This is a genomic window from Paenisporosarcina sp. TG-14 (assembly GCF_000297555.1).
GTDB classification, from domain to species: Bacteria; Bacillota; Bacilli; order Bacillales_A; family Planococcaceae; genus Paenisporosarcina; species Paenisporosarcina antarctica.
On sequence record NZ_AMGD01000011.1, the window covers coordinates 1 to 57,671 of the forward strand.

At 38.1% G+C, this 57,671-nt stretch carries 46 protein-coding genes, 1 tRNA gene, 1 pseudogene and 1 riboswitch (1 of these 49 running past the window's edge); of the genes and pseudogenes, 36 read left to right on the forward strand and 12 right to left on the reverse strand.

The genetic code is table 11. The features are described 5' to 3' along the window. Nucleotides 1-1,064 precede the first annotated feature (1,064 nt). The 12 genes from C406_RS0104555 to C406_RS0104610 all read left to right on the forward strand — a co-directional run bounded on the left by C406_RS0104555 (nucleotide 1,065) and on the right by C406_RS0104610 (nucleotide 12,974). On the forward strand, nucleotides 1,065-1,535 hold the full coding sequence (locus C406_RS0104555) for a hypothetical protein (protein ID WP_017379413.1): 471 nt from the start codon (nucleotides 1,065-1,067) through the stop codon (nucleotides 1,533-1,535). A gap of 102 nt (nucleotides 1,536-1,637) precedes the next feature. Next, the gene (locus tag C406_RS0104560) at nucleotides 1,638-2,600 is read left to right on the forward strand and encodes a GGDEF domain-containing protein (protein WP_017379414.1); all 963 of its coding nucleotides are present in this window, start codon (nucleotides 1,638-1,640) and stop codon (nucleotides 2,598-2,600) included. Between the two features lie 19 nt (nucleotides 2,601-2,619). Continuing rightward, entirely contained in the window at nucleotides 2,620-3,075 is a 456-nt protein-coding gene (locus C406_RS0104565) for a hypothetical protein (protein WP_017379415.1), read from the forward strand. A 79-nt stretch (nucleotides 3,076-3,154) separates the two neighbouring features. Then, nucleotides 3,155-3,332: riboswitch (cobalamin riboswitch) on the forward strand. Between the two features lie 184 nt (nucleotides 3,333-3,516). Then, a complete protein-coding gene (locus tag C406_RS0104570) occupies nucleotides 3,517-5,739 on the forward strand; it encodes a ribonucleoside-diphosphate reductase subunit alpha (protein ID WP_017379416.1) in 2,223 nt (740 codons plus the stop codon). Between the two features lie 13 nt (nucleotides 5,740-5,752). Next, nucleotides 5,753-6,793, forward strand: a complete 1,041-nt coding sequence (locus tag C406_RS0104575; RefSeq protein WP_017379417.1) for a ribonucleotide-diphosphate reductase subunit beta — start codon at nucleotides 5,753-5,755, stop codon at nucleotides 6,791-6,793. Nucleotides 6,794-7,250: 457 nt separating this feature from the next. Then, nucleotides 7,251-7,604 (forward strand): VOC family protein, encoded by a 354-nt coding sequence (locus C406_RS19285; protein ID WP_237740509.1) that lies wholly within the window; start codon nucleotides 7,251-7,253, stop codon nucleotides 7,602-7,604. Between the two features lie 322 nt (nucleotides 7,605-7,926). Next, nucleotides 7,927-8,049 carry a hypothetical protein gene (locus C406_RS21230; protein ID WP_272942991.1) on the forward strand — a complete coding sequence of 41 codons (123 nt, stop codon included), beginning with the start codon at nucleotides 7,927-7,929 and terminating at the stop codon, nucleotides 8,047-8,049. A gap of 405 nt (nucleotides 8,050-8,454) precedes the next feature. Beyond that, the gene (locus C406_RS0104590) at nucleotides 8,455-9,120 is read left to right on the forward strand and encodes a GntR family transcriptional regulator (RefSeq protein WP_192812578.1); all 666 of its coding nucleotides are present in this window, start codon (nucleotides 8,455-8,457) and stop codon (nucleotides 9,118-9,120) included. 98 nt (nucleotides 9,121-9,218) lie between these two features. Next, on the forward strand, nucleotides 9,219-9,947 hold the full coding sequence (locus C406_RS0104595) for a (Fe-S)-binding protein (RefSeq protein ID WP_017379422.1): 729 nt from the start codon (nucleotides 9,219-9,221) through the stop codon (nucleotides 9,945-9,947). Nucleotides 9,948-9,949: 2 nt separating this feature from the next. Beyond that, nucleotides 9,950-11,356 (forward strand): LutB/LldF family L-lactate oxidation iron-sulfur protein, encoded by a 1,407-nt coding sequence (locus tag C406_RS0104600; RefSeq protein ID WP_017379423.1) that lies wholly within the window; start codon nucleotides 9,950-9,952, stop codon nucleotides 11,354-11,356. Further along, nucleotides 11,329-12,060 (forward strand): LutC/YkgG family protein, encoded by a 732-nt coding sequence (locus tag C406_RS0104605; protein ID WP_051005486.1) that lies wholly within the window; start codon nucleotides 11,329-11,331, stop codon nucleotides 12,058-12,060. Before C406_RS0104600 ends, C406_RS0104605 begins: the two co-directional genes overlap by 28 nt. A 71-nt stretch (nucleotides 12,061-12,131) precedes the next feature. After that, the gene (locus tag C406_RS0104610) at nucleotides 12,132-12,974 is read left to right on the forward strand and encodes a pirin family protein (RefSeq protein ID WP_017379425.1); all 843 of its coding nucleotides are present in this window, start codon (nucleotides 12,132-12,134) and stop codon (nucleotides 12,972-12,974) included. 668 nt (nucleotides 12,975-13,642) lie between these two features. Here C406_RS0104610 and C406_RS0104615 read toward each other — a convergent pair. Beyond that, nucleotides 13,643-14,443: a TIGR00266 family protein gene (locus C406_RS0104615; protein ID WP_017379426.1), complete on the reverse strand. Its 801-nt coding sequence runs from the start codon at nucleotides 14,441-14,443 to the stop codon at nucleotides 13,643-13,645. 184 nt (nucleotides 14,444-14,627) lie between these two features. On the opposite strand from C406_RS0104615, the gene C406_RS0104620 reads away from it, so the two are divergent. The 5 genes from C406_RS0104620 (at nucleotide 14,628) to abc-f (ending at nucleotide 20,770) form a co-directional block, all read left to right on the forward strand. Continuing rightward, a complete protein-coding gene (locus C406_RS0104620) occupies nucleotides 14,628-16,106 on the forward strand; it encodes an aldehyde dehydrogenase family protein (RefSeq protein WP_017379427.1) in 1,479 nt (492 codons plus the stop codon). Nucleotides 16,107-16,182: 76 nt separating this feature from the next. Beyond that, nucleotides 16,183-17,331, forward strand: a complete 1,149-nt coding sequence (locus C406_RS0104625) for a saccharopine dehydrogenase family protein (RefSeq protein WP_017379428.1) — start codon at nucleotides 16,183-16,185, stop codon at nucleotides 17,329-17,331. Between the two features lie 39 nt (nucleotides 17,332-17,370). Further along, nucleotides 17,371-18,570, forward strand: a complete 1,200-nt coding sequence (locus tag C406_RS0104630; protein ID WP_017379429.1) for an acyl-CoA dehydrogenase family protein — start codon at nucleotides 17,371-17,373, stop codon at nucleotides 18,568-18,570. Nucleotides 18,571-18,615: 45 nt separating this feature from the next. Further along, a complete protein-coding gene (locus tag C406_RS20655) occupies nucleotides 18,616-18,753 on the forward strand; it encodes an RAxF-45 family protein (protein WP_017379430.1) in 138 nt (45 codons plus the stop codon). A gap of 100 nt (nucleotides 18,754-18,853) precedes the next feature. Continuing rightward, nucleotides 18,854-20,770 (forward strand): ribosomal protection-like ABC-F family protein, encoded by a 1,917-nt coding sequence (gene abc-f / locus C406_RS0104640; protein WP_017379431.1) that lies wholly within the window; start codon nucleotides 18,854-18,856, stop codon nucleotides 20,768-20,770. 729 nt (nucleotides 20,771-21,499) lie between these two features. Here abc-f and C406_RS0104645 read toward each other — a convergent pair. Then, nucleotides 21,500-22,804 carry a short-chain fatty acid transporter gene (locus C406_RS0104645; RefSeq protein WP_017379432.1) on the reverse strand — a complete coding sequence of 435 codons (1,305 nt, stop codon included), beginning with the start codon at nucleotides 22,802-22,804 and terminating at the stop codon, nucleotides 21,500-21,502. 175 nt (nucleotides 22,805-22,979) lie between these two features. On the opposite strand from C406_RS0104645, the gene C406_RS0104650 reads away from it, so the two are divergent. Then, nucleotides 22,980-25,151 carry a beta-propeller domain-containing protein gene (locus C406_RS0104650; RefSeq protein WP_017379433.1) on the forward strand — a complete coding sequence of 724 codons (2,172 nt, stop codon included), beginning with the start codon at nucleotides 22,980-22,982 and terminating at the stop codon, nucleotides 25,149-25,151. Nucleotides 25,152-25,305: 154 nt separating this feature from the next. Here C406_RS0104650 and C406_RS20470 read toward each other — a convergent pair whose 3' ends face one another. Further along, nucleotides 25,306-25,449 (reverse strand): hypothetical protein, encoded by a 144-nt coding sequence (locus C406_RS20470; RefSeq protein WP_017379434.1) that lies wholly within the window; start codon nucleotides 25,447-25,449, stop codon nucleotides 25,306-25,308. Between the two features lie 383 nt (nucleotides 25,450-25,832). Continuing rightward, complete coding sequence (gene ade / locus C406_RS0104660) at nucleotides 25,833-27,584, reverse strand: adenine deaminase (RefSeq protein ID WP_017379435.1); 1,752 nt, start codon at nucleotides 27,582-27,584, stop codon at nucleotides 25,833-25,835. Between the two features lie 502 nt (nucleotides 27,585-28,086). On the opposite strand from ade, the gene C406_RS0104665 reads away from it, so the two are divergent. The 6 genes from C406_RS0104665 to C406_RS0104690 all read left to right on the forward strand — a co-directional run bounded on the left by C406_RS0104665 (nucleotide 28,087) and on the right by C406_RS0104690 (nucleotide 32,809). Next, the gene (locus tag C406_RS0104665) at nucleotides 28,087-28,470 is read left to right on the forward strand and encodes a GntR family transcriptional regulator (protein WP_017379436.1); all 384 of its coding nucleotides are present in this window, start codon (nucleotides 28,087-28,089) and stop codon (nucleotides 28,468-28,470) included. Nucleotides 28,471-28,472: 2 nt separating this feature from the next. Then, on the forward strand, nucleotides 28,473-29,162 hold the full coding sequence (locus C406_RS0104670; protein ID WP_017379437.1) for an ATP-binding cassette domain-containing protein: 690 nt from the start codon (nucleotides 28,473-28,475) through the stop codon (nucleotides 29,160-29,162). After that, on the forward strand, nucleotides 29,159-29,992 hold the full coding sequence (locus C406_RS0104675) for a hypothetical protein (protein WP_017379438.1): 834 nt from the start codon (nucleotides 29,159-29,161) through the stop codon (nucleotides 29,990-29,992). Before C406_RS0104670 ends, C406_RS0104675 begins: the two co-directional genes overlap by 4 nt. A gap of 13 nt (nucleotides 29,993-30,005) precedes the next feature. Continuing rightward, nucleotides 30,006-31,220 (forward strand): hypothetical protein, encoded by a 1,215-nt coding sequence (locus tag C406_RS0104680; protein ID WP_017379439.1) that lies wholly within the window; start codon nucleotides 30,006-30,008, stop codon nucleotides 31,218-31,220. Nucleotides 31,221-31,587: 367 nt separating this feature from the next. Then, nucleotides 31,588-32,334, forward strand: coding sequence for a threonine/serine exporter family protein (locus C406_RS0104685; protein ID WP_017379440.1), 747 nt, complete (start codon nucleotides 31,588-31,590; stop codon nucleotides 32,332-32,334). A gap of 16 nt (nucleotides 32,335-32,350) precedes the next feature. After that, the gene (locus tag C406_RS0104690) at nucleotides 32,351-32,809 is read left to right on the forward strand and encodes a threonine/serine exporter family protein (RefSeq protein ID WP_017379441.1); all 459 of its coding nucleotides are present in this window, start codon (nucleotides 32,351-32,353) and stop codon (nucleotides 32,807-32,809) included. 14 nt (nucleotides 32,810-32,823) lie between these two features. Here C406_RS0104690 and C406_RS0104695 read toward each other — a convergent pair whose 3' ends face one another. Beyond that, nucleotides 32,824-34,830: a bifunctional diguanylate cyclase/phosphodiesterase gene (locus C406_RS0104695; RefSeq protein ID WP_017379442.1), complete on the reverse strand. Its 2,007-nt coding sequence runs from the start codon at nucleotides 34,828-34,830 to the stop codon at nucleotides 32,824-32,826. Nucleotides 34,831-35,027: 197 nt separating this feature from the next. On the opposite strand from C406_RS0104695, the gene C406_RS0104700 reads away from it, so the two are divergent. The 3 genes from C406_RS0104700 to C406_RS0104710 all read left to right on the forward strand — a co-directional run bounded on the left by C406_RS0104700 (nucleotide 35,028) and on the right by C406_RS0104710 (nucleotide 40,028). Next, a complete protein-coding gene (locus tag C406_RS0104700) occupies nucleotides 35,028-35,933 on the forward strand; it encodes a DMT family transporter (protein WP_017379443.1) in 906 nt (301 codons plus the stop codon). 557 nt (nucleotides 35,934-36,490) lie between these two features. Further along, entirely contained in the window at nucleotides 36,491-38,233 is a 1,743-nt protein-coding gene (locus C406_RS0104705) for an ABC transporter ATP-binding protein (protein ID WP_017379444.1), read from the forward strand. Next, nucleotides 38,214-40,028: an ABC transporter ATP-binding protein gene (locus C406_RS0104710; protein WP_017379445.1), complete on the forward strand. Its 1,815-nt coding sequence runs from the start codon at nucleotides 38,214-38,216 to the stop codon at nucleotides 40,026-40,028. Before C406_RS0104705 ends, C406_RS0104710 begins: the two co-directional genes overlap by 20 nt. A gap of 146 nt (nucleotides 40,029-40,174) precedes the next feature. Here the strand turns inward: C406_RS0104710 and C406_RS0104715 are convergent, their stop codons facing one another. Next, a complete protein-coding gene (locus tag C406_RS0104715; RefSeq protein ID WP_017379446.1) occupies nucleotides 40,175-41,230 on the reverse strand; it encodes an acyltransferase family protein in 1,056 nt (351 codons plus the stop codon). 121 nt (nucleotides 41,231-41,351) lie between these two features. On the opposite strand from C406_RS0104715, the gene C406_RS0104720 reads away from it, so the two are divergent. Continuing rightward, nucleotides 41,352-42,227, forward strand: coding sequence for a GNAT family N-acetyltransferase (locus C406_RS0104720; protein WP_017379447.1), 876 nt, complete (start codon nucleotides 41,352-41,354; stop codon nucleotides 42,225-42,227). Nucleotides 42,228-42,257: 30 nt separating this feature from the next. On the opposite strand, the gene C406_RS0104725 is transcribed toward C406_RS0104720, so the two are convergent. Together C406_RS0104725 and helD are read right to left on the reverse strand one after the other, a co-directional pair. Further along, entirely contained in the window at nucleotides 42,258-43,445 is a 1,188-nt protein-coding gene (locus tag C406_RS0104725; RefSeq protein WP_017379448.1) for a GTP-binding protein, read from the reverse strand. A 2,396-nt stretch (nucleotides 43,446-45,841) separates the two neighbouring features. Next, complete coding sequence (gene helD, locus C406_RS0104735; RefSeq protein WP_017379450.1) at nucleotides 45,842-48,079, reverse strand: RNA polymerase recycling motor HelD; 2,238 nt, start codon at nucleotides 48,077-48,079, stop codon at nucleotides 45,842-45,844. Between the two features lie 210 nt (nucleotides 48,080-48,289). Here helD and kynA point away from each other — a divergent pair, with 210 nt between their 5' ends. Continuing rightward, entirely contained in the window at nucleotides 48,290-49,150 is an 861-nt protein-coding gene (kynA, locus tag C406_RS0104740; protein WP_017379451.1) for a tryptophan 2,3-dioxygenase, read from the forward strand. Between the two features lie 12 nt (nucleotides 49,151-49,162). Continuing rightward, nucleotides 49,163-49,897: a glycerophosphodiester phosphodiesterase gene (locus C406_RS0104745; RefSeq protein ID WP_017379452.1), complete on the forward strand. Its 735-nt coding sequence runs from the start codon at nucleotides 49,163-49,165 to the stop codon at nucleotides 49,895-49,897. 130 nt (nucleotides 49,898-50,027) lie between these two features. Here C406_RS0104745 and C406_RS0104750 read toward each other — a convergent pair whose 3' ends face one another. Further along, nucleotides 50,028-51,059, reverse strand: coding sequence for a DUF2804 domain-containing protein (locus tag C406_RS0104750; RefSeq protein WP_017379453.1), 1,032 nt, complete (start codon nucleotides 51,057-51,059; stop codon nucleotides 50,028-50,030). Nucleotides 51,060-51,214: 155 nt separating this feature from the next. Between C406_RS0104750 and C406_RS0104755 the strand changes: the two genes are divergently transcribed. The 5 genes and pseudogenes from C406_RS0104755 to C406_RS0104770 all read left to right on the forward strand — a co-directional run bounded on the left by C406_RS0104755 (nucleotide 51,215) and on the right by C406_RS0104770 (nucleotide 54,251). Next, a tRNA-Ala gene (locus C406_RS0104755) sits at nucleotides 51,215-51,287 on the forward strand. A 373-nt stretch (nucleotides 51,288-51,660) separates the two neighbouring features. Further along, complete coding sequence (locus C406_RS0104760) at nucleotides 51,661-52,206, forward strand: DUF6241 domain-containing protein (RefSeq protein WP_017379454.1); 546 nt, start codon at nucleotides 51,661-51,663, stop codon at nucleotides 52,204-52,206. A gap of 326 nt (nucleotides 52,207-52,532) precedes the next feature. Continuing rightward, a complete protein-coding gene (locus C406_RS0104765; RefSeq protein WP_017379455.1) occupies nucleotides 52,533-53,117 on the forward strand; it encodes a site-2 protease family protein in 585 nt (194 codons plus the stop codon). A gap of 201 nt (nucleotides 53,118-53,318) precedes the next feature. After that, nucleotides 53,319-53,491 (forward strand): annotated as a pseudogene (locus tag C406_RS20115) (IS5/IS1182 family transposase); the annotation flags it as partial. A gap of 274 nt (nucleotides 53,492-53,765) precedes the next feature. Continuing rightward, nucleotides 53,766-54,251, forward strand: coding sequence for an amidase domain-containing protein (locus C406_RS0104770; RefSeq protein WP_017379456.1), 486 nt, complete (start codon nucleotides 53,766-53,768; stop codon nucleotides 54,249-54,251). Between the two features lie 58 nt (nucleotides 54,252-54,309). Here C406_RS0104770 and C406_RS0104775 read toward each other — a convergent pair whose 3' ends face one another. Next, a complete protein-coding gene (locus tag C406_RS0104775) occupies nucleotides 54,310-55,167 on the reverse strand; it encodes a DegV family protein (protein WP_017379457.1) in 858 nt (285 codons plus the stop codon). Between the two features lie 121 nt (nucleotides 55,168-55,288). Further along, complete coding sequence (locus C406_RS0104780; protein WP_017379458.1) at nucleotides 55,289-55,858, reverse strand: glycerol-3-phosphate acyltransferase; 570 nt, start codon at nucleotides 55,856-55,858, stop codon at nucleotides 55,289-55,291. Nucleotides 55,859-56,653: 795 nt separating this feature from the next. Here C406_RS0104780 and C406_RS0104785 point away from each other — a divergent pair. Continuing rightward, the gene (locus C406_RS0104785) at nucleotides 56,654-57,229 is read left to right on the forward strand and encodes a nitroreductase family protein (protein WP_017379459.1); all 576 of its coding nucleotides are present in this window, start codon (nucleotides 56,654-56,656) and stop codon (nucleotides 57,227-57,229) included. A 128-nt stretch (nucleotides 57,230-57,357) separates the two neighbouring features. Here C406_RS0104785 and C406_RS0104790 read toward each other — a convergent pair whose 3' ends face one another. Then, on the reverse strand, nucleotides 57,358-57,671 hold the 3' end of the coding sequence (locus C406_RS0104790; protein WP_017379460.1) for a dipeptidase. It continues 1,084 nt past the right edge of the window; the window shows 314 of its 1,398 coding nt (coding positions 1,085-1,398); its start codon lies off the right edge, out of view; it ends in the stop codon at nucleotides 57,358-57,360.

Genomic DNA, 57,671 nt, shown 5'->3' on the forward strand with positions numbered 1-57,671 from the left:
TGGTTTGCATGATGAACACTGAAATTCTGGTATTTTGAGCAAGTATTTCTCTTTTTAGAAATAGTGTAGAAGAAGTATTCCTGCTAGCTTTGTATCGCTCAAGAGTTCAAATAAGTGTCACTAAAAATAGAATTCGTTGCAATGATGGAAAAATTCACACTAGTTGATTGAAGCGCAGGTGGCAACTTCAGCGGGGAAAGCTTGAGCTTAAGGCCACACAGGAGCACATGTTTTTGCAGTGACGAGGAGACTGAAGCCAAGCCCGCGAAAAGCGTCCACCGTAGCGGAAATAAACGGGTTTCTATGGTTACTCTTCTTAAAGGACCGGGCGTACTTTGCCCGGTTTTTCTTAAAAGATAAGAAAGTATATGAAATTGATGTGCCAAGAACCCAGTGTTCATGGTGTTTTTAGTATATGGAAACTAACATGCTAAAACGAAATTTATTTTTGATTTGACTATCGGTAATTCGATTAATTCGAATTTGTGATTTCCTTTTTTAGAAACGAAAATTTCCTCAGTGGAAGTGAATTTTATTCAGTGATCTATCTTTTTTTAGTAATAGATTGCATATAAAGAATCGTCCACTAAATTTGGGTGTGGGTATTTTCATTTTAAAAGATAGAACGCTTTTTTTATTTATTTTAAAATAGGTAAATGATTGTAGTGAAAGGCGGCGACTCCAGCGGGAAAAGCGAGTCCAGGTGAGACCCCGCAGGAAACGAAATGTGCATGTGCACAATTCGTTTGCGACGAAGCTAGCGAAGCGATGCAGGAGCACATGTTTTTCTTGCGACGAGGAGGCTCACGGACCGCCCGCGGAAAGCGTCCGCCTGTTTCTGCATCGCTTCGCTAGCTTCGAAACATGAAAGTGCGTTGTAGCGGAAATCAAAGTTGATACTGTATCGAATATCTTTTTAATTGATACTTAATCTTCTGTCCTTTCTTAGATGACGGGGCGTACTTTGCCTGGTTTTTCTTGAGTATTAATTAGTGAGAATTTATTACTAATAAATTATACTAATAATATATACATAATTAGGTAGGAGAAAAGAGGCGGGCAAAATGACGATATCAACTTTTATTTATTATTTCATTGCCTATATATTGCCTTCATCTGTATTACTATCGATGTCATTTGTCGTGATATTCCGTAATCCAAAGAGGACTGAGCATCAACTTGCTTTTATCATTATCAATTTGTATGCCATTATATTCCTAGGAGAATTTACTCGACATGCTTTACCCACTGCAGATAGTCCTTATATTCATGAATATGTGATAAAAATTTGTGGATTACTCATTGTTATGTTTAGTTTTCATTTTTTTGCAAAAGTAGCCAAAATGGAAGATATCATGTGGAAATGGTTATATCCATGGGTATTTTATTTACCATTACCATTTGTTGTATATAATATTTTAACGGTCAATCCTAGTCAGCTTATTGAAAATTATGTTAGACAGGGTCCGTGGGTTTATGGCGTATTAGATCCAACTTATTACGCGATTGTTCTTTTAAGTTGCATCATATCGTAGCCCTCATATTTCATGTTGAAAAACGGTATAAAACGAGTTCATTCAAAACAAGATATTCACCTTTTAAAGTTCCTCTCTTGGGTTGTTTTAGGAAGTATTAGCGTGATACTCGTACTAGGTCTGCCAGATTATCGTGGCATATTACCACCGTATCCTTATTTATATATCGGAGTTTTATTTGCAGTGTTAATCACCTATAGCATGTTGAAATATAATTTCCTATCTGATGAAAATGATCAATATGCCACTCTGTTTAATTTGAATTCATCAGCTACTCTTATTTTTAATGACATGTGGAAATTAGAAAAGGCGAATCAAGCTGCATTATTACGTTTTCCTGATAACACAAAAGAATTTTTTGCGTTATTTCACGCGTCCACAAACGATGAACAATTAGTCAATATTAAAAATCAATTAGAGCAAGGAAAATCAGTTCATTCCATTGTGTATCATATGAAAACTGATAATCTTAGTGCTTATTTTAAACTAGATGGGAAAAGGTTTATTAAAAACAGGTCGATTTCCTACTATTTAATTTGTCGAGATGTGACAGAGAAACAATTAGCAGATGATCGCCTTAAATATTTGGCTTATCACGATACTTTAACAGGTGTAGCAAATCGCGCATCATTTGTTCAATTAACTGAGAAATATATTGCTGATAATCCAACTCATACTGCTTACTTTGGACTATTGGATTTAGATTATTTTAAAGAGATAAATGATATTCATGGTCACATTATTGGAGATGAAGTACTCATTCATACAGCAAAAATTGTGCGTGAATTAGTTGCTGAAAGTGGACATGTTGGTCGGCTTGGTGGAGACGAGTTTGTCTTTGCTGTTTCGGATAACAAACGATTTACAAATGCACAACAATTAATGGATAGTGTACATCATGCGTTTAGAAATCAACCGTTCATTTTTAGAAATGTTTTTATCGAAGTAAAATTGAGTATAGGGTGTAGCGAATATCCATTAGAAGGGACTACTTATGACGAGCTTTATACATTGGCTGACCAGCGTATGTATTTAGAGAAAAGAACGCGCGCAAAGAGCATGTAGAATAGGAGTGGTTAAAAGTATGACAAAGGAAGAAAACGGTCTTCACCGAAAATGGGCAGTCCAACTGTTTAACGAAACATGGGATTTGATTGAGAAAAAAGAGCGCACTAGTGATGAAGATTCACAAATGCTTGAAAAGGCATATGCTTCACTTTATCATTGGCGTCAAATAGGTAAGAAACTCAATTTGGCAAGAGGCTATTGGCAAGTGTCGAGAGTTCATGCCATCCTTAGTCAAGGGGAAGCAGCCTACTTTTATGGGATTGCCGGTTTTGAATTATGTGAAGCGGAAGACTTTGGGGATTTTGATTTAGCTTTTGCGTATGAATCACTTGCCCGTGCAGAGAAGTGCAGAGGAAACTTTGAGTCCATGAGTACGTGGTTTGAACGAGGTCAAATAGCAGCTGAAAACATAGTAAAAGAAGATGATAAAAAATATTTTTTAAGCGAATTAGCGAGTGTGAATAAGGGCTAAGTGAATTCACTAACAATTCATCTATTGAATCATAAAACACAATATGTTAGATTAATATTTATACAAAACACCATATATAGTATGTAAACGAGAAAATGGTACCAGCAATGGTATAATAGGGAATTCGGTAAATGCCGAAGCTGTCCCCGCAACTGTAAGTGTGAACGACTATACAATGACCACTGTGTAATTGCACGGGAAGGCGTATAGAAGGATGATACACGAGCCAGGAGACCTGCCATTTTTTCGAATAAGCAACACTTTCTTCGGGGGTTGAGGAGTGGAAGCGAGCTATCAGTAGCGAGCGATATTCCATTTCCTCGTTAACCACTTTAACTCCTTTCCATTCTATCAATCATGAGCGATAGCTCAGCCGAAGAGGCTGTGCCGTCGCTTTTTTGCGTTACTGAAATTGTGGAAATTGAAAGGGGCTAATACATAATGCAAAAGGTATTAACACAAAAAGAGAGTATGATTGATCAATTATTGACAGTTTTTAAAGAAGTTCAGTTAGCACCATTAGTGCGAGCGTATGACAAGTGGTTGAAGAGAAATCCGCAAGCTACTGACGCGCAAGTGGCACAAGCTATGGTTTTAGAGGCACTTAGTCATTTGGACGAGGAAGAACCTTATTGGACCTTTGTAGCAGCACGTATATATTTAGCGCAAGTTTATAGCGAACTCGCTGTTACTCGAAACTGTACAAACGATGAAGTATACGAGGATTTTTACAAACATCTCAGCCGCTTATCTGACAAAGGGTTATATGACGTTCGCCTTCTTCAGGCTTATACGAAAAAAGAAATCATTGAGTTAAGTGAAATTCTTGAACCGGAGCGGGATACACTTTTTACCTATATCGGATTAAAAACGTTAATGGACCGCTACGTAGCAAAAGATTACGATAAAACTCCAGCCGAGCTTCCTCAAGAGCGCTGGCTTATTATTGCTATGACATTAATGCAAAATGAATCAATAAATCGCTTAGAAAAAGTTAAAGAATCTTACTGGGCGATGAGCAACTTATATATGACGGTTGCAACGCCAACTCTGTCCAATGCAGGAAAGCCTCATGGTCAGTTATCAAGCTGCTTTATTGATACGGTCGACGATAGTTTGCAAGGTATATATGACTCCAATACAGACGTTGCTACATTATCGAAATATGGTGGTGGTATTGGCATTTACATGGGCAAAGTACGAAGCCGTGGTTCATCGATTCGAGGATTTAAAGGCGCATCAAGCGGTGTCATGCCGTGGATTAAACAATTGAACAATACAGCAGTTAGCGTAGATCAACTTGGACAAAGACAAGGTGCAATTGCAGTTTACTTAGATGTGTGGCATAAGGACATCATGCCATTCTTGGATTTGAAGTTAAATAACGGCGATGAGCGAATGCGTGCCCACGATATTTTCACAGGTGTTAGCCTACCAGATATTTTTATGGAGAAAGTTCAAGACAGGGAAGAATGGACATTATTCGATCCTCATGAAGTGCGTACTGTGATGGGCTATTCTCTTGAAGATTCCTATGATGAAACGAAAGGCAAAGGCTCTTTCCGTGATAACTATCAAGCATGTGTAGCAGACGAGCGATTAACTAGAGAAGTAGTTCCTGCAATTGATATCATGAAACGTATTATGAGAAGCCAACTCGAAACTGGTGTGCCGTATATGTTTTATCGTGATGAAGTGAATCGCAAGAATACGAATAAGCATGAAGGCATGATTTATAGCAGTAACTTATGTACAGAAATTTTCCAAAACATGAGTGCGACGACATTTGAATCGATAACGATAGAAGACGATATCATAGTGACCCGTCGTAAGCCTGGCGATTTTGTCGTGTGTAATTTATCTTCAATCAACTTAGGAAAAGCAGTTCCAGCTGGCGTATTAAATCGACTGATAGAAGTTCAGGTTCGCATGCTCGACAATGTCATTGATTTGAATATGATTCCAGTGCCTCAAGCTGAGCGCACGAACGCGAGATACCGTGGAATTGGTCTTGGTACATTTGGTTGGCATCACTTATTAGCATTAAAGGCAATACGCTGGGAATCTGATGAAGCCGTAGAGTTTGCAGATGAATTGTATGAAGAAATTGCTTATTTAACAATTAAAGCATCAATGAATTTATCAAGGGAAAAAGGACCGTATCCATTATTTAAAGGATCTGATTTTGATAATGGTGAATACTTTGCATCTCGGGGATACTTGTCAAAAAAATGGCGTGAACTTCGCTTTGATGTATCCATGAACGGTATGCGAAATGGTTATTTAATGGCCGTCGCCCCAAACTCTTCCACATCGATTTTAGCAGGAAGCACGGCAAGTATTGATCCCATTTTCCAAAAGAGCTACTCAGAAGAAAAGAAAGACTATAAAATCCCAGTAACTGTGCCGGATTTAAATCAAGATACCACTTGGTATTACAAATCAGCGTATTTCATCGATCAACACTGGACGTTAAAACAAAATGCTGCTCGTCAACGACATATCGACCAAGGGATATCATTGAATTTATATGTTCAAAACACAATCAAAGCAAAAGAACTGCTTGATTTACATTTAGATGCGTGGGCAAGTGGCTTGAAAACAACCTATTATGTACGTTCAACATCGATTGAATTGATAGAATGTGAGTCCTGTTCAAGCTAAGGAGGAAATGTGTATGACGACAATTGAAAAGCGAAAGCTCATGGATAAAAATGCACCGAATCGTTCGACTGGAATAGTAAATGGTAACTCTTCTAATATTTTAAATTGGGATGATGTTCGGTTTAGTTGGGCATATCCAAAATATAAACGAATGCTTGGAAACTTTTGGACCCCATTTGAAATAAATATGGGGTCAGATGTAAAACAGTTCGGGTCTTTAAATAATGCGGAACGAGAAGCGTTCTTGAAAATTATTGGCATACTGGCTTTGCTCGATAGTATTCAAACTGACTTTGCAGGAAAAGTGGCTGATTATTTAACTGATTCTAGTTTGAATGCATTAATGATTATTTTGGCACAACAAGAAGTTATTCATAATCATTCGTATTCCTATGTACTTTCAAGTTTAGTGTCAAAACAAGAGCAAGACCGTGTGTTTGATTACTGGCGAACTGAAGCGGTACTGGAGAAACGAAACGATTTTGTCATGAAAGGGTATGAAGCTTTTTCCGATGAGCCGAATGTGGATTCGTTATTAACGGCGATTGTTTATGATGTCATCTTGGAAGGACTATTTTTCTATTCTGGATTCGCTTTTTTCTACAATCTAGCACGTCAACAAAAGATGGTCGGTACGAGCACGATGATTAACTATATTAATCGTGATGAACAAATTCACGTTGATTTATTTGTGAAAATATATCAAGAGTTATTACGGGAGTACCCTGAATACGTTACTCCCGAACGAGCGCTTGAAGTTGAAAATATCTTCAAAGAAGCAGCTGCACACGAGATCGAATGGGCACGTGAAGTCATTGGCGACAAGATTGAAGGCCTAGATGTTGAGGACGTAGAGGAATACATCTACTTTTACGCTAATGTTCGCTGCGCTCAACTTGGCTATGAACGTCCATTCCCAGGCTATCGCAAAAATCCTTTAAAATGGATTAAAGCATATGAAGAAGTAGATCTAGGTAAAACAGATTTCTTCGAACAAAAGTCGCGTCAATACGTAAAAGTTAATGTGCAAGACAATGGGTTTGATGATTTATAACAATAGGTATAGTTGGGATCATGTTTGTTCATAAAGGCAAGTTAGGTAAGTAGGCTGGCGACTGACACACATTCGCCGCAAAATTGTCTAAAAATAGAAGAATTGTGATGTGACAACTTCACATCACAATTCTTCTTTTTCTTTAGGTTATGATGCAGCATGTGTGACGTCAAAGCGAACCGGAAACCCCACAAAATACATAGCTTTGCCACTTTTTTATAGGGTTTTCTTACTTTAATGAACCAGAGAGAGTTCCATCCCAGATACTAGCTACAATGTGAGGGACAATTGTGGCTCTGCATAAATTTAAATCTTCTTCAAAATAAAAGGCATTTTATAGATAAGTGGAGAACCTTAATAAGGAAAGAACATGACAAGTAAAGGGGATGGAATCGAATGAAACCAGTCACACCATATTTATCGTTTTACGGGAATGGAAAAGATGCTGCGATATTTTATGAAACAAATTTTTGGGTTGGAGAACACAGGAATTATGAAATATAGTGACGGAGATTTTCCTCATCCACCAGAAGCTGCTGATTTCAGCATGCATTGTCATTTAACTGATGGAAACTTCAGTATCATGCTTGCCGATTCAGCAACTCCCGGCGAATCGGGTACAACAAATGTAGCATTGATGGTTGAATGTGAAAGCGAAGAAGAAGTGAATCGTTTGTACAATGCGTTACTAGAAGACGGTAAGGCTATCATGGAATTACAAGATACCTTCTGGGGAGCTAAATACGCTAAAGTACTAGATAAGTTTGGCTATACATGGGATTTGAACTTTGAAAGAGGGCAAGGTGAATAATAGCTTTTGAAAATAGGGCTGCCGTGGCAGTCCTTTCTCATAGTGTCTTTAGTATATGGAGACTAACATGCTAAAACGGAATTTCTTTAATGTGACTCTAGATAATTCGAAGTCGTGATTACCTTTTTTAGAAACACAAGTATCCTCTCAGTGAAAGTGAAATTTCGTTCAGTGATCTATTATTGTCTAGTAATCTTTGAATTGCACATAAAATTGTCCTATCTAAACTATAGGAGCGAATACTTTCATTTTACAAGATAGGACGATTTTTTTATTTATTTTTAAAACTATATGGTTATCACTGTTATTTTTAAACAGGGGAATGATTGTAGTGATAGTGAAAGGCGGCGAGAAAACATGTGCTCCTGCGGTTACTCGTCGCAAAGATATTGGACGAATTACAGTTCGTCCAATATCTTTCCAGCGGGAAAAGCGAGTCTGGTGAGACCCCGCAGGAAACGAATTGTGCATTTGCACAATTCGTTTGCGACGAAGCTAGCGAAGCGATGCAGGAGCACCGGTTTTTCAAGCGACGAGGAGGCTCACGGAACGCCCGCGGAAAGCGTCCGCCTGTAACGGAAATCACTATATATAGGTGGAAGGCTGTCTTATTCTTCAGGTAATAGTGAAGCAGGTGTGTCATCCAAAGGGAACCGGAAATTCAAAAACATTACATAGTGCAAATCAAAACGCTCTTTCACCAACAGAAATAAAAAGATAGTTAATAAGTCGGTATTGACTATTTATTATGAATAGTGTAACTTTTAACAAACTAGTAATTTAATAGAGACGGTAATACTTGGTAAATGAATTATAAATAGTAGGTCATTAAAAACAATTATTTTGCTAGGTGGTGTGTAAAATCGAACAAGTTATTAAAACAGAGCCCCTTCATATGCAAGCTTATACCATTATTAAGTCTTTGCTATTGGAAGGAGAATTTCACCCAGGGGAGCGCTTAGTCGAAGTGAAGTTAGCTGAGAGATTAGGAGTTAGTAGAGGACCGATTCGTGAAGCATTTCGTATGCTCATGCAAGATGGACTTATTGTTCAAAATGGAGGTCCTATCCAAGTTTATCAACCTACACGAAAAGACCTGGAAGAAGTTTTTCAATGTCGTGAGAGTCTCGAGGTATTAGCAACTCAACTAGCTGTCAAAAAGATGTCTACGAAACAACTAGATGAATTAGTGATAATCATTGAGAAAACAAAAGAAGCTGATCAACAGAAATCATTTACAGAACTGGGTAAGTTAGATCAAGCATTTCATGATTTAATAATAGAGGGGTCTGAAAATCAACAGTTAATTCAATTGATGAGCGTAATAAAGACCAAGGTTATCTATATAAGAAACACGATGATCCGTAATTACTATCCTAATATTCATGACATTATCGGGCAACATGAACAGATTTACCAAGCTTTAATTGAAAGAAATGAACAAAAAGCGGAACTGGAAATGCGGTCACATATTAAAAATAGTTTAGAAGCTATTCTTAAAATGAATGCTAGGTAACACGAGGCTCTTTTTTTTGATAACTCTCTGTTAACTGTTAATTGTTAACAGAGAACAGGATTCCATCTTAAAATCTTAGTAGACAAAGGAGAATGACGATGAAAGTTGCTCTATTTATTACGTGTTTAGCAGATGCATTTTACCCTAAAGTAGGGATGAGTGTGGTCAATGTGTTGCAGAAACTTGGAGTGGAAGTAGAATTTCCTAAAGAACAAACTTGCTGCGGTCAACCTGCTTATAATAGTGGTTTCCATAAGGACGCAATGAAAGCAGCGAAGCAAGTAATTCTTGCTTTTGAAAATAGTGAGACAGTTGTAACACCTTCTGGCTCCTGTGCGGCTATGATTCATCATTACTATCCTGTGTTATTTGAAAGTGATCCTGTATGGCGTGATAAGGCTCAGAATCTTGCAGATAAAACTCATGAATTTTCAGATTTTTTAGTGAATGTTCTGAAAGTCGAGGATCTCAATGCCAAACTTGAATCAACTGCAACATATCATCATTCGTGTCATATGATTAGGGGTTTAGAAATAGAAGAGGAACCAATCGCATTGTTAAGTCAGGTAGAGGGACTTACGGTAAAGGAATTACCATATTGTAAGGATTGTTGTGGATTTGGAGGTACTTTTGCTGCCAAAATGAGCGACATTTCTGAGAGAATGGTTGATGAGAAAATTAAAAACATTACTTCTACAGGAGCAAGCGTATTGATTGGCTCTGATTTAGGATGTCTCATGAACATTGGTGGAAGAATGAGAAGAACAGGTAAAGAAATAGAAATTATGCATGTCGCAGAGGTGTTAGAAAAAGGGGGTAAGATTTAAAGATGACTTTAAATACCATTGATTTTAACCACAGAGTTGACAAAGCATTAGCGGATCCAATTTTAAAGAAAGCGATTCCCTTTGCACAAGATAAATTGCGTAATGGTAGGAATACAGCGGCCGATCAGATAGGAAATATTGAAGAATGGCGAGAACTGGCTGCTGATATTCGAAAACATACTATCGATAACTTAGATAGTTATCTTGAGGAGTTAGTTACAAACGTTCGAAAAAATGGAGGATTTGTCCACTTCGCAGAGAAGGACAGCGATGCAGTTGAAATCATCAAAAAAATTGCCAAGGATAAAGAAGCGAAAACAATCATCAAATCTAAATCGATGGTGACTGAAGAAATTCACTTAAACAAACATCTTGAAGCGGAAGGTTTGAAAGTAGTTGAATCTGATTTAGGGGAGTATATCATTCAATTAGCGGATGAGACGCCATCACATCTGATTGCCCCTGCAATCCATAAGACAAGACAACAAGTGTCAGAGCTCTTCTCTGAAGTGGCGGGTCGAAAGATTTCAGATGAAACAACAGATTTGTGTCTCTTTGCTAGAGAAACACTTCGCGAAGAGTTTTTACAGGCAGATATCGGGATATCAGGTTGTAATTTTGCTGTTGCGGAATCTGGTTCTGTCGTACTCGTCAGCAATGAAGGAAATGCTCGACTCACGACAAGCCTTCCGAAAGTTCATATTGCAGTCATGGGTTTAGAAAGAATTGTTCCTACTTGGAATGAATTAGATATCATGGTTTCCATGCTCACAAGGAGTGCAACTGGGCAAAAAATCAGTGTGTACGTGACCGGAATTAATTCACCACGGCAGAGTGAGGATTTAGATGGTCCTGAAGAGTTTCATCTTGTTATTTTAGATAATGGTCGTTCACAACTTTTGGGAACAGCCTATCAGGAAGCATTGAATTGTATTCGATGTGGAGCCTGTTTAAATGTTTGTCCTGTTTACAGACATGTTGGAGGACACGCTTACGGCGGTGTCTATAGTGGACCAATTGGTGCTGTATTAATGCCGTTACTCGAAGGTTATGACGATTGGAAGGAACTACCTCATGCTTCTAGCTTATGTGGCGCTTGTACAGAGGTGTGTCCTGTGAAAATCCCATTACACGACCTACTGATTGAACATCGCAAAGACGAAGTAGAACAAGGTTATGCTCCGCTGTCGGAAAAAATGGCTTTTAAAGGATTTGGTTATGTGAATAGTCATCCTGCTCTCTATGATAAGACTGTAAAGTTAGCGAATACAGGGCTTGGGGTGCTCGCTAAAGACGGATATATTACAAAAGGACCTGGTATGTTGGGCGGATGGACGGATATTCGAGATCTTCCTCGACCGGCGAAGCAATCGTTTCGTGAATGGTGGGAAAAGGAAGGAAAGGAGTGAGGGACTTGACTGTAAATCAATCAAATCAAGAGGAATTTCTATCGAATATTGCGACGAGATTAGGTCGTGAAAGAAGAACGGGTGTTAAACCGCCAGTTTGGAATAACAAGCCCTATTTACATTTATATGAAGGGAAAACAAATGAAGAATTAATTGAACAATTCATAGATAATCTGCAACTTCTAAATACCAATGTAGACCGTATTACACGACAAGAGTTAGATATTACTTTATCAAGGGTGTTAAAGGATTTTGAAGTTAAATCAGCTATTTCTTGGGATGATCCTTTTTTACATGAATTAGGCCTTACATCATTATTATCTACAAATGGTGTTGAGAATTCAATTTGGGATAATTCTTTGAATGAAGATGAGCGAATGCAACTCTCTGCAAAGGTTGATTTAGGAATCACTTGTGCCGATCTCGGTTTAGCTGAAACAGGCACCGTGGTCCTAATGAACGGAGGTGGAAGGGGACGTATGGTAAGTTTGCTACCGCCATTTTACTTATGTATAATGCCGGAAAGTCGAATTGTACCTCGCCTTACCCAAGCGATGGAACTTATACATTCTAAAGTACCTAATGGTCTTCCTTCATGTATAAATTTCATTACAGGACCTAGTCGTACAGCCGATATTGAAATGGACTTAGCCTTAGGTGTACATGGACCTGGAAAAGTGCACGTCATCCTGTTAAGAGAGTAGTTAAGGGAAATGCAACTGTCTCATTAGACTAGTTCTATGAATCGACATTAGCAAAGCGGGAGGAGTTTCAAATGAACAACGAAACTGTCATGTCCAGAGGAATCCAAAATGTGAGGGACGTCGTATATCAAGAAAACTCGCCGACGCATAAAGCAGGGTTGGTCATTAAACCGGGTAACTGGGAAGAAGAGGATCCGTTTCTATTGATGGCAGAAGATTTTTTCCAGCGAGGAACATTTGGCATGCACCCACATCGAGGCATTGAAACCGTCACGTATATCATTGATGGAAAGCTTGAACATCGTGATAATAAAACTGGTGGAGGGGAACTAAATCCAGGAGATGTCCAATGGATGACTGCGGGTAAAGGAATTATTCATACAGAGGACCCAGCTGAAGGGCAAACTGTTCACTCCCTGCAATTGTGGGTCAATCTTCCAAGTGACAAAAAAATGACGGAACCTCGTTATCAAAATATGCTTGCGAAAAATATGCCCTTACGTCAAGAAGAGGGTGCAACGATTCGAGTCTTTTCAGGCTCTTCAAAAGGCGTTGCTGCTGACACGAAAAACCATGTTCCCGTAACGATGCTTGAGATGGTTGTAGAACCCGGTAAGACCGTCACGCAGGATCTTCCTGGTAGTTATAATGGCTTCCTTTATATCGTCGAAGGAAAAGGAACGTTTGGTAGTGGAAACACAGAAGGCAAGAAAGGACAGGTTCTATGGCTGGAAAGAGCAACAGGCTTTGAAAAGTCTGAAGTAATGATCCATGCCACAGATAAAATGCGTGTCCTATTATACGCTGGTCAGCCGATTGAAGAAAAAGTCGTAGCTCGAGGACCTTTTGTTATGAATTCGGAAGAAGAAATTGTCCAGGCCTATAAAGATTACAGAGACGGTAAATTTGAATGAATAAGTAAGAATGATATCTAACGAAAAACCCTCTTCGAAAAATTTCGAGGAGGGTTTTTCGTTAGAAATAAAAGTGAAGAACGTTTTCAGTTAAGGTGTTTTAGCTTCAGTTTAGATATTGTCGATGGACTGACAAAGTTGGTGAATTAGAAAAAATTGTTTAGACGATATCAAGTACTGTTTTCAGTCGTAGATTTGTTTCTAGTTCTAATTTGAACATCAATAGCCCAGGGAATGTATGCATTACTATCGCTTTATAATGTTCCATAATTTTACTATTGTAACGTCAATCCCGATTTTTACAACGTCATCTTCCAAAATTACAACGTGCCAGCCAATAATTACAACTGAGCTATTGCTCAATACCAGTGTTGTTGATAAAAGGCACGCTACAGTGTCGCAAAACTCTTCTTTGTAAATTCGCATGATTGCAAACACTTAAATACTGCAAAAGCTGCCGAAATTACATCTTCGGCAGCTTTTTGCAGTAAGTGTCCAATCACTAGTAAATAAAATGCAGAAAAAGAGACAAGTATAAAGTGACTAGTCATTTCGCTCTTGTCTCTAATTTTTTATGGTATAGTGCAGTGGTTTTGGTTCCAAAGCTACTAGGCAAACTTTGGCGATACAGTATTGAAATAGATCAAACACTGCGTTATTCTCTTTTACTATTTCCCACCAATAATATCAAACAATCCTCCAGCTAAACTTCCTTCACCTTTAGAGCCACCACCTGGTGTTTGCGGTGCTGCTGCGAACACGCGGCTGGCTAAACGGCTAAATGGTAAGGACTGAACCCAAACTGTTCCAGGACCACGGAGCGTGGCAAAAAATAGTCCCTCTCCACCGAATAGTGCAGTTTTAACGCCTTTCACCATTTCAATGTTGTAATCGATATCTTGTGTCATCGCAACTAAGCATCCAGTATCAACTCGTAATACTTCACCCGGTTGCAGCTGTTTTTTGTGAATTGTGCCTCCAGCATGCAAGAAGGCAAGTCCATCGCCTTCGAGTTTTTGCATGATGAATCCTTCACCACCAAAGAATCCTGTTCCTAGCTTACGTTGGAAATCAATGCCTACTGACACACCTTTAGCGGCAGCGAGAAACGCATCTTTTTGACAAATGATTTTACCACCCATTTCACTTAAATCCATTGCGATGATTTTACCTGGATATGGTGAAGCGAAATACACATGTTTTTTCCCAGAGCCAGTATTAGTGAAAGTGGTCATGAATAAACTTTCTCCTGTAAGCATACGTTTACCGGCACCCATTAATTTCCCCATTAAGCCACTACCTGCAGAACCTTGTGAGCCGTCTCCGAATATAGTTTCCATGGCGATTCCGTCTTCCATCATCATTAAACTACCAGCTTCTGCAATAACAGTTTCTCTTGGATCAAGTTCGACTTCCACAAACTGCATATCGTCCCCATGTAATTTGTAATCAATTTCGTGGTTGTTCATTCGTCTCATTCCTCCAAAAATTTATTCTACTAATTCATACGCTACTCACAACAAAAAGTTTCATAGTTATTCAATATATATAAGAATATTCGGTTTTTTCCGAATTTGAAAAGGGTTAAAAACCTTTATGTCGAATAAGTAAAGTGAAGTGAAAACGTTTTCAAAACGAAAGGGGTAAGGTACTATGCAATTGAATAATTACATCGGTGGAAAGTGGCAAGACGCAGGTGAGGCAAACTATGTTCCTGTGACGAACCCGGCAAATGGAGAAGAGTTAGCGCAAGTTCGATTATCAACGACAGATGACGTGAATCTGGCTGTAGCGGCTGCAAAGGAAGCTCAAAAGAAATGGGCACTAGTTCCTGCACCGAAGCGGGCTGATTATTTATATGAAATAGGACGTATTATGAAAGAGAAGAAAGAACATCTTGCACAAGTATTGACAAAAGAAATGGGCAAAGTCATTGAAGAAGGTCGTGGAGAAGTTCAAGAAGGCATTGATATGGCATTCTATATGGCAGGAGAGGGTCGTCGCTTATTTGGTCAAACAACGCCATCGGAACTTGCAGATAAGTTTGCAATGAGTGTTAGAGCTCCAATTGGCGTAGTCGGTCTTATTACACCTTGGAATTTCCCGGTAGCCATTGCAACTTGGAAGTCTTTCCCGGCCATCGTTTCGGGCAATACGTTCTTATGGAAGCCTGCAACTTTAACGCCGATGATGGCGTATGAAATGGCGAAAATTTTTGAACAAGCTGAACTTCCTGCAGGAGTGGCAAACATCGTATTCGGCTCAGGGTCAACAGTTGGTACAGCGATGATCGAACATCCAGATGTGAAAGTTATTTCGTTCACAGGGTCAACACAAACAGGACGCTCAGTTGCAGAACTTGGCGGTCGTCATTTGAAGAAAGTTTCACTTGAAATGGGTGGGAAAAATGCAGTAATCGTAATGGATGATGCAGATATGGGATTGGCAGTAGAAGGAATTCTTTGGAGTGCTTTTGGAACAGCGGGACAACGATGTACTGCTTGTAGCCGTGTCATCGTGCATAAAGATGTCAAAGAAGAACTCGAAACACGACTGCTAGAAGCCATGGAACATTTGACGATTGGCGATGGCATGGATGAATCTGTGAAAATTGGACCTGTTATTAACAAACAAGCGTTAGAGAAAATCCAAAGCTATGTTCAGATTGGGAAAGATGATGGTGCCACTTTACTTGCAGGTGGTGAAATTCTATCTGAAGGTGAATTATCACAAGGAAATTATTATGCACCAACTCTTTTCACTAATGTTGCAAGAGACAGCCGAATTGCTCAAGAAGAAATTTTTGGTCCGGTTGTATCACTCATCGAAGTTTCAAGTTTAGATGAAGCAATAGAAGTAAATAACAGCGTAGCATTTGGTTTATCAAGCAGTATTTACTCACGTGATGTTAATACAGTATTTAAAGCTCAGCGCGATTTAGATACCGGTATTGTTTACATTAATGCTGGCACAACAGGTGCTGAAATTCATTTGCCATTCGGCGGAACAAAAGGAACGGGCAATGGACACCGTGATTCTGGTGTTGCTGCACTTGATGTATATACAGAATGGAAGAGTATTTATGTTGATTTTAGTGGCAAGCTGCAACGAGCTCAAATTGATAACTTATAAATAATCTTTTTTGTATAAACGAATAGACACATCACATATAGATTCATACTTACGTTTTGCAAAGGGGGATGTAAAAATGAAAGTTGTTGTTTTAGGTGCAGGTTTAATGGGAAAAGAAGCAGCTCGTGATTTAGTGAATAGCACAAATGTTGAAAAGGTCTTTTTAGCAGATCTACAAGTGGAGCAAGTGCAAGCATTTAAAAATAAAATTAAATCAGACAAAATAGAAGCAGTCCGTTTAGATGCAAATAATGATGCACAGTTAAAAGAAGTCATGAGCAAGGGTGACGTCGTCATTAACGCCTTATTTTATTCTTTCAATGAAAAAGTGGCACGCATAGCCGTAGAAATTGGAGTCCACACAGTAGACTTAGGTGGACACATTGGTGGAGCAACAAACGCGGTTCTTAACTTAGCTGAACAAGCCAATAAAAAGGGTGTCACAATCATTCCAGATCTAGGAGTAGCTCCAGGAATGATCAATATTTTAACTGGATACGGTGCCAGTAAATTAGATGAAGTAAAATCAATTAAACTTTACGTAGGTGGGATTCCAGTTGAGCCCGAGGGTCCCTTAAAGTACAATATCGTATTTTCTCTCGAAGGTGTACTGGATCATTACACGGACGTATCAAATGTAGTGCGAAATGGTATATTACTTGAAATTCCTTCATTAACTGAAATTGAAGCCATTCATTTTGATGACTTTGGAGAGCTCGAAGCTTTCCATACAGCAGGAGGAACATCAACGTTAACGAAAACGTTCTCAACTGTAGAAACACTTGAATATAAAACGATACGTTATGCAGGGCATGCAGAGAAATTTAAAGTGCTTGTCGACCTGGGCTTAACAAATAAAGAAACAAAAGTTGATATAGATGGCAAAATTATCAGCACACGTGACGTGTTAAAGGCTGCTTTAACGCCTGATTTATTACTTGGTGATAAACAAGATGCCGTATTGTTGCGTGTGATTGTATCTGGTGTTAAAAATGGAAAACCGCTTACCTATGAATACGAAATGGTTACCACGAAAGACATGTCTGATCAAGTGACCGCTATGGCCAGAGCGACAGCTAATACGATTTCAGTCGTAGCTCAAATGATTGGAAACGGAGAAATTACCAAACGTGGAGTCTATGCTCCTGAACAAATTGTACCTGGCGAAGCATATATCGAAGGAATGAAAAAACGCGGTGTGCAAATAAAAGAAACCATTCATTAATCAACTTCGGTTGGTAACGAATAACGGGAGGGACTCAACGTGAACTTCGATTTTTCGGAAGAACAACAACTACTTCGTAAAACCGTTCGTCAATATGTGGATGACGAAATAATTCCGCATATTGTAAAGTGGGATGCGACAGGTGGATTTGATCCCAAAGTGTGGGAGAGATTAGCAGACTTAGGATTTATGGGAGTATGCATTCCTGAAGCTTACGGTGGCAGTGGGATGGACTATAATGCACTGGCCATTATTTGTGAAGAGTTAGAACGTGGAGATACTGCTTTTCGTACAGCAGTTTCCGTGCATATTGGATTAAATTCCATGACCTTAATGCAGTGGGGTTCAGAGGAACAAAAGCAAAAGTATTTAGTACCGCAAGCAAAAGGTGAGAAAATCGGAGCTTTCGGTTTAACGGAACCTGGCGCAGGATCAGACGTAGCAGCAATGACTACAACAGCGACTCGTGACGGAAATGAATACATTTTAAAAGGACAAAAGACGTGGATTTCACTATGTGATAAAGCAGATAATTTTATTGTCTTTGCCTATACTGACAAATCGAAGAAACACAATGGCATTAGTGCATTTATGGTAGAACGCACAATGAAGGGCTTTAGTTCGAAAGCAATTAAAGGGAAATATGGAATTCGTGCCGGGAACACGGGGGAAATTTTCTTCGATGACATCCGTCTACCTGCTGCAAACCTTTTGGGGAAAGAAGGCGAAGGCTTTAAAATTGCCATGTCTGCCTTAGATAACGGACGATTTACCGTAGCGGCAGGGGCGGCAGGATTAATTATGGCGTGTATCGAAACAAGCGTTAAATATTGTAATGAACGCGAAACGTTTGGCAAACCAATCGGTAAACATCAGTTAGTTCAACAAATGGTAGCGAAAATGGAAGCGGGTCTACAAATGAGCCGTCTTCTCGTGTACCGCGTAGGTGAGTTGAAAAATAAAGGCGTACGCAATACGCGCGAGACATCTTTAGCTAAATGGCAGGCTTGTGATTTTGCCAATCAAGCAGCAGATGACGCCGTACAAATTCACGGAGCATATGGCTATTCAGACGATTACCCAGTTGCGAGGTTCTTACGTAACTCAAAAGCACCAGTCATATACGAAGGAACGCGTGAAATTCATACGATTATGCAAGCCGAATATGTACTCGGTTATCGTGAAGACAAAAAACTATCGAATATGCTACCAAAATGGCCATTTGAAATTGATCAATAAATGTGATAGAATATTCTAAAATTGATGAACGGAGGTGAGGAAAGAATGAAAAACGCTGTTGTGACTGCACATGGATTTATATTGGAATTTTTATCCGTTTCATGTGCAATTACTCATGAAATTGTTGACTACGGGACGGGTTTGTCCATTTTACACAATTACATGAACATCACAGCTGATTAGACATTCTTTCTGAACCTTATGTATTCGGGAAAAGACTGCTCTCTTCGAGCAGTCTTTTTTTCGTGCTTCCAGCTGTGTTATATGAAAGGAAGCGAAAAAAATGATCTGTACCATACAAGAAATTAGTAAAATGCTCGGAGGAAATTTAATATTTGAAGAGTTATCGTTAGCTATTAAAACGGGTGATAGATTAGGAATTGTTGGCCGAAATGGCTCGGGTAAAACGACATTATTTACTCTATTGGCAGGAATAGAAACACCAGATCTAGGTAGCATTCATTTTAAGAAAGGCACAAAGATTGGCTATTTAGCTCAAATCCCTAATTATTTAAAAGAAGTCACAGGTCATGATGTATTGCTTATGGCTTTTGAAGAGCTAGTCGAGCTTCAGCAAAAAATGAATGTACTAGAGAAGAAAATGGCACAAGCAAAACCCGAGGAACTAGAAAGGCTTTTGAAACAATATGGTGATATTCAAGAAGATTTTACGCTTCGAAATGGTTATTCAATGGACACCGAACTTGATAAGGTAGTCCAAGGGTTACAGTTAACATCGTTTGTAAACCGTTCGTTCACCAGTTTAAGTGGAGGAGAACAAACGAAAATCATGCTCGGTAAATTATTGTTAACGAAACCAGATTTATTGTTACTCGATGAACCAACGAACCACTTGGACTTATTTGCAGTTGAATGGCTCGAGCAGTATTTGGTTGACTATGTAGGAACAGTCGTCATCATTTCGCATGACCGGTACTTCTTAGACCAAGTAGTAACGAAAGTAGCGGATCTTGAAGAAGGTGAATTAATTCTTTATCAAGGCAATTATTCATCCTTTGCCATACAAAAAGAAGAGCGTATTATGCGTGAGTTTCAGGAATTTGAAGAGCAACAAAAAAAGATTAAGAAAATGAAAGAAGCCATTAAACGTTTGCGTCAATGGGCAAATGAAGCAGTCCCGCCAAACCCAGGTTTGCATAGACGTGCTCGCAATATGGAACGCGCTTTAGATCGTATGGAAAAAGTTCGAAAGCCATTGATTGACCCGAAAAAAATGACGTTACTGTTTGACGCTGCACCACGAAGCGGGAAAGAAGTAGTCGTTATGGAAAGTGTGTCAAAAGCCTTTGGTGACAATGTATTGTTACGTGATGCAAATTTTAATGTCTATTGGAAAGACCGCATCGCAGTAGTCGGCCGCAACGGGACAGGAAAGTCGACGATTTTGAATCTGTTACGAGGTGAGATAGCGGTTGATTCAGGTGTAGCTAGGTTAGGAAGTAATGTACGACTCGGTTTCTTATCGCAGCATTTTGAAATTTCGAATCCAAAAGCACGTTTAATTGATGTTTTCCGTGATGAAGTGTCCATGTTTGAAGGGGATGCACGTCATGTGTTGGCACGTTTCATGTTTTACGGACCTGATGTTTTTAAACGAGTAGGTGACTTAAGCGGTGGCGAGCGCATGCGATTGAGATTAGCACAGCTCATGTATCAAGATGTCAATTTGTTAATGCTAGATGAACCAACAAACCATTTGGACATTGATTCACGTGAAGTTCTTGAAGAAGCATTGGAAGATTTTCAAGGCACGATTTTAGCCGTATCTCATGACCGCTATTTTTTAAATAAATTATTCCCCCGTACAGCTTGGCTCGATCATGGTGATTTGACCACTTTTGAAGGACCTTACGAATGGGCACGACGTAAGTGGGATGAATTGCAAGCACGTCGCCAAGTGGAAGAAGAAAGTGACATAAGTCGATTGAGCGAAATGAATCATAAAAATGAAGTGTTCAATGTGAAATTGAAAGAAACAACTAAAACTTCATCTACGAAGAAAATTGTGTCGCGTCCAATTGTAGAAGAAATAACGGAACTTGAAACGGCAATTGCAATACTTACTGAGCACATCGAAAACGAAGAAGATTGGGAAGTGTATGAACAATTACTCGTTCAAAAAGTGGAGCAAGAATCTGTTCTTGAAGGATTACTTGAAAAATGGCTCGAAAGTTCATAATAAGTAGAGGGAGTTGTCCCTTAGTCATAAAATATGACTAAGGGCAGCTTCTTTTTTATTTAGTGACGGTTAATTTCCATTTCAGACGGACGATTATGCTATTCCCGCTGCAAATGTAGTGGACGAATAAACGTGGGCGGGGGCACATGCTTTCTCGCCGTCTTCCATTCCAATCAACCATCAGTTCATCATGTGTAAAACAACAATTATTTCTGTTTACAATGTTCGAATGTAGGTGCAGATAAAAGACTCATTTTTCTCCACTTATTTTAGGGACTTATTAGAAAGCACCTTTTCTTGTAAACAAAAATTCATGTCGAATATTAAAGTATTTCCTGGGAAATGATTGTCGAATCAACTCTTCAACTAGAAAAATAGAAAGAAAGTCATTTTTCTTACCATGAGATATGTCGTACCGGATGCTCCATATATACAAAAATAATTCAAAAAAGGTTTTCCAAATGGTCCATCAGAGGTTTTCACGAAAGAGGAGACTCCAGAACCGACAGCAGAAAGCGTCCGCCTGTTTCTGTTTCTGCATCGCTACTCTAGCTTCGAAACATGGAAGTACGTTGCATAACTACGCTAGCTTCGAAACAATAAGGGGCAAAGGAAATAGACAGAGTAGTCTAACAGAACGATTTTTAACATGAAAAGAGGGCTACCCTCAAAAGTCATTTACACTAACTTTTGGGACAGCCCCTAATGGACGGAATAAATGAATTTATTTTAGAAGAAATATAATCCAAAGCTAATTACAATACCACTTAAAATGAGAACAAATAGACAGTAACCCATAATATCTTTCGCTTTTAACCCAGCGATTGCTAGAGCTGGAAGTGCCCAGAATGGCTGAATCATATTAGTCCATGCGTCACCCCATGCAATTGCCATTGCAGTTTTGGAATAGCTGACACCTAATGTTTGAGCTGCGTCTAACATAATAGGTGCTTGCACAGCCCATTGTCCTCCACCTGAAGGAACGAAGAAGTTGACGATGCCTGCAGCATAGAATGCAAACAACGGGAAAGTATTTTCATTTGATATGCTAACGAAAGCCTCAGACATAAGGCCAGCTAAACCAGAAGTCACCATCATCCCCATAATCCCCGCATAGAATGGAAACTGTATGATAATCCCGCCGGCTGTTTTCACTGCATTTGTCACAGCAGCCAAGAAACGTTTTGGTGTGCCGTGAAAAATGATACCAAGAATTACGAAAATTAAATTGACGATATTTAAATTCAAATCAAAGCCTTTTGTAGCAAAGTGATACCCTAAGTAAACTAATCCTAGAGCACCAATTAAGATTGATAGCACGTAGCTATTTTCCATTTTTGCAGCAGGTGTTAAGTCACCTATTTCATCTACTACTGTTGGCTCTACTAATAAAGCCGGATCAACGATGAATGTATCTTCTTTTTTCGGCATCATCCAGCGATTTAATAAAGGAACTGTAATAATTAACAGGGCAACAATTAGTAAATTATATGTAGAGAAAATCGTTTCGCTTGTTGTGATTATTCCTATTTGTTCAGCAAATGGGTGACCTTCTGTCGCTATGGACAAAGGAATAGAGCCGCCTAAACCACCGTGCCAAACAATAAATCCTGAATAGGCACTTGCAATTAATAAACGATAATCAACGCCAGGTAATTGACGTGCAATCTCTTTTGCAAATAATGCCCCAATGACTAAGCCAAAGCCCCAATTAATCCAACAAGCGATTAAGGAAACAAAGGTCACGAGCAATATCGCAGAACCCGGTGACTTTGCTCCACGAGCCATGGTACTAAGTAATTTCTTAAAGACAGGACTACTGGCTAATACATGACCAGCAACTAGGACAATTACCATTTGCATAGTGAAAGCAAGTAACCCCCAGAAGCCATCACCCCAATAAACTACCATATCTAGTGGACTTGAATCTGTTAAACCAACTCCTACAAGTAAAGTTAAAATAGCTACGAATATGTATGGGTCCGGCAAGTACCGTTCCATGAGTGTGTTGGAAAAGCGTGTAAGAGTTTTCAATATTCTACCCCTTTCGATTTTTCGTTCAAAGTCTACTCTATCCTATGTTTTATATATAAGATATACGATTTGATGAACTATTCTAAATGAATAAATAATTATTGAATTAGTGAAACCATATTATTTGCTAACGGTCTAATGCAATAACGAGACATTAAGAAGGGGAGATACCATTATGAAAAAGCGAAGTATATGGGTAATCATTGCAGCAGTAGTGGCTATTAGCGTATTATCATTTGCGTTTTTTATTGATAAAGTGACGGTAAGTGCTTCATCAATAGCATTAACGGAACAAGGATGGAAGGCGAATTTCTCCGTACCACTAAAAGAATCTGCCATTGAAGATGGAGATATATATTTACTTGATCAACAAGACAATGATGTGGATGCTGATTTAAAAATTTTGCAAAACGGTCTCTCTGTTGAAGTGTCAAACTTGAAAACGGGTTCATATACGTTGCATGTAAATCGCAATGCTATAAAAGGTGGATTCTTTAAGTCCATGTCGACCAGCAAACTATCCTTTACGGTACACAAAGATTTACAATCAGTGAAATCTGAAAAAGAATTGAAAGAATACTTTTTAAAACTACAAAAAATGATGGCTCAAAATTATGCAGGTGGGGAAATGAATGCGACAGAAGAAAGTGACTCGTCTTCAATGGATTCAAGTAAATCATCAGCACCTGGTACTGGAAGAGAAGGTGATTATTCAGAGACTAACAACCAAGTTGAAGGTGTAGATGAAGCCGATCTCGTAAAAACTGATGGTGAATTTATATATGCCATTGTCAATGGTCGCGTCATTATAACTGATATCCGAAAACCTTCCTCAATGGCAAAAATTGCAGAACTTCCACAAGATAAGTCGTTTTATCCAATGCAATTGTTTTTGAATAAAGATACATTAATTGTTCTCGGTGAAAAATATATACCCTATGATTACTCAGGGAAAATAGGCGCAGCAGATAGCAAAATGATGATGCCATTTAATAGCGCCACAAATGTTCGGTTTTACGATGTGAAAGATACGAAAAATCCGAAACTAGTTCGAGAAATCGGCGCAGAAGGGTATTTAAATGGCGCTCGTTTAACAGACAACATATTATACTTTGTGACGAATGTAGCACCTAATTATTGGATGCTAGCAGATGGTGGAGATGTAGAACTTCGACCTCACACATTTGATAGTAAAAAAGATGATGAAGCTTTACCCATGTCATTCTCTGACTTATCGATCTTGCCTGGAACTATAGAAGGAACATACAGCGTGATTACAGCGATGGACCTTAACAATCCAAAAGATTCGAAAGTAGTAACAAAAGGCTACTTAGGTTCTAGTAATGCGCTGTATATGTCAAAAGAAGCATTGTATTTAACAGCACCAATGTATATGCCAGCGACAAAAAGTAACCGAGCTTCTATAGGTTTTTGGAATCCTCAAGCAACAAACACAGAAATTTATAAATTTACACTTACTGGTACAGATGTTGACTTTGTTTCATCTGGCGAAGTGACAGGCATGCTACTAAATCAGTTTTCTATGGATGAGCATGATGGGTACTTCCGTGTAGTGACAACTAAAGGCTTTGCATGGGATGATCAATCACCATCTGAAAATAACTTATTTATTTTAGATGCTGGAATGAATCAAGTCGGAGCAATTGAAGGCTTAGCAAAAGGAGAGCGTATTTACTCTGCACGCTTTATGGGAGATAAAGCTTATATGGTGACGTTTAAAGAAACAGATCCACTATTTGTCATGGATGTTTCAAATCCTTTGGAACCAAAAGTGTTAGGAGAATTGAAGATTCCAGGATTCAGTAATTACTTGCATCCATTAGATGAAAATCATTTAATCGGCTTTGGATATGATACCAAATCGATTCCAGGTGAAAACGGGAGCCAACCAAGAATTATCACAGGTGGTATGAAGATTTCATTGTTTGATGTCACCGACTATGCTAACCCAAAAGAAAAAGATGTGGAAATCCTTGGAGGGCAAGGTACGTATAGCTCAATCCAATACGATCACAAAGCATTGTTCCAACATCGTGAAAATGGATACTATGGTTTCCCTGTGACCTTATATGAAGGATCTAATAAAGATGGATACGGTGAGTACGCAGGAGAGGGTGGAATTGTTTATAAAATTACAGCTGAAGAAGGAATTAAACAAGTTGCAAATATGATTACAAAAAGAAACCCTAGTCAACCTTATGAGGATTGGGAAAATATAGTTCAACGTATGCTATATGCAGGAGACACTCTTTATACTATTTCAATGAAAGAAATCAAGAGTTATGATATAAATACGTTTAAAGAAATCGGAGTTGTCACATATTAAAAAGAAGGCAGACCACTTAGCGAATCGCCTAGTGGCCTGCTTTTTTGGCAAAGTACGGATATTAGTAGAGCATGCACCAATTTTGGCGTAGCTGTTGCAAACTAAGAAACGTGCTAGCTTTGGAGTGAATTGAAGTCTACTAATATGACTATTTTTAGAGTTTTAACTTACGAGAATTAGGAGATAATTGGTTTGTTGCTCCAATAACACCGAAAGTTGCTCCAATAAGATAAATTGTTGCCCCAATCAAAGCAATTGTTGCCCCAATAAGAAGAAAAGTTGACCCAATTAAAGCCATAGTGTCCTCAAAAAGATGAAAAAGTGATCGGATCAAAGCAAATTGTCCAGACAAAGATGAAAAGTTGCCTCAATCAAAGCGGAAGAAGCCCTAATAAGACAAATAATCGATCAAATCAAGTTGAAATTATGGAAAGTAAGAGGCACACTTTTCCTTTGGTTTGTCATTTCTTTATATTTAGGTTCGTTACAGTGATAAATTCTCCAGACGAAAGTGAAAAAGGCCGAAAATGTATATTCGGCCTTCTTTGTGATCATTCTCTCATCCACTCAAACCCAAAGCATATTTGCGTCTAAGTTGAGAGCAGGGGAGCGACGGACGAAACCCGCCGCTGTTTTGTTCAACTTGGAAAACTAAGTGATACAGTATAGAAAATCTCTTTATCAATCCGCTTCAATCGAAATGTGCTTAAATGTTGTCACGTCAAACAATCCAGTATCGGTTAATTTAAGAGAAGGAATCACTGGTAGACTGAGAAACGATAAGGTAAGGAATAAATGAAAATCGTTCGCTGGATGAATGGTGTGCAAGGCTTCATGCAACTTAGATAGAGACTGAATTGCAACATCTAAGGGTGCTTGCGTCATTAGTCCAGCTACTGGTAAAGCGACTGCAGCCAGGATTTGTCCCTCGTTAACAACGATTAATCCTCCTTGCATATCTTGTAGAGCTTGTATGGCAAGTATCATATCGGTATCGTTCGTACCGAGAACAATTGCATTATGTGAATCATGTGCAATGGTTGTTGCAACCGCACCACTTTGTAATCCGAACCCTTTCACAATACCTAAACCTATCGTGTGTTTTTGATGATGCCGTTCAATCACGACTAATTTTAGCTGATCCATCTCAATATTAGGAACGAATAGTCCATTCTTTACATCGACATGTTCAACCAATTTATTCGTTACAAGTTGGTTTGGAATGATCTCGATAATATTTGCTTTTGTCCCTTCAAGAAAGGGAATTGCCAAGTCTAATTTTCTTAATGAGGGTAAGTGAACTGATTGGCTAATACGATCTGAACAGACCACCTGATCGGTTAGGGCGTTTACCATCACGTCGTGCACAGCCACTTTCACACCGTTTTTCCATACGGCAGACACATCAAAAGATTCAAGATCATCGAGAATGATAAAATCAGCTTGAAAACCTGCTGCAAGGGCCCCTTTATTCGACAATCCGAAACATTCAGCCGCATTTAAAGTGGCCAATTGAATTGCTTGCAGAGGTTCCATTCCTTCCGCTATTGCCAGTCTAATCGCATGATCTATGCTTCCTTCACTTACCAATTCATCTAAATGTTTATCATCCGTACAAAATAAGAATCTTCGCGAGTTATGCGGAGTAACAGCAGGCAGTAAATCCTTTAAATTCTTGGCAGCCGAACCTTCACGTATTAATACATACATGCCCTGAGCAATACGATCTCGTGCTTCATCAGCCGTTACACATTCATGGTCGGTTTGAATACCAGCCGCACGATATCCACGAATTTCGTCACTTTGTAAACCGGCGCCATGGCCATCAATTCGCAAGTTCGCGTGTTGTGTCATCGCGAGTTTTGCAAGCATCGCGTCATCTCCACTTAGGACGGATGGATAATCCATTACTTCCGCCAGTCCAAGAACGCGAGGGTGGGAGAGAAGAGGCTGTAAATCACAAGCTTCAAGCTTTGCACCAGCGTTTTCAAATGAAGTAGAAGGCACACTAGAAGGAAGCATCACATAAATATCCATTGGACTTTTTTCTGCATCTTCTAGCATGAATTGTATTCCTTCAACACCAGCCACATTTGCAATTTCATGAGGATCAGTCACAACTGTGGTTACCCCATGAGGAAGTAATACATCCCCAAAAGCTGATGGCGTCAACATCGACGATTCAATATGGATATGACCGTCAATTAAACCAGGTACGACGTAACGACTTTTTGCATCCATCTCATCTACTGCTTTAAATGAACCTGTGGTATCAATCGCGACAATCATACCATCGGTGATTACTACATCTGCATTCGTCCAAGCTAATGAAAAAACGTCAGCCACACATGCGTTACGCAAAATGAAATCTGCAGGTTGTTTCTTCTGAGATACCGAAATTCGTTTTTTGAGTTTTTCTATCGTAGAAACCATTTGATTCTCTCCTTATTAACATATAAGTTTCCGTATTAATGTCATTATTATCAGACTTAGTGTGGCTAATTATATACGCTTTACAAGTTAAAACACAGTATAAAATAACAAGAACGAAAATCGTACAAATAAGTAAAGAGAATTATTTTTAAAAATAGATGGTGGAAATTATCTAAGAGAAGATACATTGATTAACAATCAAAAAAAAATAAGCACAAGAATACTCTCCAAGATGGTGCTTATTTTTGGTGGGTAGCTATTCCTCATTGTGGAATAAGTAATGGAGTATCGCAATTAGAGAAGGTGAACCAAAGCCAACTGACACTTGTGTTATTTCACCGAAATCTAAAACACTTAAAAGATAGAAAAATTTTCTAAAAACTAGATTGACAACCAAGTGTATTAACCATATAATACACTTATAAACTGTATGAACCACTTAATACATACACTGAAATTAAATCAAGTGGTACACATGCAATGACGTATAGGAGTTGTATCAATGAATGTGAATTTTAATAATCGCGATCCGGTCTATTTACAAGTTGTTCGATATTTTAAGGAGCAAATAGCAATTGGCGAATTAGTACCTGGAGAAGAAATACCATCGAGACGAGAGTTGGCAAATATGCTGAAGATTAATCCTAACACTGCACAACGAGCGTACAAGGAGATGGAGGAACAAGGCTTGATCCATACAGAAAAGAATCATCCAAGCAAGATAACTACTGATGAAAAGGTCCTAGGCATGGTAAGAGAAGAGTTGTTAGTTGAGGCGGTGGATACGTTTGTAACATCGGTTCGGTCTATTAATGTTCCAGTAGATGAATTATTGAATTTGGTACGAACAAAGTACACAGATACTGACGATGATAAGGGGGCTTAAAAATGATTGAAGTAAAAGATATTACGAAGAATTTCGGTCGAAAAAAGATATTAAAAGGTGTGTCGTTTACTGCAAACAAAGGTGAAATAACTTGTTTAATTGGAATAAATGGAGTTGGAAAGACAACCATTTTAAATGCCATTATGGCACTTACCCCGATTAACAAAGGGCAAATTTTAATAGATGGAGAAATCCTTAATAAAAAGACGTTTGAAAAAGTCACCTTCATTCCTGATGTAATAACGATGCTCCCAAACATGAAAATAACTGAGGCAATGGAGTTCATGAATGACTTTTATACATGTTGGAATCAGAAACGCGCAACGGAACTACTTGGCTTTTTTAATTTAAATGTATCCGATAGAATATCTACCTTATCAAAAGGAAATACAGCAAAGGTCAATTTATTGCTTGGTTTAGCAATGGATGTTGATTTTGTATTAATGGATGAACCTTTTTCCGGAATTGACATGTTTAGCCGGGAGGAAATTGCTAAAGTGTTTACGAGTCATTTAATTGAAAATAGAGGAGTTATCATTACGACACATGAAATAGGTGATATTGAACATTTAATTGATAAGGTAGTCCTGCTAGATGAAGGGATTGTTATCAAGGAGTTCAGCGCGGAAGAAGCTCGTGAAAACGAAGGTAAATCTGTGGTAGATGTCATGAGAGAGGTGTACCAGAGATGATAAACTATTTAAAGCTGGTGAATTTTGAATTCAATCGTTCTGCAAAATTATTTGCAGTTCTACTAGGCATTACACTAGTTATACAAATTGCTGGAGTAATTGTGATGTCGAAAATGTATCTAAACATGGCCAATGAAAAAATTTATGAAGACTTAATGCCAAAAGCTGAATTTTTATCAAACTTTGGTCAAATGAGTTTCCTGTCAGTAACAAGAAGCGTATGGTTCCTTGGTCCAATCGCTTTATGCATAGCAGCTGTAGGATTCTATATTTTCTTAATCTGGTATCGTGATTGGTTCGGGAAAAATACATTTATTTATCGCTTATTAATGCTGCCAACAACAAGATTAAATATCTTCTACGCTAAAATAACAAATATTTTATTATTGACGTTTGGTTTTGTAGCATTTCAACTTATATTGATGCCAATAGAGACAATGGTTCTGAAATGGATGTTGCCAAAGGAATTCCGAGTAGATATGAATATTAAAGAGATTATTAGCGGTATGCCTGAATTAAATATACTTATTCCAACTAGTATTTTTGACGTTATAGTGATTTATGGTGCAGGATTTATGGTCGTGTCCATTCTATTTACAGCAATTTTATTTGAAAGAAGCTTTAGGTGGAAAGGGATTTTTGTTGGGAGTATATATAGTTTAGTTGCTATAACTGTATTTATTTCCCCCCTACTCTTGCAGGAATTTATACTAAATGGTTATTTCTATCCAATAGAATTATTTGCACTTGAGATTGTAATGGGTTTAATTGTACTCGCAGGGTCCATTTGGATAAGTGGGTTCTTACTAAAGAACAAGATAACTGTATAGGGAGTGTATGAACATGAGAAAGTATTGGAAGTTTACTGCAATTATAGCTGTAATTGTGCTTAGCATTGGAGCGTTTTATGTTAACTCTGCTATGTCGGCAACACAATACCCAAAGTTTGTCATTAAAGAGCAGAGCGGTAACGTTGAAGAAATAAAATCATTGGAGTTGGAAGGGGGCTATCATGAAGGAAATTCTATGAGTTATACTAACACTCACTTCAAGATCAGCTCTGACGGTTCTGAATATAGAGATGGAAGTTCACTTATAGATCAGCTTATGGGACAACCGACGCCAATTATTAAGGAGTTACAGGAGAAGTATCGCGATTTCATGAGAGGAAAAGGCCAAAACATGGATTCGTTTTTTGAGAACGATCAGTTCTTAGCCTTTGCAGACGTCAAGTATAAATTAGGCGTATCAGAATCAAGCGATTTTAAGTTTGTTATATCTATATTAGATAAAAATAATGGCAATACAACTTCCTACAACATTAAAGTTCCAGACAGCTCAGTAGTTAATCATATATTTGTTGAAGATTTACAGGTGGTTGATAATGAGCTGAAAATGATTACCAGTAATACGATTAGAGAGAATGAAAAATACTATAATGAAAAACATATCTACACTCTTAGTATATCTAATGGAAATTTATCTAGTAATGAAGTGATTTTTTCAATCCCTGAATCACAAGAAGAGTTACAGAGCGATGCACAATTAATCCAAACTGACCCTAAACAGACTAATGAACATCTAGTGTTTTTAAAAACTGAAAGCAAATTTATAGAACAAGAAGAATCAGCTAGAATAGATGTATTAAGTAAGAAATTAGTTTCTTATAATTTGAAAACAAAAGAAATAAATACAATTGAATTACCAGAGAATCTGAAAGACAAACAAGTTAGTTTTTTTGATGGTTCAACGATTTATTTCACGGAATTTAGGGAGCAAAAACTAGTTGTATCTCCTTTAATTATAGAGAATAATCAAGCTGGAAGTGAGTTTACAATACAGCTATCAAACGCAAGTAGTAATGAACAACCACCAATTATACTCGTGAAAGAAAGTAAGCTATATGCAGTTAATCAAATTTCAAAAACTAAATCAAGTGTTGCTGTAGTTAATGTGAAAACTGGTGAAACTCTTTATGAGGGTGAAGTGGTAAGAAAAAATACTCCAGAAAGTATGGAAGAGTTTGAGTTATATATATATGAGATGTCAGTGAAATAGTTCAGCTAGAATGGGTCAGACTCTGTAGGGGGTCTGGCCCATCTTTCATTGTTAAAGATGTCCAGATAGTTACTATAATAAGTTTTGTGAATTCTAGGTGTGACATGGTTAGCGAAAACAGTGTTAAATCTTACCCGAAAAAACCAGTTGTCATTTGCGGGCGTGACTAAATGTATAAGGTACTATTTAAACGATGAGATTGTATGAATAATAGAAATTTTCAGTACAATCGGACCGAATTCAACGTCTTTGATCATTTGATTAATATCCATTCTAAAGCCACAAATAATTTCAACAATGATTGTCTTTTGTGTCGCTTTTCGTTAAGATTGTGCATAGACGATAAGTGAAAGGAGTGGGCAAAGACGTGCTAAATGAGAAGAAAGATTTGGCAATTGATTGTTGTCTACTTGCGGGTCGTTTGATGATAGAAAGCGGTGCGGAAACATATCGTGTTGAAGATACCATGACACGCATGGCAATTTCCCAAGGCCTAATTGGCACGCAAAGCTTTATCACACCTACAGGTATCATGTTTTCACTTGGAAGAGATGGGTCTACACGGTTGATGGCCATTCGTCATCGCGTGACAGATTTAGAAAAAGTCGCACTAGTTAATCAAGTATCAAGAAAACTAACTACAAACGAACTTACTATAGAAGAAGCGTATGAAGAATTACAAAAAGTAGCAAGTGCTAACTTAATGTTCCCTTTTTACTTGCAAATTATTGCCGCTGCTATAGCAAGCGGAAGTTTTCTTATTTTATTCGAAGGTATTTGGTGGGATGTTCCAGCAGCGACGATAGCTGGAGGAATCGGTTTTGTCGTTGCTACATTCATTCACGACATAACGCGCGTTAAATTTTTTGCGGAATTTCTTGCGGCTGCCTTTGTTGGACTTGTCGCTTTTCTGGCCATCCAATTAAACTTAGGTGCAGACTTAAATATCATCATTATTAGTGGTGTTATGCCATTAGTTCCGGGGTTACTTATTACGAATGCTGTTCGTGACCTCATGGCAGGTCATTTTACTTCCGGCGTTTCAAAAGGGGCAGAAGCTTTATTAACTGCTTTTGCAATTGGTGCAGGTGTTGCACTCGTATTATCATTTTAGGAGGTGTTATTGTCACATGACTTGGATAATACAAGCATTTTTAAGTTTAATCATCGCCATTTCATTTGCCATTATATTTAATGCACCAAGAAAGAAACTACTAGCATGTGGAGTTGTAGGGATGAGTGGCTGGATGATTTATAGTGGCTATGCAATGCTTACAGGCGACTCCGTTCAAGCGTCTTTTGCGGGTGCATTTGTAGTGGCATTAGCTGCTCATATATTATCGAAGCGCTTTAGAATGCCTATGATTTTATTCAGTGTACCGGGCATCATTTTATTAGTCCCGGGAGGTCTTGCTTACAATGCGATGCGTAATGTTGTTGAAAATGACTACTTAACAGCTATTTCATTCGCTTCTAGAGCGTTTATGACATCTGGTGCGATCGCCATGGGCTTGGTATTTGCAGAAGTGTTAATGCAACTAATTTTCAAATACTTACGCAAAAAAGAGACGACTTCTCATAATGCATGAGAAGTCGTCTTTTGCTATTGTATGTCAATTTCACTAGCAGCTACAGGATGGCTAATATAAAATCCTTGAACTGCGTCACATCCAAGTTTTTTTAATAAGTCTAGTTGTTCTTTTGTTTCGACGCCTTCTGCTATTACTCGTATGTCCATTGATTTACCAAATTGGATCATGCCATGTACAAGTTTTTGGGGTTTTTCTTGTTGCATTAAGCCTGAAATAAAGGATTGATCGATTTTAAGTTCAGAAATTGGTAAAAGCTGCATGTAACGGAATGAAGCATAGCCTGTCCCGAAATCATCAAGAACAAAAATGATACCGTCATTTTGGAGTTGTAGCATTTGACGAATAATTGATTGTTCAGATTCTGCTTCTAAGGCGAATTTTTCAGTAATTTCAATTTTCAATAAGTGTGCAGGGCAGCTATATTTATCTAACGCTTGGCGAACTTTCTTCACCATATTTTTATCTCTAAATTCACGGATAGACGAGTTTACACTGATTTTCATAGGCTTGCCATTTCTCGACCAAAGCGCTGCTTGTTCACAAGCTTTCTCGAGCATAAAGCTTCCAATATCGTGAATCATTCCTGATTCTTCTGCAATTGGAATCAATTCATTTGGTGGAACCGTTCCAAGTACAGCGTCATCCCAACGGACTAGAGCTTCAACAGCATCTATTTTGCCGGTAGATAGATCAATTTGTGGTTGATACATAACTGTTAAGTCTTTATGATGTAATGCCTCTATTAAACGTTTTTCTATCATGGCTTTTTTACTTAAAGCCTTATGATTTGCTTGCGAAAGACTAACGATGTTTCCACCGCCTTCTTGTTGCACTTTATGTACAGTAACAATCGATGCTTTCATCATATGTGAAAATGTTAATTGATCTTCAGGATATCGTGTAATTCCACCACTAATTGAAATAGGTATGGCTTTGCTACGAATATAAATCGGATGTTGTTTTAAATAACTTAAGAATCCTTGAGTGAACCAATCACTAAGGGAGGTTAACACGACGAATTCATCTTCTCCGACGCGTGCAATATCACTATCTTGAAAATACATTTTCAAGCGTTTAGAAAATTCTAGAAGTAATGTTGTTTCAGACTCATCATCATGTACGTCTTTTAATGTGTAGAATTTATCAATATCTAAAAAGATGAAAGAAAAGTGACGTTCTTCCCTAATGTAGTCGGATACAACTTTTTCAAGACGATGCCGATTCATCAAACCTGTTTCGGGATCCACATAGGCTATTTGTTCAAGATGCATTTGCAGACGTTTTTTTTCAGTAATGTCTTTTTCTAATATCGTAAAATATAAAGGTTCATCATTCGTTGAAAGAACAGGTATAGCGGTCATATCGACCCAATAGGTCTCGCCTTCTTTGGTTATTTTTTCTACTGACCCTTGCCATACACGATTGCTTTTTAACGCATACCAAATTTGGTTGACCAATTTCTCAGTAGATTCAACAGGGAAAAGTTGCCAAAAAGATTTACCGATCACGCGTTTTGGAGTCCATTTACTGGATTTCAAAAACAGTTCATTTCCATATGTAATTAAACCATCAACATCTAAATTAGTGACCATGAAAGTCTTATCTATCCCTGTCTTTAAGCTTGCTAATTCCTGAGCACTGGTCTTTTGATAAATGGTTTGAAGATTGTCGACTTCAAACACGACCAACACAAATTGTTCATTGTCTATTGTCACAGAATTTAAAATTGCAGAGGCATTAAAAATTTCTCCTTGTTTTGTTTGAAGAGAGAAATTTTTCAAGGAAATAGGGTCTTCACTTTGAAACGCTTGATTCCAAATCAATTGATCGATGGTAGAACGTTCTTCCTTGTCAAAAGGATAAAACCTACCAACGATTTCATCTGCTGTATAGCCAAATGTTCTCTCAGCTTCATCACTCCACCAAAGTACCGTCGCGTCCGGAGCAGTTAGCATCATTGGTAAAGGAACATGATTTAATACATTGCTACTGTCTAATAGTTGTTGCATAGCTCTCATATCTCAGGGCTCCTTACTTTAACCATAATTCCATTATAAAGAACTCTTCACATCAAGTCACCAAAAAAAAAATGTTTATTCTGAAAAATAAGGAAAAATACAGGAGATGGGATTATTGGGAATTAATAATTACTATACTAATTTAATATGAATTGAGTGATGATACAATAATGTTTAGTAGAGAAGAGGGAAAGTAAATGAACCGAGCAAAAGGAATTATATTCATTATTACAGGGGCAATGTTGTGGGGGGCGACAGGTCCATTAATAGAGTGGATATTATCGAACTACACCATATCTATCTCTTTTATGCTTACGATACGACTCCTTGTTGCGGGGGTAGGATTACTAGCTTTTCTAAAATTAACAGGAACCCAGTTAACGCCAATATGGCGCCAATCGTACTGGTTCAAACGGTTAATTATCTTCGCGCTTTTGGGCATGCTAGGAGTTCAATATTCATTCGTTGCAGCAATAGAAGCGAGTAATGCAGTAGTAGCTACGTTACTACAGTTTCTAGCACCCATTTTTGTCGTTATTTTTGTGTCATTGAGCATAAAGAAATGGCCACCAAGGTATCAAGTGTTTGGAATAATTGGAACGCTATTTGGTTTATTCCTTTTATTAACAAATGGCTCATTTACTAATTTATTGTTGAGTCCAGTTGCGCTTGCTTGGGGTATAGCTGTTGGTTTTAGTTTTGCGTTTTACACGTTGTATCCAGGATCCCTCATGAAGGAATGGGGAGTGCTATTAGTAGTCGGTTGGTCGATGCTTATAGGTGGTGTAGTACTAGGAAGCGTGAGTCGAATATGGCAATCGGACGATTGGAAGTTATTATTAGATTGGAAATTGTCGATGCTAATACTTACAGTCATTATCATTGGTACATTAGCTTTCGTTTTATTTTTAAGTAGTATGAAATATATAAGCGCGATAGAAACGAGTATTTTATCGAGTATGGAGCCGCTGACTGCAATGGTAATTTCAGTCATATGGTTACAACAAGTTCTAGAGAATTTGCAGTTTGTTGGTGCCCTCGTCATGTTAGTATGCGTGACCTGGTTATCACTTGCTGGGAATACTAAGAAGAAGGAAGTTTGAAATTCTCCTGAATTTTTAGTGGGCTTTGGAAATTTCAAAACCCGTTATAACACGCCATAACGTAGCTAGGACTTTACAATCAGCAGCGTAGCGAAGACCAAACCAAACCAATTAGCCCCCTTACACTTCGTGTTTCGGGGTATTTTTGTGGAAGCAATAGGGTGAACAGGAATAAAACAGGTTTGAACAGGATTAAATTAATTTGAACAGGAATAAACCGGGTTCGAACAGGAATAAAAAACCCGCGTATGGGATTAAACCAATATGAACGGGAATAAACACAGAAATCGCAAATTATTACCCACGCTGTAATCAATATAAAAAATACACTTTTCCTCTTTAGCCCTTGGAGGATCAGATAGACGTCAGGATTTATGTTAATGCCAAACCAAAGGGAAAATGTAGGTATTCCAACTGAACAACTGTTCACCTCAAATTATCCCTCCATCAGAACATTTCAGCAAAACGAATGATACCTTTAAACCGCGCGATATGGCATAATAGTGAACAATCAGATAATTAATTCGTTTAACGAAGAAGTTTCAGGAGGACAATATGTGAAAACTGTATTTTCTTATGTCAAACCATATAAATGGCCAATTGCTATCGCTATAATCCTTATGTTAATAGAACTTTCAGTCGAGCTTGTACAGCCACTCATCATCGCTAAAATTATTGATGATGGCATCATGCAAGGTGACGAGTCGATTATTTGGAAGTGGGGAGGGGTCATGATGCTTATGGCTTTCGTTGCTTTCTTTGCCGGAGCAACGAACTCTTTCTTTGCATCTCATGCGTCTCAAAGCTTTGGTTTTGATGTGCGAAGCGCTTTATTTAAACAAGTACAACAATTTACAGTGGCCACGTTTACGAAGTTTCCAACAGCTGGATTAATCACTAGACTTACAAGCGATGTAACCATGGTACAAAACGTCCTCTTTATGAGTCTACGCATTATGTTACGAGCGCCTTTACTTGTAATTGGTAGTGTCATCATGGCGTTTATCGTAAATGCATACCTCGCCATGTTTTTGGTCATTGGAGCACCGTTCCTGATATTTTTCTTATATTTCATGGTCAAAAAAGGAGTTAGCTATTTTGCGCTTGTTCAAGTTCGACTTGATCGTGTGAACCGAGTGCTGCAAGAAAACTTGCAAGCGGTGAGGTTAGTCAAAGCATATTTACGAGGGAAATTTGAGTCGTCCCGCTTTGAAAGAGTTTCAAATCTATTAAAAATGGACACGGTTAAGGCCTTACGCATCATGGAAATTATCATGCCTTTACTATTATTAGTTATGAACGTCAGTGTACTTGCTGTGTTATGGTTTGGTGCTCGTGAAATCCAATCAAACAATGCTCAAATTGGTGAGTTAGTGGCAATCATTAACTATGCAATGCGCATGACAGGCGCTTTCACGATGTTTGCGTTCATCATCATGGCATTTGCTCGAGCGAAAGCTTCTGCTGAACGAATGGAAGAAGTGTTACTGGTCAATGAGGGCCTGGAACGCGATGAAGATACAGGTAAGATGCATGGCACTACAGTAGGAGAAATCAGCTTCCAAAACGTAACATTTACCTATCCAAATACAGCTGAATCCGTGTTGGAAAATATCTCATTCAACGTTAAATCTGGTGAAAAATTAGCCATCATGGGGGCAACTGGTTCTGGGAAATCAACATTATTGCAACTTATCCCTCGCTTTTTTGAAGTGTCAGCGGGCTCCATTACTGTAGATGGGAAAGACGTAAATAAATGGCCGCTCGATCAATTAAGGCAAGCAATTGGACTCGTTCCACAACAGTCACTTTTGTTTACAGGGAGCATTTATCAAAACTTAGCATGGGGCAAAACGGAAGCATCAAAGGAAGAATTACAACAAGCAGCAAAACAAGCACAAATTCATACATCCATTGAACAGTTTGCGAAAGGATATGACACGAGAGTTGGACAAAAAGGAGTGAATTTATCTGGTGGTCAAAAACAACGTCTGTCAATCGCCCGAGCTTTGGTACGAAAACCAGAAATCTTATTACTCGACGATAGTACCAGTGCGTTAGACGTCAAGACAGAAGCGGCACTGTGGGGAGCATTAGAAAAACAACAAGCCACCATGCTTGTTGTTACACAAAAAATTGTTACGGCAAAAGGTGCAGACCGTATTTTATTACTAGACAATGGTCATATTTCCGCATATGGTGCACATGAAGAATTACTTGAAACTTCCGATTTATATCGTCAAATTGTGGAGTCGCAACAACAACAGGAGGTACCTGCGCATGCGACAGATTCCATTTAAACCATTTGGCTACGAACCCGTATTATCTAAAGAAGATATTACTCCGGTAAAAAAGAAAAAAGGGGAACGTGCAGGGAATTGGCAAGAAGTACTGAAACGTATTTGGCATCTAGTTGATGAACAACGTGGACTTTTAGTTACTGTTCTCTTGCTAGTCCTTGTCAGTTCTACACTAGCATTAGTTGGTCCTTACTTACTTGGAAAAATAATCGACAATTACATTGTTCCAGGAAAATTCGCTGGGTTACAAACTATGATCACTTGGTTAATCGGGATTTATTTCTTCTTATCACTATCGTTATTTTTCCAAAACTATTGGATGATCGGTATTGCTCAACAAACCATATATCGCTTACGTACAAATCTTTTTGCTCATTTTCAAAAGCTGTCGGTGTCATTTTTTGATAAACGTCAGCATGGCGAATTGATGAGCCGTGTAACAAACGATATTGAAAATGTCAGTGCAACGCTAAACAGTTCATTTATTCAAGTATTCTCAAGTGTTTTAACATTAACGGGAACCATTATTGTTATGTTGACCTTAAGTCCATTACTGACGCTACTTACCATGACCATCATTCCTGTTATGTTTTACGCCATGCGTTGGATTACGAGAAGGACAGGGAAGCTATTTAAAGAACAGCAACAAGCGGTTGGCGATCTAAATGGCATGATTGAGGAAACCATATCTGGTCAACGAATTGTCAAAGCCTTTTCACAAGAAGATCGCGTGACTGATGAATTTATTGTGAAGAGTCAGCGTCTACGTCGAACTGGATTTTGGGCGTTAACTTATTCAGGATTTATCCCAAAAGTCATGAACATGTTAAATAACGTAAGCTTTGCAATTGTCGCAGGTGTTGGTGGCTTACTTGCTTTAAATGGTCACGTGACCATTGGAACCATCGTTATTTTCTCAGAATATGCCCGTCAGTTTACACGTCCTTTAAACGATTTAGCGAATCAATTTAATACAGTCTTATCGGCGATTGCAGGAGCTGAACGAGTATTCTCCATCATGGATGAAGAAGTTGAAAAAGATGAAGCGACAACACATATAAACACGGTGTTAAAAGGGAAAGTTGAATTTGACAAAGTATCTTTTAAATACGAACAAACGGATGTTGAGCACACTATTCGTAATGTCAGTTTTACCTTGAATCCAGGAGAAACGGCAGCACTAGTTGGTGCAACAGGTGCTGGGAAAACAACCATCATGCAATTACTCGCACGTTTTTACGAAACAAATGAGGGGCAAATTAGGATTGATGACATCCCTATTCAAGATTTACCTCGCCAAACTTTGCGTAGTCAAATAGCTTTTGTCTTACAAGATCCATTTTTATTTGAAGCTACAGTAAAAGAAAATATTCGTTACGGCAGATTAAATGCGACAGATGAAGAATTAATTGAAGCCGCAAAACAAGCGAATGCACATGACTTTATTGTGAAATTACCTGAAGGATACGATACCGTGTTAACTGCCGATGGTGGAGAAATCAGCCAAGGACAAAAGCAATTGCTGTCCATTGCTCGCGCCTTAGTGGCAGACCCGGTCATTTTACTGTTAGATGAAGCAACGAGTAGCATCGATACGGTTACGGAAATGAAGATTCAAGAAGCATTGGAACGGCTAATGAAGGGACGCACGAGTTTTGTCATAGCCCATAGATTAAACACAGTTAAACAAGCAGACGTCGTTTACGTAATGGATCAAGGACAACTAGTCGAGTCAGGGAGTCAACAACAACTAATTGCTCAAAAAGGATTATTCTACAATATGTTAACGCAATGATTCACTGTACAGTGAGTTTTAGGAATACGTTTGATCCCATTTAGCCTCATATCTTCACAATAAAAAGCCCTCGAACACTAGATTCGAGGGCTTACTTGATATGGGCATCAATAGCTAAACTTAAGGAAATCCTTCTAGTTTATTTGTTACTGTGTAGAAGGCGTTTTGCGTTTTTTGGGAGAGAATCCACCAAGAAACAATTTTCCGTGTGGAACAAGCTTTTGGATGATGATTGAAGCTATAATCGGAACAATTATACCGAATATTGTAAACTCGATAAAACCATACTCGAAAAAATCTTTTAGCACAATATAAGTAAAGATATGCAAATACATGATACTAAGAGAGTGTTTTTCAATTCTGCGCAACCAATTCATTGATAGGTAAGATGATAGAAATTGGAAAACGCCAACAAACACTAAGGTAAAGGATAAAGGAATAAATAAATCAAAAACTAAGTGGTCATAACGTAAAAACTTCATACTTAAATGATAATCAATGATGTTAAACCAATCTAGAGAAATGGCTGCTACACTACCAATGACTCCTACGATTAGCCACGGTTTCGTGATATCCATCCATATGTTTTTCATATAATAGCCAAGTGCAAAATACACAACTGCCATCATTGCCACGTCCATGTTCCAAAGCATTGGGATTGTTTGAGAAGCTTCAGCAGGACCACCGCCGATCAAGCGCATTGCAATCAAACTTTCAATATGGGCAATTAAATAAAATGCGACTAAGATAGCTATTTGTTTTGTCCGATTAAAGTATTTTGTCATCCATAGGAAGACTAGGTAAGCAAAGAACAAAGTGGTAACGAACCAAAATACTCCGTATGCGCCACGTACAAAGCGACCACCAATAACGAGAGTCCATAAATCACTTAGATACCATGAGATATCCAAATTTCCAGAACCGATTTCTATTCCATAACGAACGACCGTAATCATTACAAGAAAAAATAAATATGGTACGATTAGTTGCATAAACCGTTTATGAATGACTTTCTTTGTAGCACCTTTTTCTAGAATGGGCTTAAAAAACATACCACTCAAAATGAAAAATGCAGGCATGTGGAACCAATATATATACGTAGCAAGTGGGAAATCAAGTTCTCCAGGATAATGTCCCATAACGACAAGAATCATTAAGAATCCTTTTGTGACGTCCACCCAAGACAAACGTTTCTTTTGCATTAATTAACTCCTCCAAAAAATCGTACTGATGTTATTATATAACCGTTTTGGAGGAGGTTAAACAGTTGTTATCATAATGATACACTGTAGACATATCAATGAAACAAAGGAGGGAATACTTGTGGACATTACCATACTAACTGTGTCGTTTCCTTTAGATGTAGAAACATCAAGCGAAATACAGGCATTAGTGAAAATAAATGAAACACTCGAAAGCACAAGTTATGAACAAATATTAAATATTCCCGTCATGACGGACCCATTATCAAAGGGATTCGCAGTCCTTGCTTATGCCAAAGAAGATTTAGTTGGTGTCATCACAGCCATTGATATGATTGGTATTCATGCATACGAATGGAGCGCTCTCGTCCATGTTGACTATCGAAGACAAGGGTTAGGGCAAGCGCTAATTAATGAATTGCAACGAAACTTAGAAGTACGTGGATTTGAAAGTGAACTTGCTCTTACTATAAAAGAATCGCAATCTGGAACTGCTTTTTTACAACAGGCAGGCTACGAATGGAATTTTTCTGAAGCGACATTAAAAGCAGAAGTGAAATATGCAGAAAAACAGCTGGATGTTGAAGTAGTCCCATATACAAATGAAAAAATAGAGCTTACACAAATATTAATGAGCGCTTTTGACGATTCAGAAGATGAGGTACACACAATGCTAGAGTTTAACGTATCGAATCCTTCTAGACATGTGTTTGTAGCGAAAAATCAGCAGGAAGTAGTCGGCACCGTTACAGTTGTAGAAGAGAACAAAATATTGTGGGTGACAGCTTTAGCAACAGAACCATCACACCAGGGCCAAGGAATAGGGTCTGCACTACTAGCATTTGCCAAAGCTGAAGGCCAAAGAATGGTGTGTGAAGCAGTCATGCTAGACGTAGAAATCGACAATGACAAAGCATTATCTGTATATGAAAAAGCAGGATTCAAGCCGATTATTCAAGTAGATTATTACGTGAAAACACCCACAACCTTTAAATAGGTTGTGGGTGTTTTGAATCTTAACGAACTATTATTCAGCAACTACAAAAGCAGGCAATGGATCTGCAAAAGTTGTCCAGTCAATTTTCATTTCATCATCTGTTAATAAACAACTATCAAGTTGTTCTTCAATGTCTTCGCGATCCATATCCAGGCCTATCCAAACCATTTCAGTTTGGCGATCACCGTGCACTTCATCCCATCTCGCTGCAATGCTTTCATCCTCTAACATAATTTCGCGCTGTTCTGCTTTAGGAAGAGCGGCTATCCAATTACCCGCTCCTTGGAATTGTAGAGAATTTCCAGCTTGAGATAAAAGGCCGGCCATTTCATTCCGTGTTGCCAACCAGAAAAAACCTTTAGAACGAATGACTTCCTGTGGGAATGCACTTAACCAAGCATTCCAACGCTCTGGGTGGAATGGACGCTTGCGTCTATAGACAAACGAGCTAATGCCATATTCGTCGGTTTCTGGAATATGTTCTTCATTTAATTCTTTCATCCAGCCTGCTGATTGACTCGCCTCTTCGAAGTCAAATAATTGACGATTCAATATTTTGCTAGGAGGAACTACGCCGTTTTCGATAGGAATTATGATGGCATTAGGATTCATTTTTAGAAGGAACACTTTAAAAGCATCTAAAAATTCAGCTGTCACTAAATCCGTTTTGCTTATCAGTAGAATGTTCGCAAACTCAATTTGGTCAATTAACAAGTCTGATACATCACGCACATCTTCCTCATCATCCGTTTGTTTGCGTTCAAATAATGATTCACCGCTTTCATAGTCACTCCAAAAGCTAAATGCATCTACTACTGTGACCATAGAATCAAGTCTGCAATATTGTGTAAGGTCTATTCCGACTTCCTCATCAATATAGGTAAAAGTTTGTGCTACAGGAATTGGTTCTGAAATTCCTGTCGATTCAATGACGATATAATCGATATCTCCTTGTTTAGCTAGTTTTTCTACTTCAATCATTAAATCTTCACGTAGGGTGCAACAGATGCAGCCGTTTGTTAGTTCAACTAATTTTTCTTCAGTGCGAGAGAAACCGCCACTTTGAATAAGTTGTGAGTCAATATTAACTTCGCTCATATCATTGACAATGACCGCTATTTTCTTACCTTCTTTATTGGCAAGTAAGTGATTTAATACCGTGGTCTTTCCGGCACCTAAATAGCCGCTTAAAACAGTAACTGGTATTTGAGTTTGCATATATTCGCTCCTTAAGTGTTTTATAAATAGTAATGATTACGATTTGAATGATACACTTATTTAACGAGACGTGCAAGGGGGGAAGAGAAAAAGGATAAAGTAACGCCCATTGCTAAGTATAAAATTGAGTGTCAACTGAAAAAGGGGAGTGTGAATGGGTTTCCGGTTTTCTTTGGATGGCAAACTTGTTACAGCATAACCTAGAGAATGAAAGTGAAGATCAAAGTGATAAGACCGACATGTAAACAGGGAATAGCAAATGTATCGACTATGGTTTTCGGTTCGCTATGGATGGCCAACCCGCTGCATCATACCTAGAGAATGAAAGTGAAGATCAAAGTGATAAGAACGACATGTAAAAAGGGAATAGCGAATGTATCGACTATGGTTTCCGGTTCGCTATGGATGGCCAACCCGCTGCACCATAACCTAGTAAATGAGAGTGAAGGTCGATGTGACGTTGTCACTTCGACCTTCACTCGTTCCTACAGGCAATCTTGCGGCGGGTGTTCATCCTTCGCTCACCTACAACCTGACCGTGCACAGGTGTTTGATTTTGGTTTACGAGAGAAGGGATACTGTCTGTCTTGATAAGAAGCGGCCGAAGATGCAATTTCGACCACTCGTAGCAAACTATAAAGGATACCTCTGCGTTACTTGAAAGAAGGGTTTCACACACTATCCATCCCCTATGTCAGACCAGTACGTTCTAATTTATAAACTATATAGCACGCAAATACCAACAGGAGCGTAGCGTGAAAAAACCATTTAATGTCTATTATAAAACAGCGTGTAAACCCTACTATAAAAGCCATGTCACTTTCATTACATCGTTTTCTCTATGGCTAATGCTCAATTTAATATGTGCTGTTTCAGCAAGTTAACTAGGTTGTGAGACGTGTTTGGCCGATAAATCTCTAAATTGGCCGATAAACATGCGTATTTGGCCGATAAATCTCTAATTTGACCGATAAACATGCCAACTTGGCCGATAAATGTTGTGCAAAAGAAAGATGCTTTTAAAATTCGTCTCACTAGCAAAGTAAACTAGTTAATGAAACAGTCCTTAGCGATTTCTTCTTTCATTTAGGAGCGGAGCGTAAACAAAAGCATTCAATCCACCCCAAAACAATGCGTAAACCCTTATATGGTAGCCATTTCGCTAATTGCAAATTTCCTGTTGGAGGAGGTTACATAACAAGGTTCTTAATTTATAGTTGTTTCACCAAGTTAATTTAGTTTTGGTATGGGCTACTGTCATAACTTATCAGTTTCCAACTAACTTGAGAGAAAGAGGGGGAGTGCAGTAATCTATTCTTTATGCAGATTACTGCATACACGTTGGCGAGACCATGTAGCTCTTCAAGTCTGCAGCATTTCATTATTCAAATGCAAAATCTTGATTTGTACTGTCGGATGCCCCCGTCAGCATTTTTTGATGGAAAGTAGTAATAAATATAACTTCCATAATTTAACTATAACAACAAGAAGCTCGATTTTTACTACGTGAACTCTCTTTTTTACAACGTCACCTTCAATAATTACAACGTGACGCCTCAAAATTACAACTGAGCCTTCACTCGACAAGAAAGTGTATATTTCCCTCACAGAAAAACCCTCCAATTACTGCGGCGGGGCCATTAAACACTGCAGTCTTTCTATTATTTAGGTGCAAAAACTTGATTTGTACTGTCGGATGCCTCCGCCAGCTTTTTTTGTGACGAGAAGTGATGGACCATGTTTCCAGTATTTCACTATTAAAAAATGAACTCCTTTTTTACAGCGTCACCTTCAATAATTACAACTGAGCTATCTTACGATCTAGAATCCTCTTCTTTTGACAATGAGACATACTACAGTATGAAAAACGCCTACTTTTATGGTTTGTGGAAATGTATAACCCTTTATAATAAGCAAGTAGTAGCCGAAATTGCATCTTCGGCTACCTGTTTCTATACAGACGGTATCTTTTCACTCGTAAACCAAAATAAACGAACCGTACACGTGAAGGTTGTAGGCGAGCGACGGATGCACATCCGCCGCAAGATTGCCTGTAGGAACGAGTGAAGGTCGAAGTGACAGCGTCACTTCGACCTTCACTTTTATTCTCTAGGTTATGATGCAGCAGGTTGGCCATCCAAAGCGAGCCGGAAACCATAGTCGTCACACTCGCTATTTCCGGTCTACATGTAGGTCTTGCATTTCGACCTTCACTTTCATTCCCTAGGTTATGATGCAGCAGGTTTGCCATCCAAAGCGAGCCGGAAACCATAGTCGTCACAGTCGCTATTTCCGGTCTACTTGTAGGTCTTCTCATCTCGACTGTCACTTTCATTCCTTAATGTAAAACAAAAAACGTTTCTCCGCAGTGGAAGAAACGTTAAATAGGTGACTTACTAACTCGTTGTTGGTGGCAATAAAAAGTGTTCTCTACTTGGTCCGATTAAATGCAATTCATGCATTGGACGAGTCATCGCTACATACAGAAGTTTACGGTCGATTGAATGCTTACGGAAAGGTATATCAATCGCCACAATCAACACCGCATCGAACTCTAACCCTTTTGCTAAATGACTAGGCAAGACGAGTAACTTTGTCTGGTCAATATCCGAGTGATCGTTCAAGTATTGAATGGGAAGGAAATCCTTAAGTTGATTGGCTATCAACTTCGCTTGTGAAGTTGTTTTGCAAATTAGTGCAATTGAATGGTGACCACGACTGCGGATTTCCTCTAACAAAGAAACGACTCGCTGGCCTTCAAGTACGCTCATTTCATAAAATTGTGGATCAATACCATGGCGAACAACTGGTTCAACTAATGGCAAGTCTTCATCCATTTGCGTTAAAATGCTATTGGCAACTGTCATAATTTCAATAGTCGTTCTGTAGCTTTTTTGCAAAGTTTTATAAGTAGCTCTTGGGAATAATTCAACGACTGGATCCCATGAAGTAAGGGCACGATAGCTGTATATACCTTGCGCTAAATCTCCAACCATCGTAAACATATCTGTTTCAAGGCCTTCTTTTAAAGCGGCAAGTTGGAAAATGCTATAATCTTGAACTTCATCAATAAAAACAACGCGCATTTTCCATTTATCAGGAATGCTTCTCAACCTAGTATGCATGTAATACAGAGGTGCTAAATCTTCTAATTCCCATGATTCGATTGAATGGGTTTGAAGGAAAGCATGCCGTTGTTGGTCTGTCCACTGAGTTGTATGTTCACATATGAAATCATCAGCCGTGACAAAGTCGCGATACATCTTTTTAATATTGGCTTTCTTAAAGCGTTTCATATAAGCAGACGTAGTGGTTTTTGACTCTTTTTCAATAAGAGGGATGCGGTAGTCACGTTCATCGATATACTTAGTGACTTCGGATTTTCTCTTGGCGGCATCCCGGATTCCAAATAGCGCTTGATCTAAAGCGTCATCATATTTCTTATTTAACATGAACAAAATTTCTTTTTTCTTTTGGCGTACGTGAGATTGTACAATTAATTTGATACGTTCTAAGCGCTTCTCAATAGGCATATAGGAAAAGTCACCTAGAAATAATTTTTTCAATTTTGAACCTCTCATAATACGGTACTTTTCAATGAAAAGGTCTTCGAATTGATCGGCGATTGATTTCTCGTAATCTTTGAGATAGGCATCTATCAATTCTTTATAAAAAAGAGAGCCTTTCATATGAGATTGCCACAGCATCATTTCATCTGGAAAGTCTTGTTCAGTTAAAGTAGCTAACTTTAAGTTTGAATCTTTTAGTTTCAATTTAATAGTAGTTGCTTGTAAGACGTATTCAGCGAAGGTGGTTTGACAAATTTTACTGACCCCGAGTTCTGGTAAAACATCTGCTATATAGTCCATAAACAATTTGGATGGAGCTAGAATCATCAGTTTATCGGCTGGGAAATGTTCACCCATTGTATAAAGAAAATAAGAAATTCGGTGGAGGGCGATGGTCGTTTTTCCACTACCTGCTGCACCTTGCACAAGAATGGGTTGTTTTAAATGAGCCCGAATAATTTCATTTTGCTCAGCTTGAATGGTCGACACAATTTCAGTTAAACGAACATCTGCTTTACCTGAAAGAGCTTCTTGTAAAAGCTCATCATTGGTCGTTAAATCAATGTCACGAACTGATTGTAACTCGCCTTGTTCAATTGTATATTGACGCTTTGAAAATAGATGGCCAGTAAAAGTGTCTTCTCGAACGTCATATTCAATATCGCCTAGACGTCCATCGTAATACACATTGGCAACAGGCGAGCGCCAGTCGACAATAATGGGTTCTTGCGTTTCTCGTTGAAATAAAGACGTCTTACCAATGTACAACATTTCACTGTCTTCACCGTCTTTTTGGAAATGAATGCGCGCAAAATAAGGTTTTTGCTGAATGGCTTCTAACCCTTCTTTTTGAGAACGGGCCATTTCGAAAAAGCGGGCATTTGTTAAAATGTTCGTATAGCTTAAACTGGAATCTAAATAATCGAGATCGGCCATGGCATGACGAATATTTTCTTGTGCAGATTTTACATCTCGTTTTGATTCGTCTAGTAACTGTTGCATATAGTTTTTAGTGTAGGTCAGGCGCTCTTGTTCTTGCTCAAAATCAGGATGTTTCTGTGTCATACAGTCCTCCAATATGAAGAATTTTGCGTCCTGCAAGTGATGAATAAAAGATGTTGGGGTTTGAAAACAGATTTGAATTATAACATTATTTGTTAAATCAGTAAAATAAGAATTTTCGAAAAATGCAAGTAGTCTGTTAAAGTGTTTAGTCACATGTCATACTACAGCTAGACGAGATGAGCGAAAGTAGAGACTTAAGGAGATGATACCATGGAAAAAAAGCCATTAGATCAAGGGCAAAACCCTGCTGCACAAGGCGAATCGGGATTACATACAGATTTCAAAGAAAACATGACGTACGGAGAATACCTTCATTTAGATAAACTGTTAACGGCACAAGATGGCTTAAGTGATCACCATGATGAGGCCTTATTTATCATTATTCATCAAGTTTCTGAGTTGTGGATGAAACTCATTTTACACGAACTTCGCGCAGCGATTACTAATATTGAAAAAGATGATTTACAGCCAGCGTTTAAACAACTCTCTCGCGTATCAAAGATTCAAACTCAGATTATTCAAGCATGGGATGTATTAGCGACATTAACACCTGCAGAATATATGGAGTTTCGATCTACTCTCGCAAACGCTAGTGGTTTCCAATCATATCAATATCGGATGATTGAATTTGCACTTGGTTACAAGACAAAACATGTGTTAAAAATTTACGAAAAAGATGAAGAGTTACTTAGTACATTGACTGAAGCTTTCCATCAACCCGGGCTATACGATGCGGCGATTCGCAAGCTAGCTCGAGCAGGTCTGCCAATAGACGAAGAAATTGTTTCACGTGATGTATCAACCCCTTATGAACCAAATGACAGTGTCTTGGCAGCATGGACGACTGTTTACCGAGACGTAGACACTTATTGGGAATTGTATCAATTAGCGGAAAAGCTAGTAGATGTTGAAGATTGTCTTCAGCAATGGCGTTTCCGTCATATGAAAACAGTGGAAAGAATTATTGGCTTTAAAAAAGGCACTGGTGGATCTTCAGGCGTCCATTATTTAAAGAAAGTGTTGGATCAATATTTCTTCCCTGAATTGTGGACATTACGTACAGAAATTTAAGGAGGCTACAGTATGAAAATATATGCACATCGCGGTTCGTCAGGTACTCATCCAGAAAATACACTGGCGGCATTTAAAGAAGCAGCTCGACTAGAGATTTTTGGAGTAGAGCTAGACGTTCATTTAACACAGGATGACAAACTTGTCGTTATTCATGATGAATCTATTAATCGAACATCTAATGGGAAAGGATTCGTAAGGGATTTAACTTTATCAGAATTACGTGCTTACGATTTTGGGAATTGGTTTGGTGATGATTTTAAAGGAGAGTCCATTCCTACTCTAGAAGAAGTATTAAAGATATTTCAAAATACAGCACATCATCTAAATATTGAATTGAAGTCGGATATTTTCGAATATGAGGGCATGGGGGACAAGGTACTCCATTTAGTTGAAAAAATGGGCTTGGCTGAGCGTGTCCTAATTTCTTCTTTTGATCATGAAGCTGTTCGGAATTTCAAAAAATCTGCTCCGCTTATCGAAGTTGCTTTAGTAACAATGGATGTGCTCGTCGATGCCTATGATTATGCACGTTTTATCCCAGCAGATGCTCTGCATATTTCGTACCCAGCAGCTCTGCGTAAGATGACCAAAGAAGCCATGTTAAAAGGAGCTATTATTCGCGTGTTTACGGTAAATGAAGTATTGGATGTACAAGCTTTGCAACAAATTGGCGTCCACGCAATTTTCACTGATTTTCCCGAAAAAATGAAACATGTTTTGGAAGCAGGGAAGATAGACAAATAGGTTTCAATATATTTCTATATAGACGAAAATACTCCTCATTCCCTAGAACTATAAGGGAGATGAGGAGTTTTTATGTATAGCATTGAAGGATTTCGGCATAGCATTCATCTATAGCCAGTGTGCCGAATAGCTACCATTTTGCTTTATGATCTTCGATACTTCCTAGTAATTCTGTGATGAATAAACAGGAACCGTCGTGTAAATGAACGAAACCGTTAAAATATCCAACCATTTGATAACCGTTCAAATTGACGAATCCTATATTAATATTTGCTTCACGTTGTAAAAAAGGAGTAAACGTCAAATTAACATCTGATGAAAACTTAGAACGAATATGCCAAGGGTTCATTAAATCATTTTTGTCATATGTGAAAATAACATCTTCTGAAATTTTTGATACTTGTCCGTCAACGAATACAGCATTTTCAGTCATGCCAGTACCATCTGTCCATGTTCCACCAAAATTGAGTCCAATACGCTGGTTTCCCAACCGTTGAGAAGCGGAAGCCCATTTCCTGGAAGCCTTTCTTGGCCAAACCCCTCGACCATAGTCAAGTACAGCATAACTATCTTCTGAATTGAAGTTGTACCGTTTGTCACCAACTTTGACAAATCCACTTGTCGGCAAAGTATAGTGCTTTGCCGTATGGTGAAATAAATGTCGATTCCACGGAATTACTACATTTAAAGATTCATCATTAACAGGATGCTCAATTTGTAAGTCTGCATGAAGAAATTCACCATCAAAATTTGAAATCGTCACTTTCATATGTGTTTCACCTTGCATATGTAAAAGTTGAATACTCATTTCATTATCAAAAAACGTAATCGTTTCTAGGACTTGATTAGGCATATGAATGCGTTGCCCTAATGAAACCGTAATCGATTTCTCAAAATATCGTTGTGTTTCATAATCTAAGAAGTACACACTACAAATTACAGCATAATCCATATGGCGAATGGACGCTGAAAACATAATATCTTCTCCAAAGACACACCAATTATTCCATTTTTTCTTACGCATAAAATGACCTGATAAATTACTATCAATTAATGATTTTCGCGAAAATCCAATAGCTGCAGGGTTTAAATTTCCTTTTGAATCGCATAGAGCTATAGGATCTAGAATCTCACGTTCTGCATGTTGCTGAACTTTTGGCATCTCAACACCCTCTCGCCTATTGAATCCACTACTAATGTTGTTATATAATACATATTGTAACAAATATATGGCTCTAGCGTATTAGCTCAGATGAAAGTTCACACACAAGTCAATTACTTTACCCAAAAGTATAGACTATTTATTATTTAGTTCAAGGGGGCTTAGCTCAGATGGGAGAGCGTTTGCATGGCATGCAAAAGGTCGTCGGTTCGATCCCGATAGTCTCCATAAAAAAAGCATTTACTTAATCTGAAAAGACTAAGTAAATGCTTTTTTGTTTAAGTGGCGTTTCCAACTACTAATTTTGTAAGTATGAAATTAAGTTTGATTCTTTAAACTGAACCAACTTATATTATATCTACTAAAAAATAACCATAAGATTGGAAAGTAATGTACAATTATTGGTGATATTTCCACTCCTTTAAAAGCAATATCTTTGCAATGCAAGTTTTTAACATTAAAATGGAAATATAATCTTATTTTTTATGTGAAAGAGGCGATTGGTAGTTTATGAATAGTTTACTCATACAAAGTGTTTCTAAATTATTGGAAGATTCGCGCCTATTGACGTACGTGTATTAAATTTTATTGGGAGTGAAATATGAAAGAATTAATTAAAAAATTCAAATTCACTAAATTTCAAAAAATTGCTTTAAGTATAGCTGTTCTAGTTTCTCTAGGTTTTATCGGTTTTGGTATTTTTGGAAAAGATCTTCCGATTGAAAAAAAAGAAGGGACTATTACAGAAAAAACAACCGAAGATGGAGGAAAGATTATTGAAGTAAATGAAGTGATGAAGAAGCCTATCGTAGAAGAATTTCCAATGACTATGTTAGATTATCAAGTTGCTAACGCAATTCATGCTATGTCTCATCAAAAAATTGAAGCAGACAAAAAATGGAGTCTCCTTCCTTTAACTGCAGAACGAGTAACGCGATTAATTGAGGTAATTGAAACTAACAAGAGTGAATATACAAATTGGCGATTGTATTTAAGGATTTTAACACGTTGGTCGGAAAATGATTTTTCTCAAATAGACGATGAACATAATGAAATTTGGGAGCTACAAGGAGGAAATGTTGGTCGAGCGACAGGCATTCTCAGCTATGAAGAAGAATTAGAGTTTATAAAAAAACATTATAAGTAAAAAAGGCACTTACTATTGTGAATGCCTTTTGCATTGAAGAAGTGTCCAGTCTAACTTTGATTTGGACGATACTTTCCCGTGAGGTTGTTCTGGATATACTGTATGTAGTATAAAGCCTTGAACAACCCTGTTTTTTTATTTGAATAAAATATGTTGTCTGTTAAACAGAAAAATTGTTGGTGAAATCCAACTGTTAAAATGATACATTAGCTTTAAGAAAGCTTTAAATAATTAGTGAAGCGGCTACTCAAAAAGTTTGAAGGCAGGCGGACAAGATAGAATTTTTAGCATTTTCATTAACAGAGATTCCGTATGTAGTAATCACATTGGTATTCGCCTTTACACTTCATGAATTTATGCACGCTTGGATGGCATCAATATTTGGAGATGACACAGCAAAAAATCAAGGACGAGTAACACTAAACCCACTGAAACATCTAGATTTTGTTGGGACCCTATTAATTTTTATCGCAGGGATTGGATGGGCAAAACCTGTACCGATTAATAGTACCTATTTTTCTACAAGACGCATTCAATCCATTATTGTTAGTTTAGTCGGACCTCTTAGTAATTTTGTTTTAGCCTTTGTCGGATTTAGTATTTGGTATTTTAATCCAGTTAGCGTTTCAGTAGGAGAATTTCTTAACATCTTTGTTTCTCTGAACGTGGTGTTAGGTGTGTTTAATTTATTACCACTACCTCCCTTAGATGGGTATCGTATCGTGTCTAGCTTATTTTCAGCAAAAATTCAGATGAAACTTCGTCCTTTAGAGATGTATGGTTCAATCCTATTTTTAATCGTGATATTAACTCCGATTGGAGATTTTACCATAATTCCATTTATTAGAACCAGTATAGATGTGGTTATGAATTCTTTCTATTTATTTTATGAATGGATTTTACCAATCTAATAAACAATTATGTTCTTTCATTTAAAAAAGGTGAGGTTCATTTTTCTGTTCAAAATCTTACAGAATGTGCCGGTTTTTCAATCTAAACAAGCAATTCTTTCCTAAATTTGTCGAGGAAAAGATTGCTTGTTTTTGTTGTGTACTAAATAACAGGTGGAAAAAGTGATCTTTTAAAGTAGTGAGGAATTTAAAGGAATAGCGAAATCCCGCTATAGCTATAAAATCGAAGCAATAAATAGTGAATTGAAACATAGACACGGGTATGATGTAGCATCAAATTTAGGTCTATTTGGTATGCAGATACAAGGGGAGACATTGTCATATTCGCCGTAAACCTCGAACGAATTTTAACCTTTCTTAAGGATGCAGAGTGAGCAATACGAAATTTCGCCTTTTTCAATTTAAACACACTTACAAATTTTAATAACGTAAGTTTTTCAGTGGCCTCTTTGATTCCATGAGTGGTTTTTAAATGGAATTTTCAGCAAAAGTTCTTCCTGGAAAGAAGGGTACTTCTTTTCGTAGTATCTGAATTCGTCTACTCAATCCAATAGCAATAACCTAGCCATCATTTTGCGTATCTTCACAATAACCATTTCTTCTAATTCATTCATTAGTCACATAATCTCTCCTAAGGGGGGAACTTACATGTACAATCGCCAGGCGGCTGTTCAATATGCGAACAAATGGTGGAATTCAAATAATCCTGCGTATCCTAGCTTCGACGATGACTGCACAAATTACATTTCGCAATGTTTAAGAGCAGGGGGGGCACCCATGCGTGGATATCCAAATCGTGAAAAAGGATGGTGGATCCAAGGCGGAACATGGAGTTTTAGTTGGACTACATCCCACTCACTTCGTTGGTATTTAGACACATCAACTGTGGGGTTGAAAGCTGTAAAAGTAGCGAATGCCAGAGATTTAGAATTAGGAGATGTCATCAGTTATGATTTTCAAGGGGATGGAAGATTTGATCACACGACAATAGTGACTGGATTTAATGGCAATGAACCACTAGTTAATGCTCATACAAATAATAGTCGGGCGAGAAACTGGCGATATACAGATTCTATGGCTTTTCAAGATGAAACGAAATATATATTTTTTCACATTAAAGATTCGTTTGCATGAAAAAAACCCTTGGGATTTCCAAGGGTTTTCTGTTGCCAACTTGTTTCTCTTTTAGGTGTTATTCAGCAGGGACATGCCAAAGAGCGGCGATTGTTCCTTCACCCGCATGCACAGCAAGTACAGAACTGATTTCTCCAACACGTACTTTAAGTTTTGGTACTTTTGAGTGAATTAAGTTTTTTAATTCTTCTACTTGAGCAAGAACATTTCCGTGCATCAAATCAATGGAAGTAACACCGTCTTTTTCGTGAGCTTCAATAGCTTTATCAACTAAATAGGTAAGAGCCTTCTTATGAGAACGAACTTTATCGAGCGCTTTTAATTCACCTATTTCATTTAAGTGAATGATTGGTTTAATTTTCAGTAAGCTGCCTAGATAAAATTGAAGCCCACTCATACGCCCGCCTTTGTAAAGTTGGTTTAAGTTACCAATTAGAATGTAATTACGGAAGTTTTTCACTTCATTACGTAATTGAGTTGCAATTTCTTCTAGTTTCATACCACGTTCTTGCAAGATAATTCCGCGTTCTACGAGTTTGGTTATTCCTGAAGATAGGGCAAGTGAGTCAACACATTCCATAGGAACTTCGGCAATTTCTGCACCAGATTTAGAGGAAGAAATTGTTCCACTCAACTTTGCAGAGACATGTACAGCGATAATCGCTTCGTAATTTTCACTAATTTTTTCGTATAACTTGGAAAATTCCCCGGCTGCTGGTTGTGAAGTTTTTGGGAATTCTTCTGCCTTTCGAATGCGTTCATACAGCTGGTCAGATGTTAAATCTATTCCATCAGCAAATTGTTCTTGTCCAAAATGAATGGTTAGTGGAACAACATGAACATCAGGGTGGGCAGCAAGTATATCGCTAACATAAGCGGTACTATCGACAACCCAAGCAATTGGTTTTTTTGTCATCAATTAAACATCCTATCTTTAATTAAAGATTTTGACTATTTTATATTATATCATGAAAAGTATTTTCAAGCTAAGGTCTTAGGTTTCATTGTAGATAAAGCTATTGAAACTATAATGAATTTTAAGCGCGTTTCCATTTTTTTTCATCAAAAGATTGTTTGAAGTCAAACCGATGACGATACATTATGAGTAAGATGACAATCAGTATAGGCCAAGCATGTAGTACTTCATTAAAATAGAAGACTGAACCAATATACGCACAGTACGCAAAAATCATGCTGAGAGTCGCACTTCGAATGAATGGAATAACAAGAAAAAATGCAACACTAAAAGCAATCGCAAATAAAATGTTAAAAGTGAGTCCGATACCAACAAAAGTAGCGATTCCTTTCCCACCTTTTCCTTTTAACCAAAATGGAAACAAATGACCACAAATAACAAGCAATCCACCCATAGCAACTGCCCATTCCGGATAGCTGAGATAGCGTCCCGCTAAAATAATGAGCACACCTTTCAAAGCGTCACCTAAAAATGTCAAAAGAAATGCTGCTTTTCCAATCACTGCTCCAGCATTACGAGCACCTAAATTTCCACTACGATGGCTGCGTAAGTCGGTTTTATAGTATTTTCCAATCCACCAAGCTGTCAAAATATTGCCAAATAAATAGCTCGCTAAGAAATAGACAATCATGCGAACCCTCCATAAATACTTTCTTCCTATTATGAAGGAAAACAGTGCTTTGGGGAATAACAAAAACATATTCACAGCTTGCTAGAAAAAGAGGCATCGCAAAGGAATGGCTCTTTCTTGTTTTAATTAGGAGACAATTGGTTAGTTGCCCCATTCAGAAGGGAAGTTGCCCCAATCAGAGCAAAAGTTGACCCATTCAGAAGGGAAGTTGCCCCAGTCAGAGCAAAAGTTGATTCATTCGAAAGGAAAGTTGCCATGGAAGGGTTTATTATAATGAGCATTTCAACATAGCAATCGAAATTCACTTCAAAAGCAACTCCACATAAATCACAATGAACCGTGTTATTCAATTGTCTCAAAGAAGTAGTTTGTTCTTTTGAGACGCGACGGCTTGGCTGAATAAGAAGCTGCTAAAGTCAACATTTCGAAGTCGTTATCTGTAAATTTTGCACTTATCTTCATTTTCTATAACTATTGAATTTGCCAGTCAAAAACTATGACAATGAACCCACTTTTGTCATAAATGATAACAGGTTCTATGCCATGTGCTACAATAGTCCATAGTTGTTGATGTTCAGAATAGTGAAGCCATACCGTACACCGATCTGCGAGTATAAGAATACCTAAATCAGCTAAAGCATAAGCAATTTATCTAAGTTTGTTTACGTTGTGATTCTTCCGATATATTCGAAAATGATTGCAAGCAATGGTCAATCAAATTTTTCATTTAATTATCTTTGCTGCAGTCGCACACATTTGATTTTAACTTGTTAATGAAAAGGGGAACTTAAACATATGAATGGACAATCATTATCAGTACGTGACGCAATACTTCAACGTCGCTCAATTAAAAACTTTAATGGACAACCAGTAGAACGTGAAACACTTTTAGCCGTATTAGAAGATGCAAAATGGGCACCAAATCACGGGAATCGTGAACCATGGAGAATGGTTGTTGCTTGTGATAAGGAATTGAAAGAACTTCATACAGTATTACGAGACTTCGGTGTTGCGAAGTGGAAAGACCTTTCTGAAGATGAATTAACAAAACAAATGAAGAAATTCACTTCTGCAGGAGCTTATGCATTTGTCGTTGTTAAAGAAGATGTGCGTCAAAAAGAAAGATTGGAAGATTATGCAGCTACTAGTAGCTACATTCAAAATGCACAATTATTAGCATGGGACTTGGGAATCGGAGCTTGTTGGAAAACACCTCCATTTATAGATGCACCAAAATTCCGTGAAGCTCTTGGCATAAATCCAGGAGAACGCATCATAAGCATGCTTCAATTTGGTTATTATGATGAAATGCCAAAAGCAAAACCTCGTAAAGATGTCGAAGATTTCATTACATTCTTCGGTTCAAACTAAAAAATCCCGATTCATCGCAACTTATGCGGAGAATCGGGATTTTTATAATGTATGGTTCACACTTCCGCTTACAGCTCTCATTTCAATGAGGCTTACCAGCGAGCTTGTGTATACTTTTTTTCATTTTCTTACTTCTTCAAATCCTCTTTAGTAAATTGAGCGATTTCATAATAGTAATCGCCAATCACCCGAAGCCCTTGATCAAAGTTTTCTAAATGGAAATGCTCATTTGGTGCATGAATGTTTTCAGAAGATAGTCCGAAGCCCATAAGCACTACAGGGAGTCCTAAAATTTCATCAAATGCAGCGACGATAGGAATCGAGCCTCCACCGCGAATGTAAGCTGTTGGCACATTGTATACTTTTTCATAAGAACGCCCTGCAGCTTGAATTGCTGGGTGATCAAATGGCGTGATAAATGGTTTACCTTTATCAAACTCTG

Coding starts and splice junctions, on each gene's coding strand:
- C406_RS0104595 (WP_017379422.1), top strand. CDS start 9,219: ATGAAAGTTGCTCTATTTATTACGTGTTTAGCAGATGCATTTTACCCT.
- C406_RS21230 (WP_272942991.1), top strand. CDS start 7,927: ATGATTGTAGTGATAGTGAAAGGCGGCGAGAAAACATGTGCTCCTGCG.
- C406_RS0104785 (WP_017379459.1), top strand. CDS start 56,654: ATGAATGGACAATCATTATCAGTACGTGACGCAATACTTCAACGTCGC.
- C406_RS20470 (WP_017379434.1), bottom strand. CDS start 25,449: ATGGCTTTAATTGGGTCAACTTTTCTTCTTATTGGGGCAACAATTGCT.
- C406_RS0104745 (WP_017379452.1), top strand. CDS start 49,163: ATGAAAATATATGCACATCGCGGTTCGTCAGGTACTCATCCAGAAAAT.
- helD (WP_017379450.1), bottom strand. CDS start 48,079: ATGACACAGAAACATCCTGATTTTGAGCAAGAACAAGAGCGCCTGACC.
- C406_RS0104610 (WP_017379425.1), top strand. CDS start 12,132: ATGAACAACGAAACTGTCATGTCCAGAGGAATCCAAAATGTGAGGGAC.
- C406_RS0104565 (WP_017379415.1), top strand. CDS start 2,620: ATGACAAAGGAAGAAAACGGTCTTCACCGAAAATGGGCAGTCCAACTG.
- C406_RS0104675 (WP_017379438.1), top strand. CDS start 29,159: ATGATAAACTATTTAAAGCTGGTGAATTTTGAATTCAATCGTTCTGCA.
- C406_RS0104725 (WP_017379448.1), bottom strand. CDS start 43,445: ATGCAAACTCAAATACCAGTTACTGTTTTAAGCGGCTATTTAGGTGCC.
- C406_RS0104670 (WP_017379437.1), top strand. CDS start 28,473: ATGATTGAAGTAAAAGATATTACGAAGAATTTCGGTCGAAAAAAGATA.
- C406_RS0104615 (WP_017379426.1), bottom strand. CDS start 14,443: ATGAACAACCACGAAATTGATTACAAATTACATGGGGACGATATGCAG.
- C406_RS0104575 (WP_017379417.1), top strand. CDS start 5,753: ATGACGACAATTGAAAAGCGAAAGCTCATGGATAAAAATGCACCGAAT.
- C406_RS0104700 (WP_017379443.1), top strand. CDS start 35,028: ATGAACCGAGCAAAAGGAATTATATTCATTATTACAGGGGCAATGTTG.
- C406_RS0104715 (WP_017379446.1), bottom strand. CDS start 41,230: ATGCAAAAGAAACGTTTGTCTTGGGTGGACGTCACAAAAGGATTCTTA.
- C406_RS0104690 (WP_017379441.1), top strand. CDS start 32,351: ATGACTTGGATAATACAAGCATTTTTAAGTTTAATCATCGCCATTTCA.
- C406_RS19285 (WP_237740509.1), top strand. CDS start 7,251: ATGAAACAAATTTTTGGGTTGGAGAACACAGGAATTATGAAATATAGT.
- C406_RS0104625 (WP_017379428.1), top strand. CDS start 16,183: ATGAAAGTTGTTGTTTTAGGTGCAGGTTTAATGGGAAAAGAAGCAGCT.
- C406_RS0104620 (WP_017379427.1), top strand. CDS start 14,628: ATGCAATTGAATAATTACATCGGTGGAAAGTGGCAAGACGCAGGTGAG.
- kynA (WP_017379451.1), top strand. CDS start 48,290: ATGGAAAAAAAGCCATTAGATCAAGGGCAAAACCCTGCTGCACAAGGC.
- C406_RS0104750 (WP_017379453.1), bottom strand. CDS start 51,059: ATGCCAAAAGTTCAGCAACATGCAGAACGTGAGATTCTAGATCCTATA.
- C406_RS0104760 (WP_017379454.1), top strand. CDS start 51,661: ATGAAAGAATTAATTAAAAAATTCAAATTCACTAAATTTCAAAAAATT.
- C406_RS0104710 (WP_017379445.1), top strand. CDS start 38,214: ATGCGACAGATTCCATTTAAACCATTTGGCTACGAACCCGTATTATCT.
- C406_RS20655 (WP_017379430.1), top strand. CDS start 18,616: ATGAAAAACGCTGTTGTGACTGCACATGGATTTATATTGGAATTTTTA.
- C406_RS0104680 (WP_017379439.1), top strand. CDS start 30,006: ATGAGAAAGTATTGGAAGTTTACTGCAATTATAGCTGTAATTGTGCTT.
- abc-f (WP_017379431.1), top strand. CDS start 18,854: ATGATCTGTACCATACAAGAAATTAGTAAAATGCTCGGAGGAAATTTA.
- C406_RS0104605 (WP_051005486.1), top strand. CDS start 11,329: ATGGTGGGAAAAGGAAGGAAAGGAGTGAGGGACTTGACTGTAAATCAA.
- C406_RS0104555 (WP_017379413.1), top strand. CDS start 1,065: ATGACGATATCAACTTTTATTTATTATTTCATTGCCTATATATTGCCT.
- C406_RS0104770 (WP_017379456.1), top strand. CDS start 53,766: ATGTACAATCGCCAGGCGGCTGTTCAATATGCGAACAAATGGTGGAAT.
- C406_RS0104650 (WP_017379433.1), top strand. CDS start 22,980: ATGAAAAAGCGAAGTATATGGGTAATCATTGCAGCAGTAGTGGCTATT.
- C406_RS0104665 (WP_017379436.1), top strand. CDS start 28,087: ATGAATGTGAATTTTAATAATCGCGATCCGGTCTATTTACAAGTTGTT.
- C406_RS0104780 (WP_017379458.1), bottom strand. CDS start 55,858: ATGATTGTCTATTTCTTAGCGAGCTATTTATTTGGCAATATTTTGACA.
- C406_RS0104775 (WP_017379457.1), bottom strand. CDS start 55,167: ATGACAAAAAAACCAATTGCTTGGGTTGTCGATAGTACCGCTTATGTT.
- ade (WP_017379435.1), bottom strand. CDS start 27,584: ATGGTTTCTACGATAGAAAAACTCAAAAAACGAATTTCGGTATCTCAG.
- C406_RS0104600 (WP_017379423.1), top strand. CDS start 9,950: ATGACTTTAAATACCATTGATTTTAACCACAGAGTTGACAAAGCATTA.
- C406_RS0104570 (WP_017379416.1), top strand. CDS start 3,517: ATGCAAAAGGTATTAACACAAAAAGAGAGTATGATTGATCAATTATTG.
- C406_RS0104695 (WP_017379442.1), bottom strand. CDS start 34,830: ATGAGAGCTATGCAACAACTATTAGACAGTAGCAATGTATTAAATCAT.